At 42.7% G+C, this 42332-nt stretch carries 42 protein-coding genes, 6 tRNA genes and 1 pseudogene (1 of these 49 cut by a window edge); 34 read left to right on the top strand and 15 right to left on the bottom strand.

The genetic code is table 11. From position 1 onward, the window contains the following. Window positions 1–248: 248 nt before the first annotated feature. The 7 genes from EV690_RS00745 to EV690_RS00715 are packed head-to-tail and all read left to right on the top strand — an operon-like array spanning window position 249 to window position 5455. The gene (locus EV690_RS00745; protein WP_131911022.1) at window positions 249–590 is read left to right on the top strand and encodes a hypothetical protein; all 342 of its coding nucleotides are present in this window, start codon (window positions 249–251) and stop codon (window positions 588–590) included. A 10-nt stretch (window positions 591–600) separates the two neighbouring features. After that, on the top strand, window positions 601–1503 hold the full coding sequence (gene nifU, locus EV690_RS00740) for a Fe-S cluster assembly protein NifU (protein WP_131911021.1): 903 nt from the start codon (window positions 601–603) through the stop codon (window positions 1501–1503). Between the two features lie 19 nt (window positions 1504–1522). Further along, complete coding sequence (gene nifS, locus EV690_RS00735) at window positions 1523–2722, top strand: cysteine desulfurase NifS (protein WP_131911020.1); 1200 nt, start codon at window positions 1523–1525, stop codon at window positions 2720–2722. A gap of 12 nt (window positions 2723–2734) precedes the next feature. Beyond that, window positions 2735–3883, top strand: a complete 1149-nt coding sequence (gene nifV, locus EV690_RS00730) for a homocitrate synthase (protein ID WP_131911019.1) — start codon at window positions 2735–2737, stop codon at window positions 3881–3883. Next, window positions 3870–4190, top strand: a complete 321-nt coding sequence (locus EV690_RS00725; RefSeq protein ID WP_131911018.1) for a nitrogenase-stabilizing/protective protein NifW — start codon at window positions 3870–3872, stop codon at window positions 4188–4190. Before nifV ends, EV690_RS00725 begins: the two co-directional genes overlap by 14 nt. Further along, window positions 4183–4632, top strand: a complete 450-nt coding sequence (locus EV690_RS00720) for a nitrogen fixation protein NifZ (protein WP_165872616.1) — start codon at window positions 4183–4185, stop codon at window positions 4630–4632. The genes EV690_RS00725 and EV690_RS00720 overlap by 8 nt, the downstream gene beginning before the upstream one ends. Then, window positions 4619–5455 (top strand): peptidylprolyl isomerase, encoded by an 837-nt coding sequence (locus tag EV690_RS00715; protein WP_131911016.1) that lies wholly within the window; start codon window positions 4619–4621, stop codon window positions 5453–5455. Before EV690_RS00720 ends, EV690_RS00715 begins: the two co-directional genes overlap by 14 nt. A gap of 249 nt (window positions 5456–5704) precedes the next feature. On the opposite strand, the gene EV690_RS00710 is transcribed toward EV690_RS00715, so the two are convergent. From EV690_RS00710 to EV690_RS00685, 6 genes are read right to left on the bottom strand one after another with little or no spacing between them, the layout of a single operon-like run. Next, window positions 5705–7333: a BatD family protein gene (locus tag EV690_RS00710; protein WP_165872615.1), complete on the bottom strand. Its 1629-nt coding sequence runs from the start codon at window positions 7331–7333 to the stop codon at window positions 5705–5707. Further along, entirely contained in the window at window positions 7330–9204 is a 1875-nt protein-coding gene (locus EV690_RS00705) for a vWA domain-containing protein (RefSeq protein ID WP_131911014.1), read from the bottom strand. The genes EV690_RS00710 and EV690_RS00705 overlap by 4 nt, the downstream gene beginning before the upstream one ends. Further along, entirely contained in the window at window positions 9204–10190 is a 987-nt protein-coding gene (locus EV690_RS00700; RefSeq protein ID WP_131911013.1) for a vWA domain-containing protein, read from the bottom strand. Before EV690_RS00700 ends, EV690_RS00705 begins: the two co-directional genes overlap by 1 nt. After that, complete coding sequence (locus EV690_RS00695; RefSeq protein ID WP_131911012.1) at window positions 10183–10656, bottom strand: DUF4381 domain-containing protein; 474 nt, start codon at window positions 10654–10656, stop codon at window positions 10183–10185. Before EV690_RS00695 ends, EV690_RS00700 begins: the two co-directional genes overlap by 8 nt. Further along, entirely contained in the window at window positions 10643–11542 is a 900-nt protein-coding gene (locus EV690_RS00690) for a DUF58 domain-containing protein (protein ID WP_131911011.1), read from the bottom strand. Before EV690_RS00690 ends, EV690_RS00695 begins: the two co-directional genes overlap by 14 nt. Then, window positions 11543–12499 carry an AAA family ATPase gene (locus EV690_RS00685; protein ID WP_131911010.1) on the bottom strand — a complete coding sequence of 319 codons (957 nt, stop codon included), beginning with the start codon at window positions 12497–12499 and terminating at the stop codon, window positions 11543–11545. It lies immediately after the preceding gene. Between the two features lie 522 nt (window positions 12500–13021). Here EV690_RS00685 and EV690_RS00680 point away from each other — a divergent pair. Beyond that, window positions 13022–13516: a hypothetical protein gene (locus EV690_RS00680; RefSeq protein WP_131911009.1), complete on the top strand. Its 495-nt coding sequence runs from the start codon at window positions 13022–13024 to the stop codon at window positions 13514–13516. Window positions 13517–13648: 132 nt separating this feature from the next. Here the strand turns inward: EV690_RS00680 and EV690_RS00675 are convergent. Further along, window positions 13649–13725, bottom strand: a tRNA-Pro gene (locus EV690_RS00675). Window positions 13726–13989: 264 nt separating this feature from the next. Between EV690_RS00675 and EV690_RS00670 the strand changes: the two genes are divergently transcribed. From EV690_RS00670 to EV690_RS00595, 16 genes are all read left to right on the top strand, one after another. Continuing rightward, entirely contained in the window at window positions 13990–16443 is a 2454-nt protein-coding gene (locus EV690_RS00670; protein ID WP_131911008.1) for an EAL domain-containing protein, read from the top strand. 64 nt (window positions 16444–16507) lie between these two features. Next, on the top strand, window positions 16508–17410 hold the full coding sequence (locus EV690_RS00665; RefSeq protein ID WP_165872614.1) for an RluA family pseudouridine synthase: 903 nt from the start codon (window positions 16508–16510) through the stop codon (window positions 17408–17410). Window positions 17411–17693: 283 nt separating this feature from the next. Continuing rightward, a complete protein-coding gene (locus EV690_RS00660) occupies window positions 17694–17981 on the top strand; it encodes a Flp family type IVb pilin (RefSeq protein ID WP_317986171.1) in 288 nt (95 codons plus the stop codon). A gap of 76 nt (window positions 17982–18057) precedes the next feature. Then, on the top strand, window positions 18058–18513 hold the full coding sequence (locus EV690_RS00655) for a prepilin peptidase (RefSeq protein WP_131911006.1): 456 nt from the start codon (window positions 18058–18060) through the stop codon (window positions 18511–18513). Beyond that, window positions 18510–19304: a Flp pilus assembly protein CpaB gene (cpaB, locus tag EV690_RS00650; protein ID WP_165872613.1), complete on the top strand. Its 795-nt coding sequence runs from the start codon at window positions 18510–18512 to the stop codon at window positions 19302–19304. The genes EV690_RS00655 and cpaB overlap by 4 nt, the downstream gene beginning before the upstream one ends. A gap of 1 nt (window position 19305) precedes the next feature. Then, window positions 19306–20673, top strand: a complete 1368-nt coding sequence (locus EV690_RS00645) for a type II and III secretion system protein family protein (protein ID WP_131911004.1) — start codon at window positions 19306–19308, stop codon at window positions 20671–20673. Further along, window positions 20670–21146: a hypothetical protein gene (locus EV690_RS00640; protein WP_131911003.1), complete on the top strand. Its 477-nt coding sequence runs from the start codon at window positions 20670–20672 to the stop codon at window positions 21144–21146. The genes EV690_RS00645 and EV690_RS00640 overlap by 4 nt, the downstream gene beginning before the upstream one ends. A gap of 1 nt (window position 21147) precedes the next feature. Then, window positions 21148–22410, top strand: coding sequence for an AAA family ATPase (locus tag EV690_RS00635; RefSeq protein WP_131911002.1), 1263 nt, complete (start codon window positions 21148–21150; stop codon window positions 22408–22410). Window positions 22411–22430: 20 nt separating this feature from the next. Beyond that, complete coding sequence (locus EV690_RS00630) at window positions 22431–23705, top strand: CpaF family protein (protein ID WP_131911001.1); 1275 nt, start codon at window positions 22431–22433, stop codon at window positions 23703–23705. After that, window positions 23705–24631, top strand: a complete 927-nt coding sequence (locus tag EV690_RS00625) for a type II secretion system F family protein (protein ID WP_224054882.1) — start codon at window positions 23705–23707, stop codon at window positions 24629–24631. Before EV690_RS00630 ends, EV690_RS00625 begins: the two co-directional genes overlap by 1 nt. Further along, the gene (locus tag EV690_RS00620; RefSeq protein WP_131911031.1) at window positions 24631–25509 is read left to right on the top strand and encodes a type II secretion system F family protein; all 879 of its coding nucleotides are present in this window, start codon (window positions 24631–24633) and stop codon (window positions 25507–25509) included. The genes EV690_RS00625 and EV690_RS00620 overlap by 1 nt, the downstream gene beginning before the upstream one ends. Further along, window positions 25493–26296, top strand: a complete 804-nt coding sequence (locus EV690_RS00615) for a tetratricopeptide repeat protein (RefSeq protein ID WP_131911000.1) — start codon at window positions 25493–25495, stop codon at window positions 26294–26296. The genes EV690_RS00620 and EV690_RS00615 overlap by 17 nt, the downstream gene beginning before the upstream one ends. Continuing rightward, on the top strand, window positions 26293–26943 hold the full coding sequence (locus EV690_RS00610; RefSeq protein WP_131910999.1) for a TadE/TadG family type IV pilus assembly protein: 651 nt from the start codon (window positions 26293–26295) through the stop codon (window positions 26941–26943). Before EV690_RS00615 ends, EV690_RS00610 begins: the two co-directional genes overlap by 4 nt. Beyond that, window positions 26918–27490, top strand: coding sequence for a tight adherence pilus pseudopilin TadF (gene tadF, locus EV690_RS00605; protein WP_131910998.1), 573 nt, complete (start codon window positions 26918–26920; stop codon window positions 27488–27490). Before EV690_RS00610 ends, tadF begins: the two co-directional genes overlap by 26 nt. Before the next feature lie 2 nt (window positions 27491–27492). After that, window positions 27493–28959 (top strand): TadE/TadG family type IV pilus assembly protein, encoded by a 1467-nt coding sequence (locus tag EV690_RS00600; RefSeq protein WP_131910997.1) that lies wholly within the window; start codon window positions 27493–27495, stop codon window positions 28957–28959. Beyond that, window positions 28959–29474 (top strand): OmpA family protein, encoded by a 516-nt coding sequence (locus EV690_RS00595; protein ID WP_131910996.1) that lies wholly within the window; start codon window positions 28959–28961, stop codon window positions 29472–29474. The genes EV690_RS00600 and EV690_RS00595 overlap by 1 nt, the downstream gene beginning before the upstream one ends. Window positions 29475–29572: 98 nt before the next feature. On the opposite strand, the gene EV690_RS00590 is transcribed toward EV690_RS00595, so the two are convergent. From EV690_RS00590 to EV690_RS00580, 3 genes are all read right to left on the bottom strand, one after another. Beyond that, window positions 29573–29902, bottom strand: coding sequence for a TusE/DsrC/DsvC family sulfur relay protein (locus tag EV690_RS00590; protein WP_131910995.1), 330 nt, complete (start codon window positions 29900–29902; stop codon window positions 29573–29575). A gap of 26 nt (window positions 29903–29928) precedes the next feature. Further along, a complete protein-coding gene (locus EV690_RS00585; protein ID WP_131910994.1) occupies window positions 29929–32040 on the bottom strand; it encodes an FUSC family membrane protein in 2112 nt (703 codons plus the stop codon). A 61-nt stretch (window positions 32041–32101) separates the two neighbouring features. Continuing rightward, window positions 32102–32761, bottom strand: coding sequence for a Bax inhibitor-1/YccA family protein (locus EV690_RS00580; protein ID WP_131910993.1), 660 nt, complete (start codon window positions 32759–32761; stop codon window positions 32102–32104). Window positions 32762–32991: 230 nt separating this feature from the next. On the opposite strand from EV690_RS00580, the gene EV690_RS00575 reads away from it, so the two are divergent. The 8 genes from EV690_RS00575 to EV690_RS00540 all read left to right on the top strand — a co-directional run bounded on the left by EV690_RS00575 (window position 32992) and on the right by EV690_RS00540 (window position 37645). Then, window positions 32992–33082: transfer RNA gene (locus tag EV690_RS00575), tRNA-Ser, on the top strand. A gap of 582 nt (window positions 33083–33664) precedes the next feature. Then, window positions 33665–33755 (top strand) — tRNA-Ser (locus EV690_RS00570). 398 nt (window positions 33756–34153) lie between these two features. Next, window positions 34154–34798: a UvrY/SirA/GacA family response regulator transcription factor gene (gene uvrY, locus EV690_RS00565; protein WP_131910992.1), complete on the top strand. Its 645-nt coding sequence runs from the start codon at window positions 34154–34156 to the stop codon at window positions 34796–34798. After that, entirely contained in the window at window positions 34799–36622 is a 1824-nt protein-coding gene (uvrC, locus tag EV690_RS00560; protein WP_131910991.1) for an excinuclease ABC subunit UvrC, read from the top strand. Window positions 36623–36668: 46 nt separating this feature from the next. Further along, window positions 36669–37241, top strand: a complete 573-nt coding sequence (pgsA, locus tag EV690_RS00555; RefSeq protein WP_131910990.1) for a CDP-diacylglycerol--glycerol-3-phosphate 3-phosphatidyltransferase — start codon at window positions 36669–36671, stop codon at window positions 37239–37241. A 139-nt stretch (window positions 37242–37380) separates the two neighbouring features. Then, window positions 37381–37456: transfer RNA gene (locus EV690_RS00550), tRNA-Gly, on the top strand. A 14-nt stretch (window positions 37457–37470) separates the two neighbouring features. Beyond that, window positions 37471–37544 (top strand) — tRNA-Cys (locus tag EV690_RS00545). 14 nt (window positions 37545–37558) lie between these two features. Beyond that, window positions 37559–37645, top strand: a tRNA-Leu gene (locus EV690_RS00540). A gap of 102 nt (window positions 37646–37747) precedes the next feature. Here the strand turns inward: EV690_RS00540 and EV690_RS00535 are convergent. Both EV690_RS00535 and EV690_RS18670 read right to left on the bottom strand, forming a co-directional pair. Next, window positions 37748–38764, bottom strand: coding sequence for a tyrosine-type recombinase/integrase (locus EV690_RS00535; protein ID WP_131910989.1), 1017 nt, complete (start codon window positions 38762–38764; stop codon window positions 37748–37750). A gap of 3 nt (window positions 38765–38767) precedes the next feature. Further along, the gene (locus tag EV690_RS18670; protein WP_396022828.1) at window positions 38768–38887 is read right to left on the bottom strand and encodes a hypothetical protein; all 120 of its coding nucleotides are present in this window, start codon (window positions 38885–38887) and stop codon (window positions 38768–38770) included. Between the two features lie 8 nt (window positions 38888–38895). On the opposite strand from EV690_RS18670, the gene EV690_RS18170 reads away from it, so the two are divergent. Beyond that, entirely contained in the window at window positions 38896–39114 is a 219-nt protein-coding gene (locus tag EV690_RS18170) for a hypothetical protein (protein WP_165872612.1), read from the top strand. Between the two features lie 274 nt (window positions 39115–39388). Next, window positions 39389–39670: a hypothetical protein gene (locus EV690_RS00525; RefSeq protein ID WP_131910988.1), complete on the top strand. Its 282-nt coding sequence runs from the start codon at window positions 39389–39391 to the stop codon at window positions 39668–39670. A 214-nt stretch (window positions 39671–39884) separates the two neighbouring features. Here the strand turns inward: EV690_RS00525 and EV690_RS00520 are convergent, their stop codons facing one another. From EV690_RS00520 to EV690_RS00510, 3 genes and pseudogenes are all read right to left on the bottom strand, one after another. Then, a complete protein-coding gene (locus EV690_RS00520) occupies window positions 39885–40613 on the bottom strand; it encodes an outer membrane protein (protein ID WP_131910987.1) in 729 nt (242 codons plus the stop codon). A gap of 203 nt (window positions 40614–40816) precedes the next feature. After that, window positions 40817–41967: pseudogene (locus EV690_RS00515) on the bottom strand (IS3 family transposase). A gap of 184 nt (window positions 41968–42151) precedes the next feature. Then, a protein-coding gene (locus EV690_RS00510) for a LysR family transcriptional regulator (RefSeq protein ID WP_131910986.1) crosses the window boundary here: on the bottom strand, window positions 42152–42332 show its end. The gene runs 707 nt beyond the window's last position; the window shows 181 of its 888 coding nt (coding positions 708–888); its start codon lies off the right edge, out of view; the stop codon is at window positions 42152–42154.

Raw genomic sequence — 42332 nt, 5'->3', positions numbered from 1 at the left:
ATGGTATTGGTTCATGGTTTTACTTTTGGCGAAGCAAATTATAACCCTTTACCATGCCGTTCAAAAAACCACCACGAAAGATCAACAGTCCCTAGTTGTGAGAATGATTTTTGTCGTATCTGTCACAAAGCCGACAACTTGTCTCATGCTCTCATTATTGTTTCACTTTAATTAATTGATTTTAAATAGTTTTTATTTTGGTTCGTGATTTGCAACACATGACGTAAACCAGTTTTGAAGGAGCGAACGTGATTGTAGCAACCGAACACGCTAAATCTTACCTGCTGCGTCTGGCTCAGGATTATCCAGAGCGAGGATTGCGATTCTACGGGGTTGGAAATCGTTGTCAGGGGATTAGTGTAAAAGCTAAGTTGCGCACTCATTGTGAGCTTGATGATCGCCAGGAAAATCTCGATGGATTGACGATTTGGATTAGTGCTGATTTGCTCAAACAGGTGGTTTCAATTCAGCTTGATATTGAATTTGCTGCCAATGAACCGGCACTGGTCATTAAACCAAAACTGGCAGAGTGTGCGTGTTCAAGCCCAGAGTGCAATTGGCGCCAAATGGACACCGCTATCAACCAATAAGGAGCTTGTGATGTGGAATTATTCCGAAAAAGTAAAAGATCATTTTTTTAATCCACGAAATGCCAAAGTGGTCGAAAATGCAAACGCCGTCGGCGATGTAGGCTCACTGAGTTGTGGCGATGCGCTGCGTCTGATGTTGAAAGTTAATCCGCAAACAGATGTGATTGAAGATGCTGGGTTTCAGACGTTTGGCTGTGGTAGTGCCATAGCCTCTTCTTCGGCATTAACGGAGATGATTATTGGTCACACCTTAGCAGAGGCCAGTAAAGTCACGAACCAAGATATTGCTAAATATCTCGATGGCCTTCCTGCTGAAAAAATGCATTGTTCAGTGATGGGGCAAGAAGCGTTACATGTTGCGATTGCTCAATTTCGTGGTGAAACCATCGAACAACATGAGCAAGAAGAGGGAGCGTTAGTTTGCCGCTGCTTTGCGGTAGATGAAGGCATGATCACCCGCGCGGTTCGAACCAACCATCTCACTACCTTAGCCGAAGTGGTTAATTACACCAAAGCGGGGGGGGCTTGTGCTAGCTGCCATGAAAAAATCGAAGCGTTGTTGGCAAAAATCAAGATGGAAGATGAACAACCTGAAGTGGCAACTGGAAAAGCAACCACAACTGCCGAAACTCATCCTGAGATTGTCGTTGCCAATAAACAGGATCAAAAAACGTTGGCTGCTGTTGCCAAAGTGGTTGAAAAATTACGTCCTTCTCTGCAGGCCGATGGCGGCGATATAGAACTGGTTGGTGTGCGCGGCAATGAAGTTGCTGTCATGCTCTCGGGGAATTGTCAGGGCTGCATGATGACTGACATGACTCTTGGTTGGTTATCTCAGCAATTGATGGAGCAGTTAGGCCATTATTATCGGTTAGTCAACGTTGCTATGGAACCATCAGCACAAACTGCGTAACAGGTTAAAGGAGAATGATATGTCTGGAATTTATTTAGATAACAATGCGACAACTCGAGTTGATCCGGTCGTTCTTGATACCTTGATGCCTTATTTTAGTCAGTATTATGGTAATCCATCATCGATTCATCAGTTTGGTGATGAAGTTGAAAAAGCGCTAGTTGTAGCTAGAGCTCAAGTTCAATCGCTATTGGGTGCTGAATTTGATAGTGAAATTATTTTTACCTCTTGTGGAAGTGAGTCAGATAATACGGCGATTCGTAGCGCAATTACTGCTTATCCAGAACGTCGTGAAATTATTACAACGGTTGTTGAACATCCTGCTGTTTTGCAGTTATGTGAGTATTTAGAGCGCGAAGAAGGCTATAAAATTCACTATTTACCGGTGGATGGCAAAGGCCGATTGGACTTAGAGCAATATCAACAATTGCTGAGCGAAAATGTCGCAATTGTAAGCATTATGTGGGCAAACAATGAAACCGGAACCATTTTCCCAGTCGAAAAAATGGCAACTATGGCCAAAGAATTTGGCATTGTTTTTCATACCGATGCGGTTCAAGCAGCAGGAAAAGTTGCCATTAATCTTAAAGATACGGATATTGACATGCTTTCGATGTCCGGACATAAAATTCATGCACCTAAAGGTGTGGGAGTTTTGTATGCTCGTCGGGGATTAAAATTCCGGCCTTGGTTACGCGGTGGCCATCAGGAACGAGGTCGCCGAGCAGGCACAGAAAACACCACTGGAATGATTGGTATTGGTAAAGCCGCTGAATTAGCTGAAATGCATCTTGGTACTCTCTCAACTGAAGTCGCCAGATTACGCGATAAACTCCAACAGGGCTTAACTACGGCGATTAGCCATTGCTATGTGACTGGCGATGTTGAACATCGCACGCCAAATACACTGAATATTGCGTTTGAATATGTTGAAGGTGAGGCGATCCTTTTGATGTTAAATCAATATGGTATTGCGGCCTCTAGCGGTAGTGCTTGCACCTCTGGTTCGCTGGAACCATCACATGTGATGCGGGCGATGAATATCCCGCAAACAGCAGCCCATGGCAGTATTCGATTTGCACTGTCGCGTTATACCCGTGAACGCGAGATTGATAAAGTTCTAGAAGTTTTGCCACCTATTATTGAGCGGCTTCGAGCAATCTCTCCATATTGGCAGCAACAAAATAGCGGAAGTGACTTTATTCCTGCATTTGGCTAGGCGGAGAAGGCCATGGAAAATGCTTTAATCGTAAATGATACAACGCTTCGTGACGGAGAACAGGCGCCTGGCGTTGCCTTCAGTCGAAATGAAAAACTCAAGATTGCTAAATTGCTAGTTGAGTTGGGTGTTGAGCAGTTAGAAGTGGGGGTCGCTGCAATGGGCTCAAGTGAACAACAGACCATTCGGTTGATTCGCAGTTTGTGTCCTTCGACCAGCATGATGGTGTGGAGCCGTTTGCTTAGCAGTGATATTCAAGCTGCCGCTTCATTGGACGTTGATTGGATTGATATATCGATACCAGCTTCGGTGCAGCAGCGCCAATTTAAACTGCATTTGAGTTTCGAACAGCTTAAAAGCCAACTGAGCAAAAGTATTGAGCAAGCTTTAAAACTAGGACTTCAGGTCAGCATCGGCTTGGAAGATGCGTCCCGAGCAAAAGTTGATGAGCTGCTTGATGTGATAGCTGTGGCACAGGATTCGGGTGCCAAACGGGTTCGCTTTGCCGATACGGTCGGTATTTTAGACCCATTTAGTACCCAGCAATGGATCGGTATTATTAAAGCCAATAGCTCGCTTGCTGTTGAGATGCATGCGCATGATGATCTGGGAATGGCAACTGCCAATACTTTAGCTGCGATTCGCTCAGGCGCAACTAGTGTGAATACGACGGTTTTAGGCATTGGTGAGCGGGCAGGAAATGCGCCATTAGAAGAGATTTTGATGGTGCAATATCAGCAATCGCAATTATCTAGCCATTACCAATTAGCAATGCTCCCTGAGATTTGCGAGTACGTCAGCAAAGCTGCCAATCGGTCGATTGCAAAAGGAAAGTCGATTGTTGGCGATGCGGTATTTACCCATGAATCAGGTATCCATGTTGCGGCTATTTTGCAAGATCCTAATAATTATCAGGGAATTGACCCGGCGATCTTGGGTCGTGAGCATCAACTGGTTATCGGTAAACACTCTGGTCGTCATGCGTTGCAGTGGGCGTATGAACAATTGGGAATTAAACTTGATGATGCGCATTTTCAAGTGATTTTACCTGAAGTTCGGGTTTGGGCAGAGGCTCATAAACGGCCAATGACTAACGATGATTTACTAGCGCTATATAACCGCCTAAGTGGGCATTCTGGGAGGCTAAATGCAGTGGTTTAATCAAATTCCGGGTGTCGAAAATTTAACTACAGGACAGGAGTTTTTTGACTTTTTCCATGTCAGCTATGAAATCGAGCGGTTAAACGGGCGCCAACTTCATATTTTAAAAGACTTTAATCAGCGCATTGCAAATGTTGCACATGTACAAGCGGATGCCGCATTTGCAACTGCCGGTGAGCTACTCTCGCAAGCCTATCAAGCTCAGACGCAAGAACAAATAGCCAGCCACTCACCACTGGCAGTCTATCAACGGCTGCGTCCTAGCCGAGTGAGTTTCAGTTCTTTAGTGGAGGATGACGATGAGTAACAATGCATTTTCTATTGGAGATGAGGTTCGTGCTATTAAACGCGTTTATAACGATGGTAGCTTTCCCAATGCAGAACGAGGCTCGCTGATTGTCAAAAAAGGCACCATTGGTGAGGTGCGTGAAATGGGTGTGTTTTTACAAACAGATGTTATTTATAGTGTGTTTTTCCCTGAGTATGGTTATGCGGTTGGGATGCGTGAGAATGAGTTACTGGCAGGCTCTGAGCCATGGTGGCCAAGTCGGTTTGAATTTAAGCAGAAGGTTCGCACCCTCTGTGGCTTAAGTGTGAAAGGGCAATTACGTGTTGAGCACGGTGCGGTTGGCCAAATTCTGCGCGTTGAACGTGATGAGCAGAATATTCATTATCAGGTGAATTTTGGTGATGATAAATTATATCTGATTGGTGAGTCATTGTTAGAGGCTGCTGATGAATCCAGTTAATATCGAAGCAAACTTACGTTATCCTCTCTTGCGTTATTCAATGGAACGTTATCATTGCTTGCCTCAGCAGTTATCTTCTGATCAATATCAGCAATTAATGGCGCAGCTGCAAAAGGCCCAACTGATTGAGCAACGCGTTGCTAAGCAGAGTCAAAGTGAAATTAGTTCTGGGCAAATCAAGTGTGCTTTGAATCAGCTTGTGGGTCTGTTTGAGTCCAAGGATGATTATAAAAAGGCGCGGCATTATCTTCACCTTGATGAATCGTTATTAAGAAAAAGCCTAGCTCAAACGCTCAAAGCTGATGCTGTATTGGTCGAGATCAGTGCTTCAGTAAGTGAACCTTCAAATGATGAATTAATGCTGTTTTACCAAGAACATCCAGAGCAATTTGAACAAGCTGAACGGGTCACCTTGAGCCATATTTTGCGGATCACGGATGATACTCAAGAGCAAAGCCGATTGGAGAATCTTTTGCCTTGGATGGAGTCGCTTGCTGACGAGTTGAGCCAACATCCAGATCGTTTTGCGGATAAGGCGCTGCACTATTCTGAATGTCCATCGGCGTTAAATGAAGGCAAATTGGGAACTCTGACTCGAGGCCAGCTTTATCCTGCACTAGAGCAGGTGGCATTTAAGCTAAATGAATCGCAAATGAGTCGCCCCGTCGAATCGCCCATGGGGTTGCATATTCTCTGCTGCGAAGCTCACCACCCAAGCCAAAAGCTAAGCTTTGAAAGTATTCGAGATAAATTATTCGAGCAGTTATTAACTGCTCGACAGAAGCAGGCACAGCGGCAATTTATTAAAAAAGTTCTGAGTTAGCGGTTCCCTATATATCAGAGTGAATTTTACCATTCACATGGTACTTTCAAGAAAAGGGACTTAAAATTTTTTAGCAAGTTTACCTGCTGCTACTGAACATGAGCGCTTAACTTAGTGAGGACATGAGTATAACCGCTAGGAGCATGTTCAAAGGCTTGAGTCTGATATAATGTCGAACCAAGCCTTAGAATTTATTTAACCGAAATACCCAATTTTAAGGTGTCATTTCATAAAGTAACGTTGAACCGCTTAAGGGTTTAAAGGCGGCAACTCTCCTTTTTGATGCTTAGTAGAAGCGGCTTGACGTTTAGTCTTGTTGATCCGCTCTAAATAACTGACGCCATCCCAGGGTTCTTCACTATTATCAGGATGCCAAGCCATAGCAGCTAGTTCTGCTAACAATGGTTTGAGACGTTCTTGAGTCAACGGATCCTGATGAGCGAGCCATTGACGCAGTGCGCGTTCTGCCTGTTTGCTCTGACATGCTTTAGCCGCATTCTCAAATCTGTGCCAAGAACTAGACTGTTCTGTGTTGCTTTCATCTGGTTGCGGCTTTAATTGGTGCGGTACTGATTTCTTGCCCAAATAGTAACCCAAAAGCTCTCGGCTCACCCAAATAAGACAGGTCACGACCCATACCCAAAACCACAGATGCCCTTGGTGAGAGTTGCTCTTTGCTGCGCTAGCAGAACTGGCTGTCAATGTTTGGTTAGGGGCGTTCTTATCACTGGACAATGGTGCACCAGCTACATTGGCAACATTCAGTGTGATTGGCTTAATTTTGCTGTATTGCACTGTTTCTTCATGGGTGTTCCACCAAGTTAATGTGGGACCTTTAATTGTGTATTTTCCTGAATGGGTTGGGATGATGGCTATGGTATAGCGCCGTTGTGCGTAAAAATGATCGTCTTTAATAAATAAGTGGTCGACTGGTTTCTCCGGATAGACTCTGAGTCCGGATGGATAATTAAATTTCAGTTTTGGTAATTGTGCAATGCCTGCACCTTGAGCCGTGATTGTAATGGTACGGGTTATCGCTTGGCCAACTTTTGGATTGCTATTCTTAGGGGATAATTGATCATCAATTGTTACCTTCTGTGCCCCTAGCCAAGGTTGTTGAAATCCGTGGGGAATCGCCTGAATTCTTATTTTTTGACTTGCTCCTATGACATCGACAGGTTCTTGGTTCATTCCAAAGGAAGGATCGACGATCCCCGCACTACCGCTTAATTCAGGGCCTTTAATCGTTAACTCTCCGGCTTTTTCAGGCGTAATTAACCAGTAACGAGTGAGGGTTTGGTAACGTACACCATCGATAATTTCACGTTGCTGCTGATCTTTGCCAATTCGTTTAATTTTGGCATTTTCGGCGGTTGGCGGGTCAAAATCTGCATTCGAGAGGCTGGTTGCGACTAGTACTTTTGCTTTATACAGTAATGATTGTCCTACCCAAGCGGATGAGGCCAGTAATTGGGTTTGAACTTGTACTTTTTGCTGAAGCTTGTTTTGTCCATGATAAGCAACGGCTTTAAAATGAATAGGTTGGGTCTGATTTGCGGCAATGGATAATGCTGGAATGATATAATCACCTGGCGTTCTTACCAGCAAAGTGGTTACCCATTGGGTTTGACGAGTGACTTGTCCATTAATACTGTTAATTTGTCGACTGGTGGACGTCGGCCCCACGATAAAGCCATGATGTAACAATTTTGAACGATCAAATTCAGAAGAGGACAATGAGGCATTTGCTGTAACGGTCAGTGTAAATGCTTGACCCGTATAAACAGGATTTTGGCTGATAGTAGCGTTAACATCTTGGCTAGCAGCTTGTGCGGTCGCTACAAAAAAAATAAATGCAAAGATAATATAACGAATCACCAGTTTTCCTCCGTAGCTTGATGTTGACCCTGCTGACGCTGGTACTCCATCTGCATCTGATTTTTTAGCAAAAGGCTGGGATCATTTGGAATTTGATTCAGCCATTGTTTAAGCTGTTTCTGATCCAAATGATGTTTCTGTTGTTTTTCTGTAGGACTGCTTTGTCGATACATAGACTGCTCTGCATTGGGTTTGTGATTGTTCGTTTTACCTGATGCAGTAACAGGCTGCTCTTTTTCTTTTTGCTGTTGATTTTTACGAGCAGTCTGCGAGTTTAATGATGAATTAGCTTGGTTATGCGAGGCCTTTTGAGTAGCAGCTTGTGCCTGAGCAGCATTATGATCAGCCCCAGAGTGTTTCGCGCCCTGTTTTTGTGGCGTTTGCTTGGAGCGATCTTTCCCTTTGCCACCTTGTGAGTGGTTATGCGCATTTGTTTTTTTCGTATGCTGATTGGCTTTATTATTATTTTGTTGCTGTTGCTGTTGCTGTTGCTGTTGCTGTTGCTGTTGCTGTTGCTGTTGCTGTTGCTGTTTTTTCAGTAGGTGTTCGATAAGCTGCTGATTATCTCGTGCTTGTTGCAATTTCGGATTTTTACGTAGGGCTTTTTTATATGCATCGAGAGCTTTTGCGTATTGGCCTAATTGAGCGTATGCATTGCCTTGGTTATATAAACCGGATGCCGAGTCATCTTTTTTAAATTCATCCAATGCTTTTTGGTAGTCACCTGCTTTATACCAAGCACTCGCTTGCCATTTGGGATCTTTAAATAATTTCGCGGCCTTTTGGTAATGCTTCTCTTGAAATGCCGCATTGGCTTGTTGTGCTTGATTTTTAAATAGGCTCTCTGCATTGGCATTAGGGGTTGGAATATTCAGTAACAAAACCAATGCAATCAGAGAACTTTGTCGAAAGCGGAACAGCCACAAAACTAAAAGCGGTAAAATCAGCCAATAGCCGACATCTGCCCACTGTAATTGTTTCGATTGCGTTTGTTTACCTTTATTACTGTGATCTAAATGGCTCAGTTCTGTGATATGCATGATGTCTTGGTCGTCAGCTCTGATCCATTGACACAAGCCACCGGTTGATTTACAAGCTGGGAGCATATTTTTAAGCTGGACTTTGGAAATGACCACATTGCCTTGACTATTTTTTAATAACTGTCCATTTGCTAACGGAATTGGCGAGCCTTGTGGTGTGCCAACAGCTAAAAATGAGAACCGATAATGATGATTTTTAAGTTCCGTAGCAATACTTTGTTGACTTGATGCATTTGTGCTATCGCCAATGACGACAATATCGCCATTTTGGTAACCACTTTGCTTTAATAACTGGATGGCTTTTTCAACACCAGCTTTCAAGTTTGAACCTTGAACTGGCATGATTGACGGTTTGAGATGCGGAATGAGATTTGCCAGCGTTCCACTATCGCTACTAATAGGGCTAACGATAAAGCCTCCTCCGGCAAATGCTACTAGCCCTGTTTCACCGCCGTGCCATTGTTTGATTAAATCCAGTGCCTTATAACGTGCAATGCTTAGTCTATTGGGTTTAACATCGGTTGCTAGCATAGAATTAGACATGTCTAAGACTAACACACGGGCGTCGCCACCACTGACGGCAGTCAGATTTCTTTTTTGGATGCTTGGTCCAGCGAGGGCAAGGCAGCTAATGATCAACCATGACCCTAAGATCCAAGGCCAATCGCGGCGTTTTTGATTGGGCTTAGTGGTTAATAAGTAGTTTGAAATCGCTGGTGGCAAAATATTGGACCATCCCTGCTGAGCGTGTCGACGATAGTGCCAATATAACCAGAACAAAACGATAGGAATGAGCCAAAGCCATTCAATACGAGCAAAGTGAATCGGCATTAATTTCTCCTTCCTAAAAACTGTTGAGCCAATGGAGAGATTAATACCAAGAGTATGGCCGCTAATAAGGGCCAAAAATAAAGCTCTTGTTTAGGCCGATAATATTGTTTTTTGCCTTTAATGGGTTCTAACTTATCCAGTTTTTTATAAATTTCAGCCATTTGTTGACTACTTGCTGCTCGAAAATATTGGCCATGAGTCATGCTAGCTATCTGTTTTAAAAGTTTTTCATCTAGATCTTGAGATGGATTAAATGATTGCATCCCAAATAAAGTAGGGGTAGATAGGTGTTTAGCACCAATCCCAATTGTATAAATGGTCACATGGTTATCTTTAGCTACTTTGGCTGCTTGGAGTGGATCAACAACCCCGGCGGTGTTTTGTCCATCGGTAAGTAAAATTAGTACGCGCTGTTTGGCTGGAACTTGAAGTAGTTCTTTGACCGCTAGGCCAATCGCTTCACCTATAGCCGTCTGATTGCCGACCAAGCCTTGTTGCATTTGTGAGACATAGTGCTGGACTGTCGTCGTGTCATAGGTCAACGGTGACTGTAAATAGGCATGATCAGCGAATAAAATGAGGCCTAGTTGGTCTCCTTTGCGTTGTGCGACAAATTGTCCCAATAGGTGCTTGAGTGCAACGAGTCGGGAAACACGCTTGCCATTTAAGCGCATATCTCGGATCTGCATACTGCCGGATAAATCAACGGCGATCATCATATTGCGCCCTTGATGAATAATAGGCACGGTGGCACTGCTAAGCCACTGAGGTCGGGCTGCAGCTGTTAGTAATAATAGCCAAATAAGCCACTTTAACCACCATAATGACGCTCTAGGTGGTGCTTTTCGCTCAGTGATCATATAGGGCAAACTATAATTGTAAATCGACTGAGTCTGTTTAGGGATCGCACGAAATAACCATTGGATAAGAAGCGGCAGCGGCGCTAAAAAAAGCAGCGGCCACCAAGCAAATGTGATGTTATCCATGACGCCTCCAATGGTGGATTCGGGCATGTTTTAACCACTGACAAGCAGCGGCTATTTGTTGCTTGGATGCCGGGGAAGAGTTGCGATAGAGGTCTTGAATAAAATGATTAATAAGCTCTTCATCAAAGTAATTTTTACGGGTTTGCGCATTTAAAAATTCAAACCAAGCTTTGCCACTTAGAGACGCAACTTGGGCGCGTGGGTAGTAAGCTAAAGCGGTGCGTTTTAGGAGTTTATTGAGTTGGTCTAAGTGAATAGGGTGATCTTTGAATTTTTTGATTTCAGCCAATGCGAGCCTTTTTTGTTTTCCTGAGCGCCAGTAGCGCCAGAGTAGATATCCAACTACCACCAAAAGTGCGCTCACCACGACTATGACAATCCACCAACCAAGCGCGAGTGGTCCTGTTTCTAGCTGAGAAGGCAGAATAATATTTTTTAAACCGGTTAAGGGATTAGAAGTAGTCATGCCACTCCTTAGCTGTAGAGAGCGAATGAGAGGCTAACCGATACTTAGAAAATATGTGGTTTAAGTGATCTTGTCGTTGCATTGCAAGTTGCCGATATTTTTGAACGAAGCTTTTTTGTGCTAGAGGCAAAATACCCTGCTGCTGATTTTGGATGACTGCAAGCGATTCGAATTGGTTGTCAGGCAGATCAAACTCCAGTGGATCTGTAATCTGCCAAAGTGTTATTAGATGATGTTTCATTCCCTGCTGTAAATAGCTCAGCTCAGTTTCATTATAATGATAAAAATCACTAATAATATGAACTGATGCACCGGTGGGAAGATGCATTAGCAAGTCTTGCAGATTATGTACTTTCAGCTCAATCTCTGAAAGTTGGTTGAGCTGCTGCTGATAGCTTTCACATAAGCGCTGTAACAAAGCCAACCAGTTGGAACGCGTGTGAACTAAATCTGTGTATTCGGGATGTTGGCCGAGCAGTTGTAAAGCGGTTCGCTGGTGTTTATCGATAGTGCTCCAACCGATAATCGCGGCCAGTTCACACGCCATCATTGCTTTAATTTTATTTCCCGAACCAAAAAACATACTGGCATTGAGATCAACAGCAATAACGACAGGCCTGTCGCGTTCTTCGCGGAATACTTTACTATGTGTTTTCCCTGTTCGAGCTGTAACTCGCCAGTCGATATGGCGAATATCATCCCCCGCTTGATATTGTCGAACTTCGTCAAATTCCATACCGCTGCCACGATAGCGACTCAATAGGTGACCGGCCTGCTGAGAGAGTGTCAGTTCATTACGGCGCAGGGATTTAAAATGGATCAAACGACAATCTAACAATTGGTCGAAACTTAGCTCGATTGGAGAGGGGCGTTGTAATTGATACATCTAAGCCACACTCACATGCTCTAACAGTCGTTGGATAACCATATCCGGAGTTACGCCCTGTGCGATAGCCTGATAACTTAATAGCACCCGATGGCGAAGCACACTATGGGCAAGTTTTTGAATATCATCAGGGGTGACAAAATCTCGGTCTTGCAAAAACGCATATGCGCGAGCACTGCGGGCAAGGGCGATGGTAGCACGAGGGCTAGCGCCATATTCAATCCAGTTGGCTAAAGAGCTGTCGTATCGTTCGCTGTGGCGAGTGGCGATGATCAAGTCAACAATATATTGTTTAAGCGCTGGTGCTAAATGAACTTGCATGAGCGCATCGCGCAATTGAAAGAGCTGATCTTGAGTCAGCGGCGTTGGTTTCGTGATAGTGCGATGTTGTGCTTCAGCATCATTGAGCTCTAAGATTGCTAACTCTTGTTCACGATCAGGATAATCGAGCTCAATTTTAAATAAAAACCGGTCTAATTGGGCTTCGGGTAAAGGATACGTTCCTTCTTGCTCAAGCGGGTTTTGGGTGGCCATTACCATGAATAATCTGGGTAATTTATAGGTACGTTGACCGACGGTAACCTGATTTTCGGCCATTGCCTCGAGCAGGGCCGATTGGACCTTAGCCGGGGCTCGGTTGATCTCATCGGCGAGTAGTAAATTATGAAAGATTGGGCCTCGTTGAAAGGCAAAATCGTTCGTTTGCATACGAAAGATATCGGTCCCCGTGACATCGGATGGCAGGAGGTCTGGCGTAAATTGAATCCGCTGAAAATTACCGTCAATGATGTGCGAGAGCGCTTTAATTGCTCGAGTTTTAGCTAATCCGGGTGGGCTTTCAACCAGTAAATGACCGCCACAAAGCAGAGCAATTAATAATTGTTCGATGAATTCTGACTGCCCTAAAACCTGTTGGTTTAAATAGTGGCGTAACGACGTAAGTTGTTGGCGGGCCATCGTATCCTCATACTTAATATAATTATTGGTGATTGTTATGTGTTATCTCATGGGGTGCGGGTAAGAACGTTTTGTTCTGATTTTTGTTATCCGCACGGTCTTTTTCTTCATAGCACAATAGGCTAGAGAAAAAATCGTCAAAGTTTCAACATCATTCAATACACATTTTTTCAGTCACGTAAACCTGCAGAGACTTTATCCAAGACAACAGGAAAACGCAAAAAGTTCAACTTAATCGAATAGATGGATAATTTTGCTGCAATGATCCATTGTAAAAATTGCCGCTGGACGGCAAATGTTTGCCGATTGCGCCGCTTTTTTCGTCGAAAAATAGGGTCGGAGGCCGTTCTCATAAGGGAATAAGAAGTTGGCTTGGTGTTTGCAATATGTATGCTGTCAACAGTAGATGAAGCGAATCAAATACTGTTGGGGATGACTTTTTGGCTAAAATCCAGGCATTGGAATTAAAGCTTTTCGTGAGCTGGTCGATAAGTCGGTTAGACCCTGAATGGAGGATGGATAATGCCTATAGGAAGTGCTACTGGAGCGAATCAAGGCATCAGACAGGACCAACTGCATGGGCTGACAAAAGCCGCTGCTAAACCTCATGTGTCGCCATCGCAAAGTCAGAAAGATGCGATGGTCGGCCGTGATTTTAGCTTTGACAAGTTAGATCCCAAGCAGTCCCCATCCGGCAGGGGCGCCTCGTCACCTGCAACGCATGTGACGTTGTCCAAATCATCGGACGCGAAGGATAGTCAGCCACTGACATACAGTAAGAACGCTATATATAGTTCTAAACCTTATACTCCGCCAGCGCAGGATGCGAAAACTAAGGTTGAGGGTAAGGATGCAACGGGAAAAAGTGACGGGAAGAATAACCTCAAGTCATTTGCTTCTGGAGCGTTAGGGCTTGATAGTGCGACGCCGAAAGAAAAGGACAGTGACTCATATCAAGTGGGTCAATTCTTAAAAGCGGCTGCTACTGTTGGTGGCATGATCGCATTGTTTGTCTGATGAATTAAATTATCCGGATGAGTTTATGGGGGCTAAGCCCCCTTTTTCATTTCGAAAACAGAGCGTTTTAGCCGATGAAGCACCATGATGTGAATTGGCAACAGAATAGATACTGAAGATAAAACAAGAAACTGGTCGGCGTGAGAGGATTTGAACCTCCGACCCCTTCGTCCCGAACGAAGTGCGCTACCAAACTGCGCTACACGCCGTAAATACAGCGCTATTTTTCTCCTATTTTTTCTTAAGTGCAAGGGAAAATAATGGTAAATCATTTAGTTGGTTAAATATTGACAGATCTAGGACGCGCTCTAAAAGGCAGAGCCGTTTTGCTTGAATGATGTCGTGTCTTTGTTCTAAAACGTTTAAAACTCTCATTATTAAATCGGTTATCTCTTCGTGGTTCAGTAATTTGGTATAAACTTATCTGTAATTATTAGTGAATCATTGATAGTGGCGTAATAGGGTATGGCGTTATGAGTGACGAAAATCTGTTGGGGCAAGTTGCAGGTTTCCCTCTTAAATGGTGTTGGGATGTAAAGAATTCATCCATGACCTGCTCCGAACAGTTGCCGGCGTTACTTGGTTATCCTACAGAAAAAACACTGACACTTGCCCAGATCCTAGCCAGTGTTCATGCAGATCAGCGTGACATGCTTAAAACGTTAGTTAGAGAAGTTTATCAAAAGCATCTTACTCGAGAAGTGCGTGTCACCATTAGTACTGATAAACAGCGATTTGTTGCACTGCTATGTGTCTGGCACGAGGCGAATGAACCTCATTTTATTCAGGGAACCGTGGAGGTTCTCATCAATATTCCTTCTGAACAGATTGAATTTGAACTTCTCCATCACTTGTTTGTAAAAGCGCATGTCGGCATGTTGGTGCTTGACGCTAAGCAGCGTATTCTCATGGCTAACCAAGAGTTCTGCCGTTCTACCGGATTTGAAGCTAATGAGTTACTGGGGATTTCTGCAGAACTGTTTGGGGGAAGTGACTCGGATCCACATTTATATCAGCGCATTTGGTTGGCCGTCGATAAAAAGGGGTTTTGGAGTGGCGAACTGCTCGCTCGTGATAAACAGGGATTGACCTTTGCTCATGAATTAACCCTGCAACGTATTCAGGTTCGTTCTGAAAAAAATTGCTTTTATGTCGCTATTTCAAAACGACTCGATGTTGCTATGACGCAAATTGCCAGTGAGCAAGAAAATCCTAGGGATTTGCTGGTTCCTGATTCATCTTCAAAATTATTAGCTGTGGCAGAATTTAAGCAAAAGTTGAATCAAAGCTTCATGCAACTACCTGGGGACCAGACGATGGTCCTGGTTGTTTTTCAACCCTATTTTTCAAAAAACATTAGCACTTCAATGAGTCACTGGTTGATTGGTAACCATCTGTTGCATGTCCCTCATGAAATGGAAATAGGTGTATTGAGCCAAGACCTGTTTGCCAGCTTTTTTATTGTTCCCCGGAATCTTGGTGTGATCCATCAGCAATTACAGGTGCTGATGAATTCGATTTGTAAAGTTGATGAACAACAGAGTGACATTGATGCGATCGACATTAAAGTGTCGCTTGGCGTGTCTATTTTAGGCACCGACGCCATATCAACCACCCAAATGATCAGTCATGCCAGTCAAGCATTGGTGGGAAGCCGGGAACGAGGGGTTTCATCGATTATCTACTTTGATAATCGGCTGCAGAAAAAAATGGACAGTAAACAGGTCCTTTCCCGCTTGCTAGACAAAGCTATTTCAGGAAATCAAATTGATGTTTTTTATCAACCTATTATTGATCTACGAACGCTCAATATTACGAAATTTGAAGCGTTGTTTCGGGTCAATCTCGATACTAAATTGCCATACAATACTCAGGAGCTCATTCAACTTGCAGAGGAAAATGGCTGGATTGATAGGATTGACTTAGCGGTTACTCGTAAAGGGCTAATTGACCTATTGTCTATCCAAGAGCATTTTAAAGACCCTGCAATACAATTGTCGGTGAACCGTTCAATGCGTAATGACCGGTTGTCGCACTGTTGCCTAGAAGATACATTACAAGTGATTATGGATGCGCGAATCGATCCTAAATTGGTGACAGTCGAATTAACTGAATCTTCCTTTCTCGCGGATGTAGACCGACAAATGGTTTGGATTGAGCGACTTAAAAAAGAGGGGATTGAAATTGCTATCGATGATTTCGGAACTGGCTATTCATCTTTTTCCTATCTACTGAATCTGCCGATTAACCTGATTAAAATTGACCGCAGTTTTGTCATGGATCTTAAAATGGGTTCAAACGCTTATATGATGATTGAAATGGTGACTTCGCTGGTTCATCGGATGGGTGGTAAAGTGGTTGCCGAGGGAGTCGAAACGGCCGAAATATTACATATGCTATCGCTTGCCAAAGTTGATTATGCGCAGGGGTATCTGTTTAGCAAACCTATTAGTCTAACCGATATTATGGGGGGTAAACTGCCACGCAACTTTGCGCAGCATCAGTCTGTTCTGTCGGTATCGGAGGTGCGTTGTGCTCGTGACATTATGATGCGAGAGTTTCCTCGAGTGAGCTTGGATCACAAATTGGGCACCGTTTTAGAAATGATGCGTAATCACCAGCACAATTTTTGGGTTGTGATTGAAGAAGGCCAGTGCCGTGGCATTTTGCGTGATTCAGAGGTAAACGCAGCAATTAGTCCTTATTTGGAAACGGATGCAGAGCAAAAGCGTGATGTTTTGACATTGAATCGGCGTGTCCATCAAATTTTAAAAAAAGGCGGATATGAAAGCCTGAATCAACAGAGTGAAGTCGATATAATTAAGCGTGCCTTTCAAAACCCTGAGACCCGTCTAGTGGTTGTTACCGGAGATACTGGCGGGTGTGTGGGCATTATTACCCCGGATATCCTTTTGCAGAATATATAAATTTAATGTCATTGCCATGCGTTTATCTTTATAATGCCGACATTATTTATTGTCGATTAAGTTTGTGTACACCCGTTTTGACGTTAAAATTCCAGAGCGATGGAGTGGATTAAAGCTTTATCAAGTACTTGAACATTGTCTTCCACACGCTGAATTGTCGCTTTGGCAAAAGCGCTGGCAGGATAAACATGTTTTAGTGAATGATTTAGCGATTCCATGGGATGGGCTAGTTTTTCAAGGTCAACGATTGTGTTATTGGGTCGCTGATTATCAAGAACCTTCTGTGCCAACCGATTGGCAATTAGTTTGGGAAGATGATGAATTACTAGTCGTTGATAAGCCTGCATTATTGCCTGTTAGTCGAACCACTCGCAATCCAACGCAACATTTAATCGGTTTTGTTCGAGATTCAGGGTTTGCGGATGCACATCTGTTACATCGCATCGATATCGAGACTTCAGGGCTGATTATTTTAGGGAAAAATAAAAAAGTGGCGCAGTATTGGCAGCCACGCCTTCAAGAACTTTTGGTGGAAAAAATTTATCATGCTCGAGTGTGGGGAAATCCGACATGGGAGTCTCAGCATGTTGAGTGCCGGTTAAGCACCGTGAAAGGAAGTGACATCCGTTGTCAAATGCATGTAGTTGATCAGGGCGGCCAACTGTCCATTACTGATTGTAAGGTTTTAAAACGGTTTGCTCACCAATCTATAGTGGAGTGCCGGCTAACAACTGGGCGAAAGCATCAAATCCGCGCACAGTTGAGTTGGCTGGGACATCCCATTATTGGCGATAAAATCTACTCATTGAATGGAAGGTTTTATCTAAAGAGGCTCTCTTCAGAGTTGAGTGAAGAAGATTTTGCTATACTAGGGGCAAGGCATCAGCAATTGTTGGCTTATCAAGTTACGTTAAAGAAAAACGGCTCTCTTTTGACGATTCATTCCTCAAAAGATTTGCAGTATTAGTGAGTATTAGTACTTTTTAGTTATACTATTTTTAGACTTTCTCATTAATTTAAAACTGAGAAGTAAAAAAACTAATTAATTTAGATGATTTTGTGAATTTTATGTAAATTAGGATTGCAAGCTGTAGATTTATCGATAATATCAAAGACAATTCTGGTTTATTTGTCTGTAAGTAAGACATCCGGCGGTATATCTAGATAGATATATCAAAAAGTAGTTGTGTTATCCAGTTATTTTGGGGTAATGGATAACCCAAGAATGTAAATTGATTGAGGTATTTCAAATGAATGTTATGTTAACTGGTGCTATTAAATGTAAGCAAGCGTTGAAGCATTTCTGGAAGGATAAAGTGGCTGTAACAGCAATTGAGTATGCAATACTTGCTGTAGCAGTTTCTGCGGTTGTTTTCGCAGTTTTTGGTGGGCCTAATTCGGCTTTAAAAACGGCGTTGAATGATGCTATGACTACAGTGACCTCAACTATCACTAAAGCTAGTACAGCTGATGATAATGCTGGTGGTGGTAATGGTGGTGGTGCTCAAGCCCAAGGTGGTGGTCAAGCCAATAATTAGATAAGAATTTACTTGTCATCATTATTTAGAAATAAGATATCATTCATGGCAAAATATATATAATAGGTATTTTGTCATGAAGATCTTTTTCTTATCGATAGTTTTTATATTTTTAACTGTAATATCGATAAAGGATATAAAAAAAAGAGAAGTAAGTAATGCATGGTTGTTGAGTCTTTTTTTTATTTTATTACTATTACTTTTAGTAGTAGAAGAAAGATATCCTCAGAATGTGTTATTTGTTGGAGTTATTTTATTATTCGGTGTTATTTTATCTAATTTACGCATATTAGGTGGGGCAGATAGCAAGTTAATTGCTATACTAACTTTAGTCATCTCACCTTATTATGTTAAATTATTTATATTTTTCTTAGCTTGTTTGATACTTGTGACATGCAGTATATATGGAGTAGGTCTTTGGTTAGGGAAAGCTCAGCGTAGCCATGGGATCCCGCTAGTACCTGCAATATCTTTAGCCGGTTGGATGTGTCTGTGGTTAACTCTCATGGATACTCATGGATTAGTGTCGTGAATTCAAAAATTATTTTTGTCGTTGCATTTATTGCGATCTTTTTAGGGGTGGCTTCGCTAAGTGGATTATTTCGAAGTGAACCTAAAAGTAAGCCAAGTCCGCAGGTTGTCAAAGTAGAGCCAAAAGTGCAATTTTGGCGCTCCAAGGTCGCTATTCCTCGTGGCTATCCAGTTGATAGAGCAAAATTGGAACTGGTTGATTTGCCTGTTTCTAAAGCTCGCCGTTTTCATGTTACTCATGATGAAACGATTCATTTTGTTCCGGATATGATTGCTCGCCATGCTATTCAACCGGGGGATGTGGTCCGTAATTCTGATGTCGCCTCACCTGAAAGTAGTGATTATATCACATTAATTACACCGGCTAATAAAGTCGCTTATCCTATCAATGTTTCGGCTGCTGATATAAAAAGTATGGCGATTCATCCTTCTAATCGAATTGATGTGTTATTGCTCTCTTCTCCAGGGAGCAACGTAAATGTCCAAGACAGTACTTATAATAATATTGATAATCTTTCGGTCTCGATGTTGTTTAAAGGGGTAAAAGTTGTAGCGGTTCGTGACAATAACGACACGAAACAGCCCAGTCGTGTTTTAGTGGCGCTTTCCCAAGAGCAAGTCGCTAAGCTCATTATCGCGTTGCGAATTGGCAAGATTTATGTTTTCCATACAGGATCTGAAGCCGAGTCTATATATCGTGATGTTGTCGTGCGTGATGTTTTGCCTAGCTATAGTTCAGTCAAAGAATTACGTGGTTCTATTACCCTACAAAATCAGAGTCAGGTTAACTAATATGATGAAAGTATTGAGGCTGGGATTACTTATTGTTGGTTTATGTCTGGCCCAAAATGGGATGGCTGCCATATTGTCATTGACGACGGGGGGAGCTAAAACAGTACACACGGATGAGCTCGCAGACACTGTATTTATTGCTAACCCTGCGATTGCTGATTACCGTGTATTGGACGGGCATCGTGTTGTTTTGTTTGGTAAAACAGTAGGCACGACAACGCTTATTATTTATAACAAAGCGGGGCATACACTTCTGAATCGGCAAATTGTCGTTAATCAGAGTATGGCCAAGATCGAGCAGCAAATTGCGATTCATTATCCAGGATTAGCTATCAATGTGACCAATATCGGAACACAAGTTGTTCTTTCTGGCGAGGTCCCTGATATTCAGACCAGGGATGCAATCGTTCATCTGGTGGGGGTTCTTTTGAACAAAAGTGTATCCCGCAAAACTGTGACACTCAAAAATGCCGGATCTGTTTCATCGAACGGGGGAAGTTCGTCGGGCTCATCATCATCAGATGGTTATTTGTTGGATTATCTGCAAAAGACGACGTATTCCGGACTCATTGATAATCTTAAGGTCGGCGGGGTTAAACAGGTTAATGTTAAACTCTCGGTAGCTGAAGTTTCAACCGCATATATAAAACAGTTGGGGGCCAAATGGGGGTCGATGGTAAATGATAGCTTCCAGGGAAATGGCCAATTTTTTAATTATCTGCAAAGCTTCAATGCCAGTAATATCGCTAGTTTTATTTCAGCTTTAGATAACGATTCAGTGGGCCAGATCTTAGCGCAGCCTAATTTGTCAGTCATTTCAGGAGAGACGGCTAGTTTTCTGGTCGGTGGTGAGCTCCCCATTGTGACCAATTATGATAATTCTTATCAGGTCACTTATAAAGAGTACGGCGTTAAACTCAGTATTGGCGCTAAGGTGCTCAACGATAATAAGATTCGTCTGACTTTGTCACCTGAAGTCAGTGCCCAAGATTCAACTTATCGATCTGAGCTGGCTGATGTTCCCGCATTTAAAACGCGAAAAGCGACAACAACGGTTGAATTGGGTGATGGTCAAAGTTTCGTTTTAGGTGGACTTTTAAGTAAAGATGAACAAGAAACCCTGCAAAAAGTGCCTTTTATTGGTGATATTCCTATTTTAGGGGCGTTATTTCGCTATACCGAAACAACGCGTCGTAACACTGAATTAGTCATTGTGGCAACGGTTAATCTGGTCAAACCGATCTCCTCTGAAGATGTGCAATTACCTACGATGCAACCGACGTCAACATTAAGTCGTTGGTTTGGTGTTGACCTAGCAACGAGTCACGCAACACGAGAGGTTTATGCATCCGGAGGTTTTAAACAATGAAACAGTGGATCATAGCAATACTTATGATTGGGTTGTCGGGATGTAGTGTGCACCCTGATCAAGGGCCAGAGATGACACTAAAACCGCAGACCACCCAATGGCAATTTAATCAACCTTTGAGCGCACAAGCGTGGCAATCAATCACCGGTGAGCTGAGCAAAAGTCTTGCATTATTGCGTGTGTATCCGATTGTGATCGAAGGTTCAAAGGCTTTTTCTGCGCGTTCGAAGGCGATTCAGTCTTGGTTGATTCGACATGGAACTCAGAAAAGTCACATTAAATTGGTGACCACTTCAAATCGTGGTGTTCGTGTTTCGATGATTCAATACCATGTTAAAGCGCAGCGTTGTGAAGGACCGCAGATATTATATCGATGGGGTGAAAATCAACATCGCGACTTGTGCGCTGTGACCTTGCTGCGCTGGCAATCGATGGTTTATCCCCAACACATGCTTAAAGCTGGGAGTCACTAGTATGGCCGTATTAGAACTCTCTGAATTATTAAAAAGTGAGACTACTGCTCCTTCGAAGCCGAAAGATATGGCTTCGACCGTTCTCTTTTACCAAAGCCAAGAGTGTTCCGAACTGGTTGCTGAAGCCTATCGTTTCGAAGGATACACCGTTCCAGATATTCGGGAAAATAAAGACTCGGTGATCTCCGATTACGTTCAGGAACATAATCCCGAGATCGTACTGCTTGAATTGAATGACAGTGCGCATGTGGCTGAAGATGCTGGCCGAATTAGCCGTATGTTGCCAAATCATGCTTCGGTCATTGTTATTGGGCAAGAGGATGCCATCTCGACGATTCGTTCTTTAAAAGAACTCGGTTTCTATTATCTGTTCTGGCCCGTGTCGAAACAAGAACTGATTGATTTTGTTACCGGGGTTGCTGAAAATCGGCTTCGACAGCGAGGGCCTGGACAAAATCGAAAAGCTAAATATATCGGTGTCTATGGCTCGAAAGGCGGTGTCGGAACGTCGTTGATTGCAGCAGAGATTTCTTACCTACTAGCAGATAGTATGAGTGCCATGTGTGTTCTGGTGAACCATAATTATAATGGTGGTAATCTGGATGTTATGTTGGCTCATGATGATTTATCTAAGCGGGTACTGCAAGCCGGCACGATCGCTGCATCTTTAGATAGCACAGCTGCGAAAGCGTTACTTAGTGATATCACCGAAAGGTTGAGTTATCTGGCACTGGATGGCGAGAGTCGCTCCCACGAAGAGATGCGTGATTTAACCGATAATATTGTTGAATTGGTTGCTAAAGATAGTAATTTTGTGGTTGAAGATCTCTCTGCCAGTGTTGATTTTAGCCGTCATTTATCTTGGATGATTGAGCGCTACGACAGTTTAATTGTGGTCATTGAACCTTCGGTATCATCGGTTCGCGATGCGAATCGAGTGGTCAGTGAAATCAAAAAACAGCGTGTTGAATTAGACCATCCATTGCGAGTTTTAGTGGTTTTGAATCAACGTCAACCTGAAAAATTTAATTCGATGACCAGTGTTGAAATTGAAAAATATCTTGGTTCTAAGATTGATATTACCATTCCGTTTGTTCCACAAATTAACCAGATGAAGCTATACCAGAATCACATTTATAATTCGAAGACTAAGGCTGCTAAGCCATTGCAACATTTAGTCAAACTCATTATGGGAGAGCAGGCGAGTAAGGCAACTTTTATCCAGAAGCTAACCACCTTGGTTGGCTCTCAGCTTAAAAAGTGAACCGTTCTAGGAGCTATTAATTGGCTAATAATAAAGATATTTATCGAACGTTACGAACTCGAATTTTTGATGTCATTGATGCCGAAGCCTTGACTACGCTGACACCTGCTCAGCTTCAGGAGCAGCTTGGTCAAGCCGTTGATTTGTTGATTAGCCAGCAGCGATTACCTCTCCCTCGTTTAGTCCGTAATGAATTTGTTGATAACTTGCGTAATGAACTCATCGGTCTTGGTCCCATTCAACCTTTGATGGATGATGATAGTATTACCGATATTATGGTCAATGGTCCCGATCATGTATTTATTGAGCGCAATGGATTAGTTGAACACTCAGATATTAGTTTTGTGGATGAACAACAGGTTCTGGAAATAGCCAAACGAATTGCCTCCAGAGTCGGGCGACGAGTAGATGAATCGGTTCCAATGTGTGATGCTCGTTTGGCTGACGGGAGCCGCGTTAATATTGTGACGGAGCCTGTTGCCATTGATGGCACATCGATATCTATTCGTAAATTTAAAAAGCAAAAGCTTGGCCTTGAAGATATGGCGCAGAATGGTTCGATGAGTCCTCAAATGGCTCAGTTACTAGCGATTGCTGCCCGTTGTCGTCTAAATATTGTGATCTCTGGCGGAACAGGCTCCGGTAAAACGACGCTTTTAAATGCCTTGTCGCATTATATTTCGACAAAAGAACGAATTATTACCATTGAAGATGCCGCAGAACTCCAATTACAGCAGCCGCATGTGGTCCGATTGGAAACACGGACGGCTGGTATTGAGGGTTCTGGTGCAATTGGTCAGCGGCAATTGGTGATTAACTCGTTGAGGATGCGCCCCGATCGGGTGATTGTTGGGGAGTGTCGTGGTCCTGAAGCTTTCGAAATGCTGCAGGCGATGAATACTGGACATGACGGCTCGATGACTACGCTGCATGCAAACTCTCCTCGTGATGCTGTTTCTCGTATTGAAAGTATGGTGATGATGGCGACGTCCTCGCTTCCCTTAGAAGCCATTCGTCGCACGATTGTCAGTGCGGTTGACGTTATTATTCAGATCTCACGCTTACATGATGGTAGTCGGCGCTTAATGAGTATTAGTGAGGTAGTTGGTATTGAAGGACAATCGGTTGTGCTTGAAGAAATCTTCCGGTTTCAACCAGACGCGATTCAGAACGAAGGGAAAGTCGTGGGGCGTTATATGACCTCCGGTCTGATGCAACGCTCTATTTTAGTCGAAAAAGCACGGTTTTTTGGTCTGCAGGATGAACTTAATCAAATCTTTGGTCGGGTGACATAATGCGTTATTTATTCGGATGTATAGCGATTCTTTTAGGTATCTTGGTTTTGATACTGCAATTTCGTCAAAAGCGCAAAAAACTCGATTTTTTTGCGACTAAAAAAAATGAATCGTATATACCTGAAATGATTGATCAAAGTGTAATTGATTTGAAAGCACTGACTCATATCTCTGTGATTTATCGGATAAAGGAGTTTTTAGCCAGTGCTATCTTGCCGTTAGGTGAACATGCTTACTATAAAATTTTAGGATTTTATATCATAGCGTTGGGGGTCGTGGTTGCAGTTAACCATTTTTTCTTTTCATTACCCAATTTATTAGTAGTGCCCGCTACGCTTCTTGTCGCCACTATTATCGGTGTGTTTACTTTACGGCATATGGTTTGGAAGCATTTTAATGATAATTTTCCCGATGCTTTGAATCTCTTAGCAAGTGCTATTTCAGCGGGTGAGAGTCTCATGCATGCCATTATTTATGTTGGACAACAGATGAATAATGATGTGGGCCGAGAGTTTAAGCACATGGGAGAGCGTCTGCAGATAGGTGAACCGCCACATATCGTTTTAAAACGGGCATGTGTTCGCTTCCCATTTCCCGAGTTTGTCTTTTTTGCGATTACTTTAAGAGCCAATATTGAACGGGGAGGACAACTTCGCGATATTATTTCACAACTGAACCGCGTGATGTTTGATGCTCGTTCTCTGGAGAAAAAGAAAAGTGCCATGACTTCGGAAGCACGAATGTCAGCAAAAGTTGTGTTCGTTATTCCTTTTATATTCATGATCGTTATGCGATTTTTATCGCCAGAGAATTTTAACTACGTTTTTCACGATCACCTTGGGCGATACATCTTATATTATGTTTTAGTCAGTGAAGCCATCGGTATGGCGATTATTTATATGCTGATGAGAGGAGTTAAATCGTGATGGATGCTATTTCTCTGTTCATTGTTGTGACCTCTATCTCGACTGTTTTAGCCATTTTGGTCACGTTATCTCTGCGAGCTTTTGCGCGCGAACGTAAGCTTAAAAATTTTATGGGGCGGAGAAATCGTGATTACACATGGAAAGATACGGTCTTAAGGTTGAGTCGAAGTACCATCCGCATTAATCAGCAAGAGTTGAGCCAAAAACTGATTGCTGCTGGTTTTTATCAAGAACGATATGTGCACCTTTATTTTCCGGTTAAGTATGGATTGTTTCTGATTTCGACGCTGCTGGTTTTAATTTACCGAGGTAGTTTAGAGCTAAGTTATTTTCATCTTATCGCAGTGGTTGCGATTATGATGATCTTTTTTATCATTGCCCCCGATATCTACCTTGAGCAACGCAAAAAGCAACTGACACGGAAAATTTCACAAAACCTGCCCTACTTGATTGATTTGTTAGGGGTCTGTGTCCAGACCGGGATGACAATTGAATCGGCTTTTATTTATTTGACTAAAGAAGTGGCTAGTTTCGATAAAGATCTAGCCTATATGCTGAAAAGGACGACGGATCGATCCCGCATCGTCGGACTCCCTAAATCACTAGATGAATTATATGAGCGGGTTCCGAGTTCAGAAATGCGCTCATTTGTTCATACGATTAACCAAAGCTTGCATTATGGAACATCTATTTATTCGATATTACTGACACTGGCAAAAGATATTCGTGAGATTCAGATGCTAGGGTTAGAGGAGAGAGTTGGCAAGTTATCTGCCAAAATGTCTATTCCGTTGATCGTTTTCATTATGTTTCCGATCGTTATTTTAATTGCAGCTCCTGGGGTAATGAGGTTGTTTTATCATGGCTTTCACTACTAGAAAAAGCAGCATAATTGCCTCATTGTTAGTCGTTGGATTAACAGGCTGCTCTATGCAAGGCAATAATTATGGATTAATGCAAAATAGAGTTTCAGATTCAAGTGCGCAAGTTGCAGATCAACCATTGACTGCATCGCAAAAAGTACAGTTGATGATCAAAGCTCAGAATTATCCAGGATTGATTAAATTTTATAAACAAACACTGGAGCATTCAGATAGCCGGTCTGTCAGACTGAAATTAGCCAAAACGTATTATCAGTCAGGTGATGTTGACTCAGCACTTTTTCAGCTAAAAATTTTAAAACAGCATTATAAACCTGATGCTCAAGTGCATTATTTAATGGCGCAATGTCTTTATCAAAAAGGCAAGATGACCGATGCCTTAACGGAAGTGAATACCGCCATTACACTGAATCCAAAACAGGCGAAATCATATAATTTGCAAGGCATTATTGATGCGGGCTTGAATGATTTTGTATCTGCACGGAAAGCTTTTAATAAAGCGAGAGCATTGATGTATAAAGACTCAATTGTACTTAATAATTTGGCAATGATTGATATTTATCAGCACAAATATTCTGATGCGGTTAATTTATTATTGCCGTTGTATAATAATGGTCAAGCCGATAAAAAGATTCGTTCGAACTTATTAATTGCGTTGGCTAAGACTCATCAAGAGAGTTTATTCAAGCAAGTCTATGCCGATGGTGATAGTGATCAGGCGAATATGGTCTATCATCAACTTGAAAACAGCAAGCATGGCATTCATGCTAGGAGCACTCCATGAATCAACATCGACTAAAAGGAGTGGTTTCAATTGAGTTTGCAATGGGCTTCTTCCTTTTTATATTGATGTTTTTTGTTTGGGCCCAAATGGCTTATGCGGGTTATATTTCTGGGCTGATTGATTACACATTGGCTGAAACAGCCCGTGATACACGGGCTAGTGTTCCATCTCAGAAAAGTAAAGAAGAGGCACAGGCATCCCAAGGTGATGCAAATGCAAAGGCGCAGACGGCCTACCAAATTCAATTTAAAGCATTTCTTAAACAAGAAGCTGGAATTTGGGCGAACTTTATCGATTTTAGTAAATTTCATACCAAAGTTTATTATTATGACAGTATTGCTAAGTTAGCGGATAGTTGTCAGTTGCCTAAGGATGATGATTCATCGTCAGGTTCAACATCGGGAGGTTCAGATAGCTCAGGTAGTGCGCAAGGCAGTGGCAGCAACAACGGTAGTGATTCGTCCGAAGAGCAAAAAAATTGCTTAGAAAATGGAGCGACACAAAGTGAAACCAACGCGCCGATTGCTGTTTATCAAGCAAGTTATGATTTTAAGCCATTACTGAATTTAATCCCTTCACAGAATTTGAGTCTTAAACGTGAAGTCTTTGTGGTGCAGGAATATGAGCGAACAGACTTTTATAACTAAATGTACCACACGTGGCGTATTTACCATTGAATTGGCGATTATTGCGCTATTTATGAGCGTGATCATTTTATTTACGGCAGATATGGTCATTAAGCAATCAATTCAAGGGATGCTTGATCGTATGAGTTATTCAGCGGTTAGTGTCTTAAAAGAGCGCACCCAGCTGTATAATAAAGACGAAGAGATGGATCGCAAGCAAGTTGAGGAGATTGATAAAATTGTACAAACCTCATTGGCTCGGACGATGCCGCAATTTCGTCCCTCTCTTTACAGTTCTTACTATCAGCAGATTAAATTTGAGGGGAATCCAGAATCGCCATCAATCGATGTGATACCCCCTATTACCGAAGGTAGTAAGAACTCAGCCTGTAAGCCGCCGAATCAACTTAAAAATATTGCAGTGAAGTTATCCCCTATTACCAATGAAGGGGATCGAGCTCCACTGTTCCAAGTAACGCTCTGTTATCATACCGATAACTGGTTTGGTCAATTAGTGGGCGAGGATTATTCGTGGATTCGCTCTAACTCTATCATGCTGGGGCGCTAATTATGAAATATGGATATCGTCAAAAGGGGGTTGCGGCCATCTTATTCGTCATTATCTTCCCGTTTTTTTTGGGCTTTTTTGCTCTGACGATTGAGGGATCTCGTTACATGACCGATAGCGCTCGGTTAAGTGATGTTATGGAAAGTGCCGCTTTGGCGGTAGCCGCATCAGTGAATCATGATGATGATAAAACGATGGTTCAAGATTATATCGCTGCGACCGTCCCTCAGGCCGATGTCAAGCCTTCGGATATCACGATTACAACCAAAACCTGTGAACAAATCTATGGTAGTGACTGCGGTAAACCAGGGGTTTATGATAAAAATGGTTTGCGCTTTAATGAGTACGATGTATCTGTGACTAGCCATTTTGTCAGTTGGTTTCCAGGGAATAAGGTCGTAGTGGGATTTAATAAAAATCAAACACTATTCAATAAAGCGGTTGCGCGAAAATATCAGCAAGACTCTGTCGATGTTGTATTTGTTACTGATTTCTCAGGTTCAATGCTAAATCCTTGGGCCAATACCCAGAAATATAAAGGTGTTATTGATATTGTAAAACAGATTTCAGGAGTGTTGGGTAAGTATAATGACATTGTCAAAACTAGTGGTTATAAAAATAAGGCTGCTGTTGTTCCATATGATAATTATACTCGAACACTAGGGTATAGTACTAATGAATATGGTGGCCATTGGGAGACATATAAGGATTATCAGGTGTGTACTTTTAGAGGTTTTTTTGGTCATTGTTTTCATTGGGAGTGGCACTACAGTACAAAATGGGTACAATCACAGAAAGATGAGTATGGGATTCATGTGATAGATTCTGTTCCTTGCTATGATAATCCCGAATATAATATTCCAGATGATAGTCGCGATCGAATAGAGGGAGGACGTCAAGGATACCCGTTTAATTCAGACTGCGTTGCTAAATATCTTTCAGTTCCATATTTTTTAAATGACGATTCATATGCCAGCAGCTCGAAGCAGTCTGGAGGTGATTTTTACCAAATTCCACTTACGAGTGATATGGCGTCACTCAGTCAGCAAATATCTTCTTTTTCCCCATATCATAAAGGTGGAACCTCGTCTTTTGAGGGACTCCTTCCCGCTGTCCGAATATTAGCTTCTGCCGATTCGACGAATAAGAAAAAAATAATTATATTTTTATCTGATGGGCAAGATAATAACTCAGCGACTGCTGGTGATGGAATTGGTAATCAGTTATATAATAATCATATTTGTGATAATATTCGCAGCTATTTTAAAAATAAAGGTGATGAGCTTACTATCGCTTTTATTGGATTTGATTATGATGTTACAACTAATCCCGGTCTGACAGCATGTGCTGGAGATAATAATATTTTTCAAGCAAGTAAAAATTATCAAGAGATCTATAACAGGATATTAGAACTCATTACCGAAAAAATCGGTCATCTCTATAACCATGACTATAAAGTGAATAACTAATGGATCGAATTAATTTTAAACATAAGTTGCCACTCATACTTTTGTTGGCAAGTTTAGCACCGGGTATCAGCTTCGCTGCGGATTGTACGATTCCATCTGCAAACACTTATCGGGTTGGCGTTGCTCATGACGGTTATTTAGTGACCGTCTTGGACTCGAAAAAAAGCGGGATGGAGCAGGGGACTTGTCAATCGTCCCATCTGACATTAACCGTGCATTTTCCGTTCGATAAGGCCACTTTAAGCCGTGCGCAAAAACAGCAGATTGCACAGCTTGTCAAACAAGGGGCAGTGCAATTCGATGTGATTGGCTACACTGATTCAAGTGGCACAAAAGCGTATAATCAGCGCTTAGGGAAGGCTCGAGCCCGAGCCGTGCGTCATTATTTAGCACATTTAGGAGTTGCCAATTCGCAGGTGGTGATCCGCTCCGCAGGTGAATCACACCCTGTAGCGTCTAATGCGACACCGGCTGGACGAGCATTGAATCGTCGTGCGGTGATTACAACCAAATAGAGAATTACTCTATTTGTATACTGCTCATCGCGAAAGATTTTTTTTGTCGCGATGAGCCCAGTCCGCAGTACTTCAATCCTTTATCCCTATCTTGGCTCTTAAATACAGCGTGCTGGTTTGGGAAGCCCCGCAATTTTGGTTGCTTGCTTAGCGGGCCCTTTCGGGAACAAGCGATAGAGGTAACGACTATTGCCTTTATCGGGGCCATATTTTTTCCCCATGGCTTTAACTAATGGGCGAATGGCTGGCGAGGTATTAAACTCTAGATAGAAATCCCTGACAAAGTGAATAACTTCCCAGTGGGGTTCAGTTAATTCAATCCCCTCTCTTTGAGCAATGATTGGGGCTAATGCGTCACTCCATTGTGAACTTTCAAGCAGATATCCTTCTGCATCTGTTTCTAATATTTTTCCGTTGAACTCTAACATAATTTCAATATAGTCATGGTCGATAATTAGCTAATGTCGAGTGCTCGATACAGCTGTTGGAGGTTTTCACTTAGCTGTTGGAGTTGATAGGCAATGAGCAGTTCTTCCCCGTGTAAATTCGGGATTAATTCACGTAATTTTAACTGAACTGATTCAATGAATGCAGTGGTTTGCTTATCATTTGGTTTTTCCGATAGTTGCAGCATTTGTAATTGGCTATGAAGTTGTTGACCAATATCAGTAATAATATACGTTGCTTGGGGACTCAAAGTTCTACCGCGATAGAGTGCTAAGGCACTTAAATGAGCACAATAAGCATGCATATAGCCGGTAAGCTGATAAATGGCCAACACATCTTGGCGTTTAGTGGCAGGTTCTGCCATTAGTGCTTGCTGGTGAGTAACTACATCAGCTTCAGCTAAATGCATATGGAATCTCGCGAGTCGATACTCTTCATCTTCGAGTGCTTGTTGAGTTTGGTAATGGTTGAAGATCAGATCCTGATAATGAGTTACTTTATTCAGCCAATCGTTAATAATACGCGCGGTATGATTTTGTAACCAATCCGGCCAAATATAGCGAACAGCTACAAGAACGAGTAGACCGCCTAACAATGTTGTTGCCGTACGAATACCGACGGTGAGCTCGGATTTAACGCCTAATAGTTGTAAAGCAAGTGCTACAAAAATAGTAATCATCACCACCGCAATGGCATAACGATAGCTAAAGTACCAAAAAAAGAGCAGGGCACTCGTCGCTGTGATAGCGATCGTTGCCCAGATCGGAATATGTAGTATTAATAATATTGACGCGATGCCAACTCCAACTAGCGTTCCAATAATTCGTTCAGCAAGACGTTGTCGTGTGGCTGAGTAATTAGGCTTGATCACCAGTAAGGTGGTAAGCAATAACCAGAAGTCTTGTCCATGCAGAGGCCAAGGCAAGAGCATGATAATGCCATAACCGCATAACATACAGAGCGCTTGGCGCAATGCATGGCGAAACAACAGGCCTTCTGGTTGACATAAGCGTTGCCAGAAACTCGTCCAGCTCAGGTTTGAGAGGGCTTCAAATTTAAACTCTTGTCCAGGAAAAGAGACTTCTTTACGTGTTAAGCGTTCCATCTCGCTCAGGTTGGTTAACATAAAGCTAAGTTGATTATGCTCCACATCCCCGAGCGCTTTTTTGAGTTGATAGTCGCCACGAAGGTATTGAGCGAGAGTGGCAATTTCATGTTTCAGTCGGTCATGAATTGGCTTAGGCTTGGCTTGCGAGCTGATTCGCTTGGCTAAGCCTAACATAATGTAATAAAGCCGTTGTGAGATATCTGTCTCGGTTAGTTTATCGTTGAGTTGTTGATAATTAACGTGTGACGATACGACCCGCTCAAATAGCAACTGTGCTTTATAAAACAGATCAAGATAGTGAGTCTGTTGATTTGCTTGCGGGTATTGCGCCTGACGAATGACTAACAATTGGCGCATTTGCCCCAAGGCAACCGCTGCTTGACTGGCAAGTTTGGCTAAGTTTAAGCGCAATACTTGGTCGTTGTGGTTATGGGCAAAAAATTGGGCTTTTTGTGACTGATATTTAGCGAGTAGAGTGAATAACTCTAGGCTATTTTGGGCCAAACTTTGGTTAGGTTTGAATGCATTAATTATCACTGACAATAGAATATAACTGCCTGCCCCCATTAATAAATATAGGGGTTGCTCCCATTCGTGGTTTGCATACTGACCATACCCAAGCATGGTATAGATAGCCAGAATCAGAGCACTCATCGCAATTGGGCCAAATTGTACTTCGAGGCTAGCTAACATAATAAATAGAAATGTTGAGCCAAAGACCCCAGCTGCGAACAACCATGGATATGGATAGAGTAATGTAACCGAATACGAGGCTAACGCAAAACAGCCGAGCATGACGACAATTGCTTTAATGCGCTGTACATACAAAGCTGGATGATCTGCTAAAGCTGCTGCGACGACGCCAAATGCTAAACTGGATAGATAGATGAGAGAAAAGTTTAAATAGTGGCCCAATAAAAATAGCACGATTAGCACAGTTGCTTTGGTGGCAATACCAAACTGTGAGTTACCAATGCGAGGCGGTTTTAAATAGTCGAGTAATCGTTGCATAAATTTAAGAGATAAAAAAACGCCCCAACAAGGGACGTTTAAACTTCAACAGATCTATAAACTAGTCTCTGGCTGCCATTAAGATATTGAGCAAGCTCAAAAATATGTTGTATAAAGAGACAAAAATAGTCACTGTAGCTGAGATATAATTCGTTTCGCCACCATGAATTATATCACTGGTTTTCATTAGGATTGCACCTGAAGAAAACAGGATAAACAAGCCGCTTAATACTAAGTATAAAATGGGCATGTGCAAGAACAAGCTCGCCACAAATAGAGCCAGAATGACAAAGAAACCTGCAGTCATCATCCCGCCTAAAAATGACATGTCTTTACGTGTAATCAATACGTAAGCTGATAACGCGAAGAATGTTAATGCTGTGCCGCCCAAAGCGGTCATTAAAATTTGAGTTCCGCCCGTTTTAAGCAGCAGGTTGATAATCGGCCCCAACGTATAGCCCATAAAGCCAGTCAGTAAAAAGACGAAAACCAGCCCAGCAGAACTATTTTTAGTTTTTTCTACAGCAAACAATAAGCCGTAAAAACCAACTAAGGTAATGATAATACCTGGCGGGGGTAACATTAATACAGCTGCAGAGCCAGCAACAACGGCTGAAAAAGCCAATGTCAAAGCAAGCAGCATATAGGTGTTGCGTAAGACTTTATTTACGTTTGTCCGTGTGCCAACGGAGCTATAGTCAACACTGCGATATTGGTTCATAGAGTTTCCTCACCCTTGATTACTCAAGTCATTAGCCCAGTATACAGATTTATCGAAATGAATATAACAATTATTAAGCTAAAAACTAACTACGATGTTTATTAGAGATATATATGTGGATGAAGTTCCCAATTATCAACTATTTTTGTTGTAAAAATGAGCGGTTAAGCGAAAGGGTGCAAAAAACAGTTGCGTTTATGATAGTTATCAGTATTATTCGTTCCCGCTGCGGAGGGGTGGCAGAGCGGTTGAATGCACCGGTCTTGAAAACCGGCGTGGGTTAGTAGCCCACCGAGAGTTCGAATCTCTCCTCCTCCGCCATTTCCTTTCTCTTTTCGGATAGTTTCATTTCTGCGTTTGTTTAACCGATTTTTTCTTTGTTGATAAACCCTAGTTCTTTTGGCGGCCATCTATAATTTCTTTAATACTGTCATAACGATGTTGTCGTGTTCAGCTTAGTTTCTGGCAAGATCATACGTCTACCATTTCAATGACTAGGGACTGTTGACCTTTGGTGGTTGAATTTTGTTCAAATTAAACGCATTTTGAACGCGGCGCGCCTTACGCCGCTTATGAGTTAAGCAAGCAGGGTGCAACAAAGTTCAGGATGCGTTTAAATGAACCCCAAGGGCAGTATCTGAGAGGAATTTATCCAGCGTTAAACGTTCTTTGTGGAGAATAACTACACGGCACAACGTTTGCCTTGCCTAAATCCCTCTCAGATTTCTGCAAAACTAATCACAAAAGGTCAACAGTCCCTAGGAACTGACCGATTGAATCATTTTGTTGAATAAATCGTTGTTTTGCGCAAAAAGAGACCAAACAGGCCAAACTTTTAGGAAAAACTCTTTTTAGGGGTTTACAACTTAAATGCCAATGGCTAATATGCGCCCCATCTGCTGCGGAGGGGTGGCAGAGCGGTTGAATGCACCGGTCTTGAAAACCGGCGTGGGTTAGTAGCCCACCGAGAGTTCGAATCTCTCCTCCTCCGCCATCTATTTTGAAAAGGCCATCACAATATGTGATGGCCTTTTTGCTTCGCGCTTGCATATAAACTTATTCTTTGTTAATCCAATCATTAGGAATGGTAATTCCATTTCGCTTAAGACTCCTCGGGCTATACGTTCTCTTTATATAAGCAAGATAGGTGACATGATCGTTTGGGTCATGCGTAGGAGCTCATACAAACATAAAGGATTTCATGTATAACGGCCTGTTTTAGTCGCGGTGTTGTCTAAAGCTTGATAGTATCATTACGATATCCTAAAAAGCTGACAGAATTTTATGATAATGTTGTTCTGTATCATGGGTTGGCAGCTATTGGAATACTAAAATGGCCAAGTAGTTCATATTTGGTCTAACAAGATAATTTTACTGTGCGGAGAAGTACGCTTGATTACCGTATATCTAGTTGATGATCACGAATTGGTGCGCACAGGGATTCGTCGCATTATAGAAGATGCACGAGGGATGAAAGTCGTTGGCGAGGCAGAAAGTGGGGAACAGGCGGTCCAATGGTCCCGTCAGAACCACGCTGATGTCATGCTCATGGATATGAATATGCCAGGGATCGGAGGCTTGGAAGCGACTCGAAAAATCCTTCGTTATGATCCCGATACACGAATTGTGGTTTTAACCGTTCATACAGAAAATCCGTTTCCTAGCAAAGTGATGCAAGCTGGGGCGTTTGGTTATTTAACAAAAGGGGCTGCCCCAGATGAAATGCTGAATGCTATTCGGACCGTCAGTTGTGGGCAGAGATATTTGTCACCACAAATTGCGCAACAAGTTGCTTTGAGTTCTTTTTCTTCCGATAGTGAGAATCCTTTTTCTCAGCTTTCTGAAAGAGAGCTGCAGATCATGTTGATGATCACTAAAGGGGTACGCGTAACTGATATTTCTGAGCAGTTGAACTTAAGTTCAAAAACAGTTAATAGTTATCGTTACCGCTTGTTTAATAAATTAAATATTAGTGGTGATGTCGAATTAACTCACTTAGCAATTCGTCATGGTATTTTAGACGCCGAAAAATTGTAGATGAGCGAGTTTGATGCAGCTGCGTTTTTAAATAGGGCGCCAGCGTTACCTGGCGTCTATCGAATGTATGATAGCCATGATAAGGTTATCTATGTTGGTAAAGCAAAATCCCTAAAAAAGCGCCTGTCGAGTTACTTTCGTAAGCGTGTAGACCGTCCAAAGACAGCCGCTTTGGTGCGGCAAATCGCTTATATTGAAACAACGATTACCAATAGCGAAACAGAAGCTTTAATTCTTGAACATAATCTGATCAAGAAATATCGGCCTCGTTATAACGTTGTCTTGCGCGATGATAAATCCTATCCATATATTCTTTTAAGTGCCCATCGACATCCTCGATTAGCGCTGCATCGTGGTCATAAACGAGCGAAAGGAAAGTATTTTGGGCCTTATCCGAGTGGCAAATCGGTGCGAGAGAGTCTCATTTTATTACAGAAGACTTTTCCGATTCGTCAGTGTCGTGATAGTGAATATGCCAACCGAACTCGCCCGTGTCTGCAATATCAGATCGGCCGTTGCAGTGGCCCATGCTGTGATAAAGTCAGTGACGAAGAATACCGTAAACAGGCCGACTTAGTTGCACTGTTCCTATCTGGGAAAGGCGACGAGGTGATAGAACGCCTTGTGAATGACATGGAACAGGCGAGTTGTGCCTTGGAATTTGAAAAGGCAGCGAGCTACCGGGATCAGATCCAAGCACTGCGACGGATCCAGGAACAGCAGTGGGTTTCAGGAACAAATGCGACCCAAACAGATGTCGTTGGATTTGATTATCGTAATGGCATTGCCAGTGTTCATTTAATGCTGTTTCGTGAGGGGCAGTTATTGGGAAGCCGTAGTTATTATCCTAAAGTTCCCAAAGACACTGAGCTAAGTGAAGTGCTACAAGGCTTTGTCACTCAGTATTATCTTGCTGAACAGCGTGATGGCCAGCTACCGAAAGAGATTTTAGTCGGCTATCAGAACGACGAATGGCAGGTTTTGCAGCAGGCTTTATCTGAGCGTGCCAATCATCAAGTTCAAATCCACAATCCGACTCGCGGTGAAAAAGTCCGACTTCTTAAACTGGCTAATGATAACGCGCAAAATGCGGTGACCAGTAAACTGCTAGAAGCTTCGACCGCGGCGACTCGATTGGCTGCCTTACAGCACTTTTTGGCGCGTGAAGAGCCGATTCGACGTATGGAGTGTTTTGATATCAGCCATACCCAAGGCGAGCGTACTGTCGCATCCTGTGTCGTATTTGATCAAGATGGTCCTAAAAAGAGTGCCTACCGACGGTTTAATATTGATGGGATTACCGGTGGGGATGATTATGCAGCAATGGCGCAAGCTTTAAAGCGTCGTTATGGCAAACAGAGCGATGATGCCGAGATGCCAGATATTCTTTTCATCGATGGTGGGAAGGGGCAATTGAGTAGTGCCTTTGCTGCCTTAGATGAGCTGCAGCTTGCCAATGAGCCGTTGGTGGTTGGCGTGGCAAAAGGGGTGACTCGCAAACCAGGACTAGAGACATTACTGATCGGCCGTGAGCAGCGTCCGGTACATCTTGAAAAGCATGAGAGTGCTTTACATCTGATTCAGTATATTCGTGATGAGAGCCATCGTTTTGCGATTACCGGACATCGAAATCGTCGAGACAAGGCTCGGCAACATAGCTTTCTTGAAGAAATCCCTGGGATTGGTGCAAAACGCCGTCAGAGTATTCTCAAATTTATGGGTGGAATCCAAGAGGTTAAACGTGCCAGCGCTGATGAATTAGCAAAAGTGCCAGGGATTAGCAAAAGTCTCGCACAAACTATCGTTGATCGATTGCAAGAATAACTGCAAACAGGCAACATAAAGCAATTGTTATGAGAACGACATCCGTATGAATACAATTCCAAATATATTAACTGTTTTTCGTCTATTTTTAATTCCGTTCTTTCTTGTTGCGTTTTATATCCCTGTCCACGGGGCTTATTTTACCTCAGCTGCAATTTTTGTAGTTGCGGCAGTGACTGATTACTTTGATGGATTTTTAGCCCGACGTTTAAAACAGACTTCACCTTTTGGTGCATTTTTAGATCCCGTTGCCGATAAAGTGATGGTTACAACCACTCTGGTAGTGCTTGTAGAGCATTATGATACGATCTGGATAAGTCTGCCAGCGATGGTGGTGATCGGTCGTGAGGTCGTCATTTCAGCCCTTCGTGAGTGGATGGCCGAATTAGGGAGCCGGGCAAGTGTTGCGGTGAGTAAATTAGGGAAATATAAAACAGCGGCTCAAATGACTGCGATTACCGGATTACTATGGCAATATCAGCCGTGGATGGTGCTTGCTTCAAAAGTTTTACTATATATTGCTGTTGTGCTTACAATTTGGTCGATGGTTTCGTACTTACGGGCTGCTTGGCCATTCCTAACTGGACAAAAGAAAAGCAATATAGGTGGAAATTTATAGAATTTGACTGTTTTTCAGGCGAACAGACAAAAAGTTTGAAATTTCTTGTTGACGATAAAAATAACCTCGCTAAAATGCACAGCACATCGACGGGGCAAGCACTCAAAAGTAAAGCTAAGTCGATAAGTTATCAAATAAAGCGGCACTAGCTCAGTTGGTAGAGCGCGACCTTGCCAAGGTCGAGGTCACGAGTTCGAACCTCGTGTGCCGCTCCAAGATAACGAATGTAGGCGGGTTGGCAGAGTGGCTATGCAGCGGATTGCAAATCCGTGTACCTCGGTTCGACTCCGGGACCCGCCTCCATAAAATTTGGTATCGCCCGGGTGGTGAAATAGGTAGACACAAGGGATTTAAAATCCCTCGAACGCAAGTTCGTGCCGGTTCAAGTCCGGCCCCGGGCACCACCTTCCTCTTACTGATTTATAAAGACTTTTTAAAAAATCCTAAAGATTAACGTCCGTTAAATTTCTATCAAAATCCTCGTTTTCCTAATATTTTTCCTAATATTATTTAGATTTCTTTGAATCCACAGCACGTACTTTATGTACTTTACGGTCGTATCTTGCGGTCTGTCTGATATCTTTGTGGCCAGAGATTTCTTGTTTCTCCTGAAGTGTTCCATCAAGGTCTGAAATACCTTTTGCTTTCAGGTCATGGAAGGTGAAATCCATTGGTAAACCTGTTATTTCACGCACTTTGCTTCGTGTTTTACGCCAACGGCTACTAAATCCATCTCGGGTAAAGCGGCTGCCATCGGGCTGGCAAACAACGAACGTAGAAACAACGCCGGGCTTTGTCGGTAACTGCTTGGATAATGCGATGGCCTTGCGTAGGCGAGGGGACCATTCCTTAATTTGTTCGATGCCAGTTTTCCCTTGTGCAATGAAAATACCATCTTCTAATATTTGGCTGGTACGCATCGCTAAAATGTCCCCCTGACGGGCACAGCATAAATAGGCCAATTCCATCGCCACCTGAATAACAGGATCAGCAGCTTTGTATAGCGCGTTATATTCCACGTCGGTGATGTAACGTTTACGACTGGTTTCTTTGAATTTACGCACCCCTTTACAAGGATTGCTTTTACAGAGCCCACGTTCGTAGCCAAAGCGAAAGCACTGCGAGAAGAAAGCATGTTCTCGGTTGGCTTGAATACGTGAGCTTAAGCCGCGTTTATCCATATACAACCGGACATGTTCAGGTTTTACTTTGTTCACGTTCATTTTGCCAAAAACGGGCAAAACCTTTTTCGCGTATTTGCGGTAATCCTTGCGGGTTTCCGTGGCGAGTTCCTGAAAGTCAGCACTTTGAAAAAAGCTGGTGATTAAGCTTTGTACTGTTGCTACTTCATCGGCTTCTTTAACTTTCTGCTCATAGGCTTGCCATATATCTGGAATTGAAGCCTCTAAAGAGCACAGGCGGACTGTTCCGCCTGCTGCTGGTTTCCATTCATAGGTGCTGCGGCCTTTATAGACCCGCTTAGGTAAGGCGTAATCCTGCGGGTTGGTTCTCTTCCTTGGCATATATTACATTGCATCCATAGCGCTAAAATTAGGGACATCTTCGCTCGGGAGCATTGTTCTGGGATGATTCACATGGTACCAGGTGAGTTTTGGCTTCCCGTTGCGATCTACAATATGATAGATCCCATTGCGTGAAAGGATCTCAATTTGCAGATGTGCCGAATCCAGTTATCAAATTGGGTGATACTAGTGCTGTAATGGGGTATGTTGATCTCACTGGTACTCTTTCAACTCAACTGTCTGATTTAAAAGATTACATTCATACTGATAGAAACTATATGTTTTATTCAGACGACACTGTTCGAAGCATAAAAACAATTAAAGATTTGCCCCCAAAATTAATTGGATAAAATTTCGCACATAGTTAGACCGCCCTCGGGCGGTTTTTTTATGCCTGAAATTTGAGGATATTCCCTAAAACTTGTTGCAACCTTGCCATTTTTAACCTCGATGGCAGTCATAAGGTGGCTTATCAACCCACCGAGTCGTGGTGCGTATGAACAACAGCTGCACAAACGTAAGGCCATTTAGTGGCGTATTCAAAGTCGCAATGCCAAACTCGGTGAGTTACGGGGCAGGTCGTTGGCTTAGGTGTGGCCGCCACCAGTATGGGGGCCATGACAAATGAGACATCTTGGTCTTAAATGTGTGATGTTAGCAGGCAAAGCCATATCGCTATTATTTGGCAATACGCTGGATAAGTCGCGTTTGGCACGATTAAGCCTGAATTGTAAAATTCGACAAGGCGGGCATACTGTAGCATGGGCGGCTAAACAATGGGAACGTTTAAGTGGTGAGGTAGCTAGTAGCACTCCAGATGGTCGAGGTGAATTAAGCGACGCTCACCGATGTGTAATTGGAACTGGAGGAATACCACCAATGAAGGTGCAAGCCAAACAAGGTTAACTGGTTACCGATTTGCTCTATCAGAATCTGGGCGATGATAACGATCAGTTAGAGTAATTCCCAAATCCGCGTGGCCATCTTTCCCGAAGCGATGATAGTCACTTTACCGGATGTGGCGAGTGTGCATAAACAAACGACTGCGATGAGGAGGAGTTGGGATTAGAGCAGACACTTACTGAGCGTCTGCTTGAAAGCTATAATGTTCTGGCTAAACTTAGAAGAAATAGCGCATTCCTAACATGACTTCTTGAGTACGGTAATCAATACTACCGCCGTTGAGTGTCTCGCTTGCGGCGGTTGGGTTTTTAGCTGTACGAGAAGTCGCTTTACCATAATCATTATAGGCATAAGACAGATCTAAAATGATATGTTGGGTCGCTGCGTAAGTGACACCTAATTTTCCCTGCCATGCGAAATCTGTATGTGTATTGTGAATCTTAAATTCTGACGAGGTATTGTTTAAAGTAGTGGATAAATCGCTTAGTTCATTTCGACTTACACCTATGCCTAATCCAAAGTAAGGATGGAAAAGCCAATTATCTTGATTAAACAAAGTTGCCAAATCAACTTGTCCAGATAACATTAGGGCAGTACTTTTTAAATGTAGATGTGTTTTCTCATCTGCTGGAGAACCATTAATTAATACATGGTCTCCGTCAAGGCTTGCTTTAGAATGATAGCTTAATGCTAATTCAGTGGTTAACCAAGATAGTTGAGGGTATCGATAACCTACGGCGATTTCATAGCTATTACTATGTTTAAAATCTAGGTGATCCTTAATTGCTAGAGGCATTCCGGATTGGGTGTCGTTTAATGTCGTATCTTGATTTTGTCTATAACTTTGGCCAAAACCCATTTTGCCATAGAAGCCGGTAGGCATTGTTGTTGCTGAAGCACTAGCAGATAAGAACAGAAGAGCAGTAATGATGACTTTCTGCATCATTTAATTCCTTGTAATAAAATGAATATGTTTAGAAAATTAGCGCTGTATACTAGCAATGTTACATATATGTAACAAGTGTGTTTGCCTCAGATAAAGATAAAATCATTAATTATTATTAACAATTATCATATTTGACCAAAGCCAGAATTCTTGGCCTTACTTATAAAGTAACCGGCCTCCAGAACCTGTTCTGCGCAACTAAATCAGGACACTTTTCTTAGGGAATTATGTTCATATTCTACTGGCGATAGATTACCATTCGCTGTATGAAGTCGTTCTAAGTTGTAATAACGCATATATGCGGTTACATCTGCCCTCATGTGTTCGCGCGTTAGTTGTGGTACTTTCAGCAGCCAATCATGTTTTAAACTGTCGAAGAACCGTTCTACTACGGCATTATCCCAGCAGGTTCCAACATCGCCCATGCTAACTCGTATACCGTAATAACTCAGTAATCGGCGATAACGGTTACTGGTATATTGTGAGCCCTTATCACTATAAAACACTAACCCTTTAGGTGGCTGACGTAAGTGATAAGCTTCCATCATCGCCTTGCTAACCAAGTCTGTGGTCATACATTTATTAATGTGCCAGCCAAGGATACGACGGGAATACAAGTCCATCACAATGGCTAAATACATCCAGCCTTCACTCGTTTGCAGATACCTTACGTCGCCAGCCCACACTTTATCCGGGGCAACTGGGTTAAAGTTCTGGTTTAACATGTTATCGGCGACGGCATCGCTGTGCTTACGCTTGGTGGTCACCTTGTAAGCAATTCGTTGCGTCACAATCAGGCCAAGCTTGGTCATGAGCTGTTGAACCCCATACTCACTTACCTTAAAGTCCTCCTTGCATAACCGTTTTCTCAGCTCTCTGTAGCCCAAGCTATTTCTACTTTGTTCGAAGATAGTTTTCGCTCGTCGATACAGATGAAGCTGCTCTGCTGCAATAACTTGAGCAGGGCGCTTCAGCTACGCATCATACGCTGAGCGGCTGACTTTCATTACCCTGCAAAGTGCCTTCACTGGAAATTTCGCAGAGAGCTGCTTTATGGTTTTAAACGTGACTTGGTTTCCCTTTAGCAGGAGGCATTGGCCTTTTTTAGGATCTCTTTTTCCATCCTCAGCTCTTTATTTTCTTTGCGAAGCGTCACTAATTCAGCGCGTTCATCTGCTGTTAAACTGGTGCCTGACTGCTCAGCTTCAAACTTGGTCTTCCAGTTATAAAGTAGCTTATCTGTGATCCCCAAAGACGCTGCGGTCTTAGATACGCTGTAACCTTGCTCAGTTACCAATGCGACGGCTTCTTGCATACACTCAGTCATATAGCTTCTGTTTGTTCGTTTTGTCATTTAACACCTTAATCATTGGACTATATTCCCGTTATTAAAGTGTCCGGTTCAATTAGAGCAGAACAGCTTGATTGGATCATTCAAGAGGGAATGTGAGATCAGAAGATGATCGTCACTTTTATGCTGTCAATAAGGGGCTGGTGAAAGGTTACGTTGCAACGGCATCATTCCCTGCGAATGAAATTTAATCGCTTAGATCTAAAAAAGGTTGGATCAACATATCGAGTTTCGGATGAACCACACGCCGTTTAACGGTCACCGAATAAAAGTTCTCATACACGTTTGGCAGCAAAAGATAATGTTTCAAAGTTCCCTGATCCAATTCATCTTTTACAACGACGTTCGGCATCACAGCAAGCGCTCCG

Origin of the sequence: Celerinatantimonas diazotrophica, from assembly GCF_004339545.1 — a bacterium.
GTDB classification, from domain to species: domain Bacteria; phylum Pseudomonadota; class Gammaproteobacteria; order Enterobacterales; family Celerinatantimonadaceae; genus Celerinatantimonas; species Celerinatantimonas diazotrophica.
The sequence above is the reverse complement of the archived record's forward strand: the minus strand, read 5'-3'. Positions and strand labels throughout refer to the sequence as shown.

What these genes read in the sequence shown, in the direction of transcription:
- EV690_RS00600 (WP_131910997.1), top strand. Translation starts at nt 27,493, where the DNA reads ATGAAATATGGATATCGTCAAAAGGGGGTTGCGGCCATCTTATTCGTC.
- EV690_RS00725 (WP_131911018.1), top strand. Translation starts at nt 3,870, where the DNA reads ATGCAGTGGTTTAATCAAATTCCGGGTGTCGAAAATTTAACTACAGGA.
- EV690_RS00685 (WP_131911010.1), bottom strand. Translation starts at nt 12,499, where the DNA reads ATGGCCCGCCAACAACTTACGTCGTTACGCCACTATTTAAACCAACAG.
- EV690_RS00595 (WP_131910996.1), top strand. Translation starts at nt 28,959, where the DNA reads ATGGATCGAATTAATTTTAAACATAAGTTGCCACTCATACTTTTGTTG.
- EV690_RS00585 (WP_131910994.1), bottom strand. Translation starts at nt 32,040, where the DNA reads ATGCAACGATTACTCGACTATTTAAAACCGCCTCGCATTGGTAACTCA.
- EV690_RS00615 (WP_131911000.1), top strand. Translation starts at nt 25,493, where the DNA reads ATGGCTTTCACTACTAGAAAAAGCAGCATAATTGCCTCATTGTTAGTC.
- EV690_RS00655 (WP_131911006.1), top strand. Translation starts at nt 18,058, where the DNA reads ATGAAGATCTTTTTCTTATCGATAGTTTTTATATTTTTAACTGTAATA.
- EV690_RS00680 (WP_131911009.1), top strand. Translation starts at nt 13,022, where the DNA reads ATGCCTATAGGAAGTGCTACTGGAGCGAATCAAGGCATCAGACAGGAC.
- EV690_RS00640 (WP_131911003.1), top strand. Translation starts at nt 20,670, where the DNA reads ATGAAACAGTGGATCATAGCAATACTTATGATTGGGTTGTCGGGATGT.
- tadF (WP_131910998.1), top strand. Translation starts at nt 26,918, where the DNA reads ATGAGCGAACAGACTTTTATAACTAAATGTACCACACGTGGCGTATTT.
- EV690_RS00700 (WP_131911013.1), bottom strand. Translation starts at nt 10,190, where the DNA reads ATGGATAACATCACATTTGCTTGGTGGCCGCTGCTTTTTTTAGCGCCG.
- EV690_RS00580 (WP_131910993.1), bottom strand. Translation starts at nt 32,761, where the DNA reads ATGAACCAATATCGCAGTGTTGACTATAGCTCCGTTGGCACACGGACA.
- EV690_RS00715 (WP_131911016.1), top strand. Translation starts at nt 4,619, where the DNA reads ATGAATCCAGTTAATATCGAAGCAAACTTACGTTATCCTCTCTTGCGT.
- EV690_RS00610 (WP_131910999.1), top strand. Translation starts at nt 26,293, where the DNA reads ATGAATCAACATCGACTAAAAGGAGTGGTTTCAATTGAGTTTGCAATG.
- EV690_RS00705 (WP_131911014.1), bottom strand. Translation starts at nt 9,204, where the DNA reads ATGCCGATTCACTTTGCTCGTATTGAATGGCTTTGGCTCATTCCTATC.
- EV690_RS00625 (WP_224054882.1), top strand. Translation starts at nt 23,705, where the DNA reads ATGCGTTATTTATTCGGATGTATAGCGATTCTTTTAGGTATCTTGGTT.
- EV690_RS00620 (WP_131911031.1), top strand. Translation starts at nt 24,631, where the DNA reads ATGGATGCTATTTCTCTGTTCATTGTTGTGACCTCTATCTCGACTGTT.
- EV690_RS00535 (WP_131910989.1), bottom strand. Translation starts at nt 38,764, where the DNA reads ATGCCAAGGAAGAGAACCAACCCGCAGGATTACGCCTTACCTAAGCGG.
- EV690_RS00635 (WP_131911002.1), top strand. Translation starts at nt 21,148, where the DNA reads ATGGCCGTATTAGAACTCTCTGAATTATTAAAAAGTGAGACTACTGCT.
- EV690_RS00645 (WP_131911004.1), top strand. Translation starts at nt 19,306, where the DNA reads ATGATGAAAGTATTGAGGCTGGGATTACTTATTGTTGGTTTATGTCTG.
- nifS (WP_131911020.1), top strand. Translation starts at nt 1,523, where the DNA reads ATGTCTGGAATTTATTTAGATAACAATGCGACAACTCGAGTTGATCCG.
- nifV (WP_131911019.1), top strand. Translation starts at nt 2,735, where the DNA reads ATGGAAAATGCTTTAATCGTAAATGATACAACGCTTCGTGACGGAGAA.
- uvrC (WP_131910991.1), top strand. Translation starts at nt 34,799, where the DNA reads ATGAGCGAGTTTGATGCAGCTGCGTTTTTAAATAGGGCGCCAGCGTTA.
- EV690_RS00720 (WP_165872616.1), top strand. Translation starts at nt 4,183, where the DNA reads ATGAGTAACAATGCATTTTCTATTGGAGATGAGGTTCGTGCTATTAAA.
- EV690_RS00520 (WP_131910987.1), bottom strand. Translation starts at nt 40,613, where the DNA reads ATGATGCAGAAAGTCATCATTACTGCTCTTCTGTTCTTATCTGCTAGT.
- nifU (WP_131911021.1), top strand. Translation starts at nt 601, where the DNA reads ATGTGGAATTATTCCGAAAAAGTAAAAGATCATTTTTTTAATCCACGA.
- EV690_RS00695 (WP_131911012.1), bottom strand. Translation starts at nt 10,656, where the DNA reads ATGACTACTTCTAATCCCTTAACCGGTTTAAAAAATATTATTCTGCCT.
- EV690_RS00690 (WP_131911011.1), bottom strand. Translation starts at nt 11,542, where the DNA reads ATGTATCAATTACAACGCCCCTCTCCAATCGAGCTAAGTTTCGACCAA.
- EV690_RS00670 (WP_131911008.1), top strand. Translation starts at nt 13,990, where the DNA reads ATGAGTGACGAAAATCTGTTGGGGCAAGTTGCAGGTTTCCCTCTTAAA.
- EV690_RS00660 (WP_317986171.1), top strand. Translation starts at nt 17,694, where the DNA reads ATGAATGTTATGTTAACTGGTGCTATTAAATGTAAGCAAGCGTTGAAG.
- EV690_RS00590 (WP_131910995.1), bottom strand. Translation starts at nt 29,902, where the DNA reads ATGTTAGAGTTCAACGGAAAAATATTAGAAACAGATGCAGAAGGATAT.
- pgsA (WP_131910990.1), top strand. Translation starts at nt 36,669, where the DNA reads ATGAATACAATTCCAAATATATTAACTGTTTTTCGTCTATTTTTAATT.
- EV690_RS00525 (WP_131910988.1), top strand. Translation starts at nt 39,389, where the DNA reads ATGAGACATCTTGGTCTTAAATGTGTGATGTTAGCAGGCAAAGCCATA.